Source organism: Deinococcus phoenicis (assembly GCF_000599865.1).
In the GTDB taxonomy this organism is placed as follows: Bacteria; Deinococcota; Deinococci; order Deinococcales; family Deinococcaceae; genus Deinococcus; species Deinococcus phoenicis.
This window is the reverse complement of sequence record NZ_JHAC01000017.1, coordinates 1-56,069: the sequence shown is the minus strand read 5'-3', so window position 1 is coordinate 56,069 and position 56,069 is coordinate 1. Positions and strand designations below refer to the sequence as shown.

Sequence of the window (56,069 nt, the reverse complement as noted above, 5' to 3'; positions counted from 1 at the left end):
AGTGATCGCCGTCCAGCCGGACACGGCGCAGAATCTGCTCGTCGCCCTGCTCGCGGGTGGTGGCGCGCAGTTCCACATAGGGCCGCATGGGCGACCGGATCACCTTGGGGGCCAGCACCTCCTCCACCTGGAAGATGCCGCCGGAGTTGTTCATGGTCACGCTGATCAGCACCGGCTTGTCCCGCCCGCGCTCGATCACGACCTGATCGACGGCCAGCGCGCTGATGGAGTGGATGTCCACGCTGCCCAGCGCAAAGGCCTTGCGCCCCCGGCCCTTGGTGATGTCGGTGCCGTCCGCGACGGCCGTGATGCCGCCCTCCAGCGTGAGGGGCGGCGGATTGAGGTCGTGGCAGTCGATCTGGCCCAGAATAAAGGACCGGACCTTGGTGCGCTTGAAGGGGTCCGGGTACAGCGGCCCCATGATCCGGTCGAGAATCGGCAGGGCCAGCATGACGCCGTGCTGCTCGTGCGAGGCGCGGTGAATCTGGTTGCCGATGTCGTGCAGCATGGTCCCCAGGATGATGGCCAGGAACACGTCGTCGGCGTCGCCCACCCCGCTTTCCATGATGTCGGGTTTAACCCCGGCCTCCAGCAGCAGCTCGGTGATCGCCAGGCTGGCCGCCCCGGTGATAAAGGCGTGGACGCGCCCGTGGTCGTTGTAGCCCAGTTTGCGCATGGTCACGTAGTTCGCCATGTCCCAGCAGGCCAGCGCCTCGGGGTCCGCGCGCAGGGCCTCGTAGGCCGCGAGCGCCCGGGGATAGGTGGCCAGATCCCCGTGGATCGCGGTGTGCGCCTCCTCGATCAACTTGGCGCGCGGCGTGGTGAATTCCACCGTCCGCGGGGCCTCCAGCAGGGGCGCGGGAGCCTCGGCATCCGGGCGTCGGCCCTCGACCTCCTGAACGTTGCCGTCCGAGACGCTCAGCGTGAACTTGGGTTCGTCCATGCCCTCCGGCACCTCCTCACTCCCCCTGGAACTCGGCGCGGCGCTTGGCGAGGAACGCGGCGGTGCCCTCGCGGAAATCCTTGGTGGCGACCGTCATGCCGAAGAGGTCGGCCTCGACCTCCAGCCCGGCCTCCAGCGTGGTGTCCAGGCCGCGGCGCACCGCCTCCTTGACCAGCGAGAGGGCAATCGGGGCATTTTTCAGCATCTGTTCGGCCACCTCGCGCGCCTTCATCAGCGGATCGTCCGCGACGTAGTTCACCAGGCCGAGGGCCAGGGCCTCCTCCGCGCCCACCTGCCGGGCCGTCAGCATCAGGTCGAGCGCGCGGCCCGGCCCGATCAGGCGCGCCAGCCGCTGCGTGCCGCCGAAGCCGGGAATCAGGCCCAGGGTGACTTCCGGCAACCCGAGTTTGGCCTGCGGGGACGTCACGCGCACGTCACAGGCCAGCGCCAGCTCCAGGCCGCCGCCCAGCGCGAAGCCGTTCACGGCGGCGATCACCGGGATCGGCAGGCTGCTGATCTGGTGCATCACGTCCTGCCCGGCCAGCGAGAGTTCCCGGCCCGCGTACACGTCCCCGAGCTGCGCGAGTTCGCTGATGTCCGCCCCGGCCACAAAGGCCCGGTCGCCGCCCCCGGTCAGGATCAGGGCGCCGATCTCGGGATTCTCGATCACGAGGTCCACGGCCTGCGACAGCTCGCTGAGGGTGTCGGCATTCAGGGCGTTCAGGGCCTTGGGCCGGTTGACGGTCAGGACTGCCAGCGGGCCATGCTGGTCGAGTTGCAGGTTACGGAATTCGAGTTCGTCGAGCATCGTCATGCGTCAATCCTGACATGGAGCGGGAACGGGAAGGGGAAGGCAGGGCGCAGTCACCGGGGGCACAGGCATCGGGGGCACAGTCACCGAGAGCGCAGTCACCGGACGCCGCTCCCTCCCGCTGCCCCTCACTTCCCGTCGAGGGTGACGATGGCGTCGAGGGCGGCCCGGACCATGCGGTCCACACCGGCGGCCAGAACGTCGTCCGGCACGAGTTGCGGGTCCCCGATGTCGTTGCTGCACGCGGTCAGGCAACCGGCGCGCGCCCCATGCAGCGCGGCGACGAGAAAGATCGCGCTCGCCTCCATCTCGAAGCCCAGCACACCGCGCGAGGCCCACAGGCGGGCGTGTTCGGGCGTGCTGGCATAGAAGGCGTCCTCGGTCATGACCAGGCCGACGTGGTGCGGGATTTCCTGGGCGCGCGCCGCCTGGACCGCCGCCTCGACCACCTCGAAGCTGGCGGCGGGGGCATAGGGCGCCCCACCGAGCAGTTGCCGGGTGGTGCCGTCGTTCGGCACGGCGGCGGTGGCGATCACGAGATCGGCGGGCCTCACCTGCGGCGTCGCCCCGCCCAGCGTACCGACACGCAGCAGCGTCCGCGCACCCAGCCGGATCAGCTCCTCGGCCACGATGGCCGCACTCGGGCACCCCATCCCGGTCGTCTGCACGCTGACGCGCACCCCCCGGTAGGTGCCCGTGAAGCCCAGCAGTTGCCGGTGGTCGGTATACAGCGTCGCCCCTTCCAGATAGGTCTGGGCGATATGACGGGCACGGTTGGGATCGCCGGGCAGCAGCACATGCTCGGCCACGTCACCGGGCTGGGCGCGAACGTGAATCTGACTCATGCGGGCGAGTATACGGGGCTGGTCACGTCAGCGGCGCGGTCAGGAAAAGGGGATCAGACACGTCCCCACGCGGCACCGGCTCCCACAGTCCAGCCAGGGAAACCCGTGCGAGGCCCGCTGCCAGAAGACCCGTTTTCTGAAAGCCTTACGGTAAACTGACGCTTGCACCCCCGCACCCGCAGCACTCAGATGACCGCCGCGTTCTGAGGAGGCATGAGCGTTTTCTCATGAACCCGAAGAATGAAGGAATGGGCATCTTTCTCACGAGGAACTGCGATTCGGCGACCCAAACGAACAACGGTCACCACATCAAGTGACAACCGGTTCTCATCTCATTCTTATTTCCAGGGGAGTGTCGTCAGCTTGAGAAAAAACCCACTGTCCCGGATAACGTTCTCTCGTCACGATTCACAGCGCACTCACGTCGGCTGCCTACGGTGTGACCATGCACCAGGGCGGCGAGCCGTGCCTGTGCGAAAAAGGAGAACCTCATGCACAAGTCCCTGATTATCGCGTCTACCCTGGCCCTCAGCCTCGGCGCTGCCAGCGCGCAGACCGCAGCACCCGCCACGCCCATGACCCCCGCCACCACGACGGCCACCCCGGCTGTGACCAGCCAGGTCACGACCTTCAGTGACGTGCCCGCCGGCCACTGGGCCAAGGACGCCGTGGACGTCATCACGCAGCGTGGCCTGATCCAGGGCTTCCCCGACGGCACCTTCCGCGGCAACGAGAACCTGACCCGCTACCAGGCCGCCCTGATCTTCTACCGCCTGCTCCAGACCGGCGCGCTGAGCAACGGCAGCCTGTCCCAGACGGACCTGGCGACCATCACGCGCGGCATGCAGGAAGTCAGCACCGAGCTGGCCGCCATCAGCACCCGCGTCACCGACCTGGAGCGCCTGAGCGCCGAGCAGCAGGCCCGCATCACCGCCCTGGAAGAGCGCATCACCGCCCTGGGCACCGGGAGCGCCAACACCGACGTGACCGCCCTGACGGCCCGTGTCGACGCGCTGGAAGCCGCCGTGCAGAACATCCCGGCTGGCCCCCAGGGTCCTGCCGGCCCCGCCGGCCCCCAGGGTCCTGCCGGCCCCGCGGGTGCTGCCGCTGTCACCCCCGCCCCCGTGGACACCACCACGACCGGCACCGTCACCACCGAGACGCCCTCCACCACCGTGGTGATCGGTGACACCACCCCCGCCCCCGTGGCCACGCGCGGCAACCTGTACGCCGGCGTGAGCGCCAGCGCCAGCAGCGGTGCCTGCTACCTGCCCAACGCCTCCAGCGGCCGCGCCGTGAACTTCTGCACCAGCTTCGGCGGCATGATCGGCAGCACGCAGATCGTCGGCCCCATCGGTGCGCGCGTCGCCGCCGAGTACAAGCCCGGCCGCAACGCCATCTCGGCGGACGTGAACGCCATGTACCACCTGAACACCGGCACCAACATCCAGCCCTACGCCGGCGTGGGCCTGGGCCTGACCAGCAGCACCAGCCGCACCGCCACCAGCAACACGACCGACACCTACGTCAACGCGCTCGTCGGCGTGGACTTCCAGATCACCAACAGCATCTCCGCGTTCGTGGAAGGCAACGGCCGCTACTACCTGAGCAACAAGGGCACCGGCGCGCTGAACACCACGGGCACGGCCGACAAGGGCTTCGCGCCCTCCGTCAAGGCCGGTCTGAAGTTCTTCTTCTAACCCCAAGTCCCTCTTCCGGAAGGCCCCGTCACGGGGTCTTCTTTTTTTGTCGCCGGTTTTCCGCGTTCCTGCCGCAAGGTGGGCGCTAGACTGTGCCCATGCGACTCGTGCAGTTCATTCAGGTGCTTCTCCTGCTGACGCTGGGGGCCTACCTGCTGCTGGTCGCGCTGGAAAATCCCACACTGGTCCGGCTGCCGCTGCCCCTCGGCCGGGGGGAACTGAGCCTGCCGATGGGCTGGGCGGTCGCGCTGTTCATGGGGCTGGGGGCCGCGTATGCTGGCCTGCTGCTGCTGCCCCCGCTGTGGCGGGCCGGCCAGCGCCGCCGCCGGGCCGTGCGCGAACGGGCCGCCCTCGAAGGCCGCCTGACTGCGGCCCTCCAGGCCCGGCTGGGCACGCTGCCCGCGCCGCTCCCCGAGGCAGACGCGCTGGCCCCCACCCCTCTGGAGAAGGCATGAACAAGTCCAGCTTCACCCTCCCGGACGCGCGCTGGTTGCTCGCGCCGCCGGCCAGCCGCGAGGCGCTGCTGGAGAGTATGCGGGCCTGGCGGGTGTCGCCGCCGCTGGCGCAGGTGCTGTATGGGCGCGGGTTGACTCCGGCGCACCTCGATCCTCCCCTGACCCTCACGCCCAATCCGGCGCTACGGGAGGCGGCGCGGCGCCTCGTGCGGGCGGTGCGGGCGGGCAAGCGCATCCGTATCCACGGCGATTACGACGCGGACGGCGTGAGCGCCACCGCCACCCTGGTCCTGGGGCTGCGGGAGGCGGGGGCGGAGGTCCACGGCTTCATCCCCCACCGGCTGAACGAGGGGTACGGCCTGCACCCCGACCGGCTGGAGGAACATGCCGCCGCCTGCGACCTGCTGGTGACGGTGGACTGTGGCGTGACCAATCTGGAGGAGGTGGGGGCGCTGATGGCGCGCGGCGTGGAGGTCATCGTGACCGATCACCACGCGCCCGGCCCCGACTACCCAGGCACCCTGGTCGTCCACCCGCACCTGACCACCGGTTACGACCCGGAGTTGCACAACCTCACCGGGGCGGGGGTCGCGTATCACCTGCTGTGGGCCGTGCGGGAGGAACTGGGCCTGCCCGCCCCCCGTGAACTGGCGGCCCTGGCGACGCTGGGCACGATTGCCGACGTGGCCCCGCTGATCGGGGAGAACCGGGCGCTGGTGCGGGCGGGGCTGGACGCCCTGCCCGACTCGCCGCTGCCCGGCGTGCGTGCCCTGCTGGGCGCGAAGAAGGTGGCGCGGCCCTCGGCCCGCGACGTGGCCTTTTTGCTCGCGCCGCTGATCAACGCCGCCGGACGACTGGGCGAGGCTGATCTGGCGCTGACGCTGCTGACCACCTCCAGCGACCACGAGGCCCGCACCCTCGCCACCTACCTCGAATCGCGCAACCAGGAACGGCGCGTGCTGCAAGACCGGATGTACGAGGAGGCGCTGGCCCTGGCCGACCCCGGGGACCCGGCCATCGTGGTGACGAAGGCGGACTGGCACGCGGGCGTGATGGGCATCGTGGCGAGCAAGCTGGTCGAGGCCTACCACCGGCCCGTGTATATCGTCGCGCAGGGCAAGGGGTCGGTGCGGAGTACGCCCGGCATCAGCGCGGTGGAGGGCCTGCGCTACAGCCACGACCTGCTGAAACGCTACGGCGGGCACCCCGGCGCGGCGGGCTTCGCCGTCGAGGAAGGGAACGTGCCCGCGCTGCGCGAGCGGCTGCACGCCTACGCGCGGCAGTTTCCGCGTCCGGTCCCGACGCACCGCCTCGACGCGCCGCTGCCCATCCTCGGCGCGACGCTCGATCTGGTGACGGAAGCGGCCGCCTTCGAGCCGTACGGAACCGGGCACACGCCCCCTCTCTGGCATGTGCGTGAGGCCCTGACCGGCACCCGGCTGGTCGGCAAACGCGGCGACAGCCTGCAATTCCAGATCGGGGCACTGCGCGGCATCAAACACGGCGAACGGGACGCCACGCCCGGCGAGCGCGACCTCGCCACCCAGCTCGTCAGCAGCGAGTGGCGCGGCCAGACGCGGCTGGAACTGCATGGCCAGGCCCTGCGTGCCCCCACCCGGCTGGGGCTGGACTCGCCCTGGACCGACGCCCCACCCCTGCCCCGCCTGGACCCCAGGGAGGCGATGAGCCACCTGCGCGCCGGGGCGAGCGCCTACGCCGACGGGCCGGTCGCCGCCTATCTCCGCGATCAGGTCCCGGGCCTGACCCTGACCACCTCCGGCGCGCCCCACCCCGGCGGGGAACTGATCCTGTACACCCTGCCCGCCGAGGCCGATCTGGCCCGCTGGCTCGCGGAGGGCCGGGTGGCCTTCGCTTTCGGTCCCAAGACCCTGGCGGAACTGGAAGGCACCCTCTCGCGCCACCACCTCAGCCCCCCGCCCAGCAATCCCCTCACCGACGCGGGCGGGGCGGGGCTGGAAGCGGCCGCCGACGCCTACCGCCGCTGGCAGTGGGCACACCTGTACCGCGTGCTGGACGACGCCGGATGGAACGCCGCCGTGCGGCATCTGCTCGGCCTGGAAGAGGGGCAGACACAGACGCGGGACCTGACGGCCGCAGACGACTGAGGAGAGCCGGCTGGGGAGAGCAAAGGCGGCCCGGCAGGCCAGCTGCTTTCATCAGTGGCCCATCTGACCGTTCAACCTTCACCTTGTTTTGGGCTTCGGCGTGCTGTCAGGCGCTCGTCAGGTCGTCCGGCCCATCATGCCGGCATGTCGACCTCCGCCGAGCACACGCTCCTCGACCTCTTCGATCTGCGCTGTCAGGCCCGGCGGGAAGTGGCCGAGGCGCTGAGCCGGATTCCAGAAGGGTCCCGGTACGCGCAGGCGGGGGCGCGCCTGAGCCGGCAATATCTGGACTCGGTGCATTCCGAGGCTGCCCTGACGGCCATTATCCGGGAGGCCCACGACCTTGAGGCGCTGGTGCGGGGTGCAGCCTGGACAGACCGGGAAGGGCCGCCCTTCCGGGAGGCGGGAGCCGGCCAGGGCTGAGCGAGGAGGTCTCCCCCGCCCCGCTGCCTGCCCCAATCTCAGCGGTCCCCGGGGTCGTCCTCGTCCAGATCCTCGTCGTAGTCCGGCCCGTCCACCTCGTCTGAGGCGTCGTCGGCCCAGTCGCGGACGAGGTCGGTGCGGCGCACGTCCTCGTCACCTTCGGGAGCCGTGAGGGCTTCGGGGTCGGCGTCGCCCGCCAGGACCGCCTGGGCACGGGCCAGCATGGGCGGGTCGCCCACTTCCAGGCCGTAGCGTTCGGCGAGGTAGGCGGCCACCCAGGCCCCGAAGTACCACAGAGAGAGCTGGGCGGCGTATCCGCCGGGCTGTTCGGGATTGACGCCCTCCGGGTAGGGCACGTGCAGCACCTCGTCGATCCGCGATTCGAGCACCTCGCGCACGACCCCCAGCACCGGGTCGGTGTCGCCCAGCAGCAAGGCCACCTTGGCGTCGCCCTTCTCGTGCTGCGCCTCGAAGGCCCCGGTCACGATCACCAGGGGATCACCCAGCAGCGGCACCGCGAGCGTCTTGCCGATGCGCGCCAGCAGCGCCTGCCAGGCATGCGGCAGGGCCTCGGCCCCCTCGGCGGCCAGCAGCAGGGGCGTGCGGCCCCACAGCGTCCAGGCGAGGTCGCGGGCGGGATTGCCTTCCCCGATCTGCGGCGCGCAGCGGTCCCGCAGGTCGGCCAGCAGGCGTTCGGCGTCCTGGGCCTGGTCAGCGTGGCCGCTCGCGTAGGCGAGGTACTGCGCGGCGTGATAGGTGGTGGTTACGCCGCCGGGCACCAGCACGTCCACGTCGGCCACGCTGCCGCCGGTGCTGACGCGCCGCACCGCCGCGCCCGCCACCTCCGCCAGATCGGCATAGTCGCGGGCGGCCTGGGCCGCGTCGGCGCTCGACACCACGAACTGTGTGCCGCTGCGAACCAGCGTGCCGGGCAGCACCGTGGCGGCGAGGTGGGCGGCCAGGGTGCCCTCGCCCACGCCGATCAGGCCGTGGGGACCGGGTTCGGGCTGGGTCGGCCCCGCGTAACTGCCGGGCAGGCGCTCCAGGAGGGAAAGCAGGTTCATGTCCATCAGGGTACAGGGCCGGGGCCACTTCGGCTGGGGGCCGCAGGCCGGGCCATGAGAAGGCCGCAAAAAATGCCGCCCTGGCCGACGTTTCGGGCTTCATGCGCCCTTCAGGGAGCGTGCTAGAATCGCCCGCGTGCGTCTCCAGAGCCGGCCCCCCACGCCCACTTCCGACAGGAAGGGACAGACAGAAAAAACACCACCCGGCTGGGTGGCGTCTTGACTGCCTGTCCTACTGGTGTGTGTGGCGCGCTCGACAGGACTCGAACCTGTGGCCTTTGGCTCCGGAGGCCAACGCTCTATCCACCTGAGCTACGAGCGCAAAGCTCAGGTAACGTAGCACGCACCCGGGAGGAGATCAAGTGAAGAACAAGAAAGTCGTGAACGTCCTGCTGGGCGTTCTCGCACTGCTGCTGGTGGTCGGCATGGCCTACCAGTTCACGCCCAATGTCGGCTCGCTGTTTCGCGGCCAGCAAAAAGGCACGCCCGCCCTCAAGGTCAACGGCCAGACCGTGACCGCCGAGGAACTCGAAGCGCTGCGCCGCAGTGTCCCGGTCCTGAGCAGCGTCGAGTCGGGCGTCCTGGCGGACGATTTCAAGACGCTGGTGGTCGCGCAGAAGGCCCGGCAGGTCCTGCTGACGCAGGCGGCCAAGGACATCGACGTGAGCCGCGCGGACGTGAACGCCGAGGTGAAAAAGGTCCGCGAGGCGAACAACCTCACCGACAACAAGGCCTGGACGGACGCGCTGCAAGGTGCGGGCCTGACCGACGCGTCCTTCCGCCAGCAGACGCGCGACCAGCTCGCCGTGAACCGCAAGGTCGAGGAACTCCAGAAAGCCGTCCAACCCGCCACCGACGCCGAGGCGCGGCTGTACTACGACCTGAACCCGCAACTGTTCCAGTCGGACGCGCGCATCGTGGGCCGCGAGATCGTGGTCGCGGACGAGGCCAAGGCCAGGAGCCTGCTTGCCCAGGTGAAGGGCGGCGCGGACTTCGCGCAGCTCGCCAGCCAGAACAGCACCGAGTTCAAGGACCGGGGCGGTGCGCTCGGCCCCGTCGAGAACGGCAGCCCGCGCGCGGTCGCTCAGGTGGCCCTGCCCAGCGAGGTCGGCGCGGCCGCCTTCGCCCTGACGCAGGGTGGCGTGACGGACGTGATCTCTAGCGGCGGCAAGTTCTACATCGTGAAGGTCGAGAAGTACCTGCCCGCCGCCACGAAGCCCTTCGCGGAAGCCCGCGCGGACGCCGTGACGGCCGTCGACAAGCAGAAGAAGGACGCCGCCCTCGAACAGTGGGTGACGGACCTGGAGCGCACCGCCAAGATCGAACCCATCGACCCCAACTGGAAGACCGAGAACCCGGTGGTCGCCAGCGTCGGCGGGCAGAACATCCCCTACTCGGACGTGATCGGCCAGATCGCGCCCAACCAGCAGTTCACCAGTCTGCTGGGGCAAGTGCCCGCCGAGCAGGTGGCGCAGCTCGTGAACAGCATCCTCAAGCCGCAGGTGGTCGAGGGCCTGATCCAGAGCTACGCCGCACCCAAGATCGTGCAGGCGAAGAAGCTGGCCCTGACCGGCACCCGCCAGGAACTCGCCTCGGCCCTGGCCGCCTACGGCTCCCGGGACGTGCAGGTGACCGACGCCGATATCCAGAAGTTCTACCTCCAGAATCCCAAGGCGTTCGAGACGCCTGCCAGCGCCACGGTCAGCGAGGCCAGCTTCGCGGACAAGAACAAGGCCCTGGCTTTCCGCCAGAGCTGGAACGGACAGGGCGACTTCGCGGCGGCGGCAGGCAAGGCGGGCGGCACCGTCAGCGAGCGCGGCGAGGTCAAGCCGGGCACCCCCGAGGCTCCCGGCACGCTCAGCCCCGAGCTGGACGCCGCCGTCTTCACCGCCAAGGACCTGCGCCCCGCCGGGGAAGGCAGCCTCAGCGACGTGGTGCAGGTCGGCAAGCGGTACTCGGTCGCCTACGTGACGGACCTGAAGCGCGCCTCCGTGCAGCCCCTCGCCGAGGTCCGCGACCAGATCCGCGAGCAGGTGCTGGCCCAGAAGCGCGGGCAGGCCGGGCAGGCTTACCTGGCGAAGGAAGTGGCCGCCCTGAAGCCGGTCAACAACCTCCAGAAGGTGCTGACGGCGCAGGAAAAGCGCGTGGCCGCCCAGGCCCCCAAGACGCCGGCAACCGGGGCAGCGGCCACACCGGGCAGCAGTGAACCGGGCAGCACCGATAAGGCGGCGAGCGGTGCCGCAGGTGGGGCGAACGACAGCAGCGCCCCCGCCGACGCGGCCCCCGGGGGCACCACCGACCGCTGATCTCCTCCTCCTCTGTTCGGGGCGGCCTTCCTACTACGGAGGGCCGCCTCTCCCGTTGGGCCTGAGCCGCTGGCCCGGCCCTCCCCGCGTATACTGCCCCCTCGTGACGCCGGATTCTGCCAACGCGATTTCTCCCCTGGGCGTGCTGCCCCCGCCGGGGCCGGCGTGCGTGCATCTGCCGCTGGACGTGACGCCGCAGGAACTGGCGCGGTATGCGGTGGGCCTGGCCAACGCGCGCGGGGGCACGGTGCTGGTGGGCGCGGACGCCCCCAGAGCTTTGGGCACCGGCGAGCGCGACGCGGGCGAACTGCATCCCCTGATGGTCACGCACGCGATTTTCGAGCTGTCGGGCGGACGGCTGACCGTGAACGTGCAGCACCATCGCCAGCCGGGCGGGGCCAAGGTGCTGGCCGTCTTCGTGCCGCAGGCCCCCTACGTGCTGGCCGCACCCGACGGGGCGGTGCTGGCCTGGGACGGCGCGCACCTCGTCCCCGTCGCCCCCGCCGAGAGTGACCCGGTCCCGCAGCAGGACTACACGGCCGTCGTGCCGCCCGACGCCTCGCTGGCCGACCTTGACCCCCACGAGGTGGCGCGGCTGCGCGGGCTGGGACACCGGGGCGGCATGAGCCACCTGCCGGACCTGGATTTTCTGCGTGAACTGGGCCTGCTGCTGCCTGCGAATGGCGCGCTGCGGCCCACGCTGGCGGGCATCCTGCTGGCCGGGACCCCGGCGGCGCTACGGGCACACGTGCCCCAGGCGGAAGTCTGCTTCTACCACCACGCCACACCCGACGTGGAATTCCAGTTCCGGGAGGACCTGCTGCGGCCCATCCCCGCGCTGCTGACCCGGCTGGCCGAGCTGATTCAGGCGCGCAACCGCTTCACGCCCGTGCAGGTGGGCCTCTTTCGCATCGAGGTCTGGGACCAGGACGAGGTGGTATACCGCGAGGCGCTGCTCAATGCCCTGACGCACCGCGACTACACCTTGCGTGACGCCGTGCATGTCCACCACTACCCCGACCGGCTGGAGATCATGAATCCGGGCGGGCTGCCGGGCGGCATCACGCCGGGGAACATCCTGCGGCATCAGCCCAAGCGCCGCAATCCGCTGCTGGCGGAGGTGCTGGCGCGGCTGGGTCTGGTGGAGCGCGCGGGCGTGGGCGTGGACAAGATGTACGGCCTGATGCTGCGCCACGGCAAGGAACCGCCCGAATACACCACCTACCCGGACGCCGTGACCCTCGCGCTGCACTCGCCGGGCTTCGATGCCGACTTCGTGCGCTTCGTGGCCCGCAAGCAAGAAGAGATGCAGACCCTCTCGCTGGACATGCTGATCGTCCTCTCGCTGCTGGCCCGCGAGGGGGAAGCCACCCGCGCACACCTCGCCCGCGCCCTGCAACTCCCCGAGGACCGCACGCCCCGGCTGCTGCGCGGCATGGAGGACCACGGCTTGATCGCCCGCTCGGGCGTGGGCCGCGGCATCGCCTACACGCTCGCGCAGGAGGTGCGGCGGGCGCTGGGACAGGACACCGGGGTGCTCCCCGGCCCCGGCCCGGCCGCGTTTCCCCCGCCGGTCGCCAGCCTGCCGGTCCCGGACCCGCCCGCGCGCCTTCCCCGCGCCCCCCGGGCCAGCCCCGACCCCAGTGGCCCGACCCCGGCCGAGGTGCGGGCGGTGGCGCTGGCCCTCGCCCGCGAGCGGGGCCGGGTGCGCAACCGCGAATTGCGGGAAGCCTGCGGCCTGAACACCCAGCAGGCGTGGCGGGTCCTGCGCCGCCTGGTGCTGGAAGGACATCTGGTGAAGCGGGGGACGGGGACGCGGGATGCCGCGTATGAACTGCGCTAAATCATCCGGCCGGATCACGCCGTTCCGGGGCAGGCAAGTCCGGCACCGGTCATGCTCCCGGATTCCCGCCTGAGTTCCCCCACCCTGCCCGGCGGCGCACCAGAAAAGGCCGTGCAGGTCGCTGGCCGCTCCCAGCCCCATCTGTGAACAGATTGACAGCCTCCGGGGCGGGGTGTAGCCTGCACTTACCATTTTTAGCTTGTGGTGGAACCGCTTCCGCGAGTCGGCCGGGCCGGACCGCTGCGGACCACCTAGGGGGATGCATGAAGAAAGCCATCGCCATTGTCAGCCTGACCGCCGCCTTTGCCGCCGCCAGCCACAGCGGGGCCGTGACCCTCACCTTCGCCTGTGACAGTGTGGGTTCGGGCTACGACGAGTGCCAGAAGGGGGCCAACGCCTGGGCCAAGCAGACCGGCAACACGGTCAAGCTGCTTCAGGTGCCCAAGGAAACCGACCAGCGCCTCGCGCTGTACCAGCAGCAGCTCGGCGCGAAGTCGGGCGACGTGGACGTGTACATGATCGACGTGGTGTGGCCGGGCCTGATCGGCCAGCACCTCCTCGACCTCAAGAAGTACATTCCGCAGGCCGACGTGAGCCGCCACTTCCCCGCCATCGTGCAGAACAACACCATTGGCGGCAAGCTGGTCGGGATGCCCTTCTTCACCGACGCGGGCGTGCTGTACTACCGCACCGACCTGCTGAAGAAGTACGGCTACACGGCCGCGCCCAAGACCTGGAACGAGCTGGCCACCATGGCCCAGAAGATCCAGGCGGGCGAGCGCAAGACCAATCCCAAGTTCGTGGGCTACGTGTTCCAGGGCAAGAACTACGAGGGCCTGACCTGCGACGCGCTGGAGTGGATCAGCTCCTTCGGCGGCGGCTCCATCGTGGACCCCAGCGGCAAGATCACCGTGAACAACGACAAGGCCGTGGCGGCGCTGCGCACCATCCAGGGTCTGGTGGGCACCATTTCCCCCAGCGCCGTGACCACCTACGGCGAGGAAGAAGCGCGCAACGTGTGGCAGGCCGGGAACTCGGCCTTCATGCGCAACTGGCCCTATGCCTATGCGGCGGGTCAGGAGGAAGGCAGCGCCGTCAAGGGCAAGATCGGCGTGGCCGCGCTGCCCGCCGGCCCCGGCGGCAAGCCCGCCGCGACGCTGGGCGGCTGGCAACTCGCCGTGAACGCCTACAGCAAGAACCCCAAGGAGGCCGCCTCGCTGGTGCAGTACATGACCAGCCTGCAGGAGCAGAAGCGCCGCGCGATCGAGGCCAGCTACAACCCCACCATCGCCACGCTCTACAAGGACCCGGCAGTGCTGAAGGCGGTCCCCTTCTTCGGCAGCCTGTACGACGTGTTCACCAACGCGGTCGCGCGCCCGGCCACGGTCACGGGCAGCAAGTACAACCAGGTCAGTGACGCCTTCAGTACCGCCGTGTACAACGTGCTGACCAAGAAGACGGCCCCTGGCCCGGCCCTCAAGACGCTCGAAGGCCAGCTCTCGCGTATCAAGGGACGCGGCTGGTAAACGCGGGGCTTGCTGCGCCCGCTTCCCCGGAGTGCCCCCAGTCGTGGGGCACTTCTTTTAGCTCTCCCCCTTCCCGGAGGCCCCCGCATGACCACCACTCCCACCTCGACCCGGCCTGCCGCCCGGCGCACGCGCGGCCTCCAGGCCAGCCGCACCCGCATCGCGCTGCTGCTGCTGGTGCCCATGCTGCTGGTGCTGGCCGCCGTCGCCGGGTATCCGCTCCTGCGGACCATCTATCTCTCCTTTACCGAGTACAACATCTTGCAGGACGCCGCGCCAAAGTGGATCGGCCTGGGCAACTACTGGTTCACCACCCCCGAGGGCGTGGGGCTGGGCGTCCTCCAGATTCCCGAGTGGTGGCAGTCGGTGTGGAACACGGTCAAGTTCACCCTGGGCAGCGTGGTCCTGGAAACCGTGCTGGGCCTGGCCTTCGCGCTGATCATCAATTCCAAGATCAGGGGTAAGGGCCTCCTCCGCACCGCGATTCTGGTGCCCTGGGCGATCCCCACGGTGGTCAGCGCGCAGATGTGGAACTGGATGTACAACGATTCCTTCGGGATCATCTCGCAGTGGGGGCAGAAACTGGGCCTGCTTCAGACCGGCGAGTCGTTCCTGAGTAACCCCGACACGGCGCTGGCCGCCCTGATCGCGGTGGACGTGTGGAAGACGACGCCCTTCATGGCGCTGCTGCTGCTGGCGGGCCTCCAGACCATTCCCAGCGACATGTACGAGGCCGCCGACGTGGACGGCGCGGCCCCCTGGACGCAGTTCTGGCGGCTCACGCTGCCGCTGCTGACGCCCGCGCTGCTGGTCGCGCTGATCTTCCGCACGCTGGACGCGCTGCGGGTCTTCGATATGCCGTTCATCGTGAAGGGGAACGCGCCCGAGACCATCACCATGAGCATCTATGCCCGGCAGGAGATGATCCTGAACTCGCAGTTCGGGTTCGGCAGCGCCATCAGCGTGCTGATCTTTTTGATCATCATGGTGTTCACCGCCATCTACGTGACCAGCCTGCGCGTGAAGTTCGACTAGCAAGGGGCGTACCGATGAACTCCAAGAATCCCACCGTTCGCGCCGTCACGCTGATCCTGTTCTGGGTGGTCGTCGCCATCGTCCTTTTCTACGTGCTGTTTCCCTTCTACTGGGCACTGAAAACCAGCTTCACCGGCCCGTCACGCATGTCGAGCGAAGCGCTGCAATGGTTCCCCACCCACGCCACCTGGCAGAACTTCCGCGACGTGTTCGCCGGGCAGCCGTTCGGGCGCAACCTCTTCAACAGCGTGGCCGTGGCCACCGGCACGGTGCTGCTCAGCCTGCTGCTGTCGCTGCTGGCCGCCTACGCGCTGGGCAAGTTCCGCTTCCAGGGCAAGAGCATCCTGATGTACGTCATCCTGGCGGTCAGCGTCTTCCCGCAGATCGCGGTGCTGTCGGGGCTGTACACCATGATTCAGTCCTTCAACCTCTACAACACCTGGGGCGGCCTGATCCTCTCGTACATGATCTTCACGCTGCCTTTCACGGTCTGGACACTGACGGCCTTTGTGCGCGAGATTCCCACCGAGCTGGAGGAAGCGGCCTACGTGGACGGGGCCTCGCCCCTCCAGACGCTCTTTCAGGTGCTGCTGCCGGTGATGACGCCCGCGCTGGTCACGACCGGGCTGCTGGCCTTTATCAACGCCTGGAACGAGTACCTCTTCGCGCTGACCTTTACCTCGGACAACACCGCCAAGACGGTGCCGGTCGCCATCGCTAACTTCACCGGGGCCTCGCAGTACGAGAACCCCTTCGGGCAGATCATGGCCGCCAGCGTGATCGTGACCATTCCGCTGATCATCCTGGTGCTGGTGTTCCAGCGCAACATCGTTTCCGGCCTGACGGCGGGGGCGGTCAAGGGCTGAGGGAGGACGCTGTAAACAAGACTGCTCCTGTAAAAGCGAACGCCCCGTGGTGCTGATTCACAGCCCATGACTCGTTGCCCCCAGCACCAGCCAGGACCGCCCACCCGGAGCGGTCCTTTTTCCTATCGCCCCGCCCTGCGCTGGGCCTCGTCCAGGGCGGCCTTCGCGCTCAGCTTTCCGGTGGTCGCCTGGGTGATGGCGTCTTCCAGATACGCCGTCCACTCGCCGTAGTCGGGGGCGGTGGGGCGGGGCACGGCGCGGTCGAGCTGGGCGTGGGCGGCCCTCAGCTGCGGATTTTTGGCGTACCAGTCCTCCAGCAGGGGCGTCACGCTGCGGCGGGGCGGGGCGTAGGCGGTGGTCTTCACCCAGTCGGCCAGCCGGGCCGGCTCCATCAGGAACTGCCAGAAGGCGACTGCCCCGGCCTGCTGGGCGGGACCCGCGCCGCGCGGCACGGCGAGGGTGGCGCCGCCGAGGGGCACGGTGCAGGCCCCGGCCTTTTCGCACGGGAAAGGCGCGATGCCGAGCTGGAAGAACGGCAGCTTGCGCGCGTCGGTCCAGTTGGCGACACTGGCGGGCACGAACACGTTCTGCCCGCGCGCGAAGTCGAAGGCGCCCCGGACCGCTTCCGACAGACGGCGCGGCTGCGCCAGGCCCGAGGCGCTCATGCGGGCGAGCTGGGTGAGGGCCTCGACCGCTTCCGGGCCGTTGAGGTTGGGCCTGCCGTTCACGACCAGACTGCCCCCACGCGAGGTCACGTTCGCCTCGAAGGTCCAGGCGTCGGCGGCGGCCACCAGGGGACGCCGCCCGTTCACGGCGAGCTTGCGGCTCACGCTTTCCAGGTCCGCCCAGGTCTGCGGCGCGCCCACCCCGGCCTTTCGCAGCACGCCCGCGTTGTACATCAGGACCGGCACGCTGACGTTCCAGGGCAGGCCGTAGCGTTTGCCGCCGACCTCGCCCGCCCGCCAGATCGGGGCGTACAGGTCGCGGGTCAGAGGGTCGGGCAGCGCCTCCGCGAGGCGGGACAGGTCCGTGAGCTGCCCGTCCGCGACCAGCCGGGGAAACTGCGTGAACTCCACCTGGACGAGGGCGGGGGCCGTCCCGGCCTTCAGCGCCGTCTGGAGTTGCGGCAGCAGGTCGCGGTAATTGCCCAGCGAGCGGGGAACCACTTCATACTGCGTCTGCGAACGGTTGAAGTCGCGCACGTACCCGGCGACGGTGTTCTGGACGCCCTCCATCGCGTGCCAGAACTCGATCTTCACGGGCGCGGCCTGGGCCGTGACCAGCAGCAGGGAGAGGGGCAGGAGCAGGCGGCGCATACGCTGAGGATACGGGGCCAGGGGAACCGGAATCTGACGGACGCGCCCGCGCGGCGCTCAGGGCAGCACCGGGTAGAGGTCCACCCGGCCCCCCGGACGCACGTCGTCGCGGGCCGCGATGGTCACGGTGGTGCTGGGGCCGCTGCGGTTACTCAGCTGGGTCAGCAGGTCCACGAACTCGTTCACGTCGAGGCCCTGGTTGGTGATGTATTCGCCCGGCACCCCGCGCGTGGTGAGGTCCACCACCGCGTCCTGCACCAGATTCTGAATCTGGGCCTGGACGGCGCGCGTGTCGGCCCCGAGCGTGATGGTGGCGCGGCGGATCGGCTGGCCGCTGCGGTACAGGACGTTGTTGGGCCGGGCGTCGCAGCTCAGATCGACCGGGAAGCCGACGGCGGTGTTGTTCACGGCGCGGCACTGCACGAAGGTGCTGGCGTTCAGCCCCCGCAGTTTGGTTTCCAGGGCGGCGCGGGCGGCCACACTCAACCGGGCGGCGGGATTGCCCTTGGCGCCCCGGCTGCCCGCCGCCGCCGCCGCACTTTGCAGGAAACTGTCGAGGTTGCGGACACTGGGCACCACGCCCGCGTACACCAGATCGTTCTTGGGAAAGGCGAGGTCGGCGCTGCGGCTGGCACTGAGTTCGGTGCGGGCGCTGGAGTATTCGTCCTGCAACTTGCCCAGGCTGGCGCGGGTCGTGGCGAGGTCGCGGGCCAGCGTCTCGTTGGCCGCGCGCAGGTCCGCCTGCTGGGCACGCAGCGCCGCGAGGTCGGCCCGGACACGGTCGCGCTCGCCCAGGGCCGCGTCACGGTCACGGGCGGCGGCGGCGCGGGCCTGGGCCGCCGCATCCCGTTCGCGCCTCAGGCGGTCCCGGTCAGCCAGCAACCCCTGGCGTTCGGCAGCGAGGCGGTCGCGGTCCTGCTGGGCGGCGAGGCGCTGGGCCTGGGCCTGGGTGCTGGCGGCCACCGCCGCGTCACGTGCGCGGCGGGCCGCGTCACGCTCCTGGGCCAGCCCGTTGCGCTGGGCTTCCACCTGCTGGCGCGAGGCTTCCAGCGTGCGGACCTGCGCGTCGAGCTGCGCCGCGCGGGCCTGGGCCTGTTCGGCGCGCGTCTGGGCCGCCCCCGCCTGCGCCTCGGCCTGGGCGGCGCGGGCATCGAGGGCCGCGACCTGGGTGCCCAGCGCCTGCACGCGGGTATCCAGGGCGCGCGCGCGGTCCCGGCTGGAGGCGAGGGCGGTTTCCGAGGCGCTCAGGCGAACGCGGCTCTCCTCGGCGCGGGTTTCGAGCTGGGCACGCAGGGCCGTGAGGCGCGCCACGCGCTGCTGAAGGGCCTGGGCCTGGGCCTGCGCCGCCTCACGCTGCGCCTGCGCTGTGCGCCGCCCAGTCTGCGCGGCCTCCAGGTCGGTGGTGGCCTGCTTGAGGCTGACCCGCGCCGCCGCCTGTTCCCGGCGCAGGCCCTCGGCCTCCTGGCGGGCGCTGTCACGTTCGCGCTGCACCGCCTGGAGGTCGCCCTGCACCGCCCCCACCTCCTCGCGCAGCGCATTGATCTGCGGGCGGAGCTGGTCGGCCTGCGCGATAGTGTTCACCGCACTCCGGTTGAGCAGCAAAAAGGCCGCCAGGCTCGCCGCGCTGATGCCCATGCCCGACAGCACCGCCACCAGCAGCGCCGTACTCTTGGGCCGCAACCCGAACCAGCGCAGGTGTTTGCGGCCCACCTTCTTGGCGATGGTATCCGCCGCATAGGCCACCACCCCCGACAGAATCACCACGAACGGCAAAAAGAGCCACAGCACCGGGGCCTCATTCCTCCTTACAGCTCGAAGTCGTCGCCGAGGTAGTGGCGGCGCACGTCCTCGTCCCCGGCGAACTCGGCCGGAGTGCCCTGGAACTTCACCTCGCCGTCGAACATCAGGTACACGCGGTCGGTCAGGGCGATCGTCTCGCGGACGTTGTGGTCGGTGATAAAGACCCCGATGCCCCGGCGGTCACGCAGCTCGCGGATCAGGCGCTGAATCTCGCGGATGCTCTTGGGATCTACCCCGGTAAACGGCTCGTCGAGCAGCAGGTAATCGGGGTCGGTGGTGAGCGCGCGGGCCAGTTCCAGACGGCGGCGCTCGCCCCCCGAGAGCTGATAGGCATAGCTGCTTGCCAGATGCGTCAGGCCGAACTCGGCCAGCAGCGCGTCGGCGCGGGCCTCCTGCTCGGCGCGGGGGAGCTGCTGGTATTCGAGGATGGCGAGCAGGTTGTCGCGCGCGGTCAGCTTGCGAAACGCACTCGGTTCCTGCGGCAGGTAGCCCAGCCCCAGCCTCGCCCGCTCGTGCATCGGCAGCCGGGTCACGTCGCGGTCCCCCAGCACGATGCTTCCGCCACCGGGGCGGATAAAGCCCACCAGCATGTAGAAGGTGGTGGTCTTCCCCGCCCCGTTCGGCCCGAACAGCGCCACGATCTCGCCGGGGCGCACCGTGAAGTCCACCCCGCGCACCACCTGCCGCCGCCCGTACGTCTTGCTGAGGCCCTGGGCCGAGAGTTCCGGGCGTTCAGCGACGTGTGTGACGGTGGGGATGGCGGCGGGGGCAGTCACGTCAGCGAGCGTAGCACGGAGCCTCCGGGGGCGGGGGTGAGGGAGGCGACGAAGGGGGCGGCTGGGGCAGTTACTAGCACGGACCTTTTAGGGGGCTGTGAGGAGTGGGGGAAGCCGCTAAAATAGGGTATGTCAACTTCGGCTCCTCGCCATTACACGATGTACCACAACCCGGAAACGATGGGATTTGGGTGCTTCGATATTGAGGATAAAGAAGAGGGGCGAGGTATCGTCGCGACCAACAAAGAGCACGTTGCCAACCAGATCGCTCAAGACGGCGGCGTTATCTGGTGCATCGGCCGGGCTGACGAGGAGGATGACACCTTCTACCTTTTTCAGCGTATTGACAATCCGACGGTAGAGTCGGGGGACGAAGTCTTCTCGGTGCATCTGGTCGGTACGCCAGTGTTCCCACGTAAGGGCAGCGTTGTTCTGAACGACAAACCCTATTTCGGCCGTATAGAGGATGCCCTCCACAAAGGTGTGCAATTGCTGACGGACAGCGAGATTATCGCTGATTTCGAAGGCGAGTTCCGTCGTCTCTGGAGAGAGGATCGGAAGCAGCGTTCAGGCCGCTGACCGGAGCCGCTATCTTATCCCCATGCTCTTGACCATCATCGTGCTGGATTCCGTGGGGGCGGGGGCGCTGCCCGACGCCGCCAAGTTCGGGGACGCGGGCGCGCACACCCTCAACCACACGCTGGAGGCGGCCCCGGTGCCTCTGCCCCATCTCGCCCGCCTGGGCCTCAGCCGGGTGCCGACCCTCCAGACCTCCCCCGAAACGGTTCCGGCGGGGGACGTGCAGGGCGGTTATGGCCGGATGCGCGAAGTCAGCCCCGGCAAGGACACCAGCACCGGGCACTGGGAGTTCATGGGGGTGCAGCTCGAACACGCCTTCCAGATTTTCCCGCAGGGCTTTCCGCCCGCCGTGATGGACCGCTTCGACGCGGCGACCGGGCGCGGGCACCTCTGCAACAAACCCTACAGCGGCACCGACGTGATCCGCGACTACGGTGAGGAGCATCTGCGGACCGGCTTTCCCATCGTGTACACCAGCGGCGACAGCGTGTTCCAGATTGCCGCGCACGAGGACGTGGTGCCCCTGGAAGCGCTGTACGAGTGGTGCCAGGCGGCCCGCGAGATCTTGCAGGGCGAGTACGCGGTGGCGCGGGTGATCGCCCGGCCCTTCCGCGGCGAGCCTCCCTTCGAGCGGGCCAACGAACACCGCCGGGACTTCTCGCTGGTGCCGCCGCGCACGGTGCTGGACGCCGTGAAGGAAAAGGGCCACGCGGTGGTCGGCATCGGCAAGATTCCCGACATCTACGCGCACCGGGGCTTCACCGAGGAGATTCACACCGACGACAACGCCGACGGCATCCGCAAGACCATCGCGCGGATGCGGCAGGCGGCGGCGGAAGGCACGCAGGGCCTGATCTTCACCAACCTGGTGGACTTCGACGCGAAGTTCGGGCATCGCCGCGACCCCGCCGGATACAGCGCGTGCCTCGCGCAGTTCGACGCGGCGCTGCCGGAGATTCTGGCTGCCGTACCGGAAGACGGCGCGCTGCTGGTCATCAGCGACCACGGGAACGATCCCACCTGGCCCGGCACCGACCACACCCGGGAATACGGCCTGCTGCTGGCCTCCCGCCCCGGTCTGACGGCCGCCGTGGACCTGGGCGAGCGGGCCACCTTCGCGGACGTGGGGGCGACCACCGCCGAGGCGCTGGGAGCCGACTGGAAGGGGCCGGGTGAGAGCTTCTGGCCCCGGCTGAAGTGAACGGGACAGACCTCCCCGTGCCGGTTTCCGGCGGCCTGGACTTTCGCACGCAGCCGGAAGCCTTCACCCTGACCCTCACGCTGGGCGGGCGCTACGCGGGCCAGCAGGAGTGGGCCATTCACGCCGAGCGCAGCGCGGTGGTGGCGCGGGTGCAGACCGATTTCGGCGGCGTCCTGCCCGAGCTGCGGCGAGTGCAGAGCAGCCGGATGCACCCCCGCTTTCTGACCAGCCTGCACTACGCCGAGGGCGACGGACGGGGCCGGGCCACCTTCGAGACGACCTTCGACCGCAAGGCCGGACTGGTCACGCTGCGCCAGGGCAAGGAGGAAGCCGCCGTCCCCCTGACCACCGAATACCACGATCCCGTTTCCCTGCTGCTGTGGCTGCGCGGCCTGGAGGACGTGGAGCGGACGCAGGCCCAGCTCACCGGCGGGCGCGTGCTGGTCCAGCGCCTCGCAGAGAGCGAGGTCGGCGGCGTGCCCGCCCACGCCTACTTCCTGCGGCCCGGCGGCGCTTACGTGTATGTGGAACAGGCCCCCCCGCACCGGCTCCTGCGCCTGATCCAGCCCACCGACTTCGGCCCCGTCGAGGCGACGTTGCAGCCGCCGCGCAAGCCGCAGCCCGAACGGCGACGGCGGCGGGCCTCGTAAGGGAGCCGCCTTCGGCCGCCGCCGGTCGGCCCCCCCTCCGCTCCCCCCTTCAACGGCAAGCCGACTTGCCGAAGGCCGACAGTTTCCCGGAGACTTCCATGCAAATCCTCCAAGGTGACGCCGCCCGCGCGGCCCTGACCCGCTCCTTCAGCGAGATTCCCGTGCCCGAAAGCGTCCTGACGCGCATCGAGGCGACCTTCGGTGAGAGGCTGACCCCCGATGAGGTGGTCGCGCGCATCCTCGCGGACGTTCGCGCACGCGGCGACGACGCCCTGCGCGACTGGACCGAGAGGCTGGACGGCACCCGCCCCGCAGCCCTGGAGGTCACGCGGGACGAAATGGGGGCGGCACAGATCGACCCGGCGCTGCATGACGCCATCCGCCTCGCGGTCTCGCGCGTCCGGGCCTTTTACGAGCAGCAGCCCGCGCACGGCTTTCTGGAGCATGGCCCGGACGGGGCGCTGGGACAACTGATCCGCCCACTCTCGCGGGTCGGGGTGTACGTGCCCGGTGGCCTCGCACCGCTCGTCAGCACGCTGATTCACACGGCGGTCCCGGCGCGGGTGGCGGGCGTGCCGGAAATCATCGTGACCACGCCGCCCGCCCGTGACGGCAGCGTGAACCCCGCGATTCTCGTCGCGGCGCGGGAGGTCGGGGTGGACCGGGTGTTCCGGGTGGGCGGCGCGCAGGGGATCGGCGCGCTGGCCTACGGCACCGCCAGCGTGCCCGCCGTGGACAAGATCGCCGGGCCGGGCAACCTCTTCGTGGTGATCGCCAAGCGGATGGTGTACGGGCAGACCGGGATCGAGAGCCTGCCCGGCCCCACCGAGACGCTGGTGGTGGCCGACGACAGCGCCGACCCCCGCTTCGTGGCCGCCGACCTGCTGGCCCAGGCCGAGCACCTGGGGGCCGAACCCGTGCTGGTGTCCACCAGCCGTGACCTGCTGGTAGAGGTACAGAACAAACTGAACGGGCAGCTTGAGGCCCTGCCCGAACCCAACCGCAGCTGGGCACGCGACAGCGTCGTCAGCCGCATGAAGGTGGTGCTGGCCGCCGACCTCGCAGAAGCCCTGGACCTCGCCAACCTGTATGCGCCCGAACACCTCTGCCTGCTGACCCGCGACCCCTGGAGCCTGCTGGGACAGGTGCGCCGGGCGGGCGGCGTCTTCGTGGGCGAGGCGAGCATGGAGGCCCTGGGCGACTACGTGGCCGGCCCCAGCCACGTGATGCCGACCGGCGGCACCGCCCGCTTCATGAGTCCCGTCAACGTCCGCGACTTCCAGAACATCATCAGCGTGGTCGGCGTGAACGAGGAAACCCTGCGCCGCATCGGCCCTCCCGCCGCCCTCCTCGCCCGCGCCGAGGGCCTGGAAGCCCACGCCCGCGCCATCGAGAGCCGCCTGACCCCAGAAGCGCCGGAAGCGCACCCGGAAGCGACGTTGGAGGCCCTGGAGGAGGCTGGGGGGCAAGGGTTATAGAGAGCGTTGCTTGCCACCCCCCTCCCAGCCTCCCCCGCCAGGGGGGAGGAGCAAAACGCTTTCCACACGCCCTCATGTACCGAGTCGCAGCAGCCCTCATCTTTTAAAACCGGGTCAGCCGGGAAATGATCCCCACCTTCCGGCTCCACTTTCCAGGCAACGGAGCCGTTCGGGCCGCAGGCCCGAGGCCTTCCAACGGGCGCGAAGGATGGCGTCGAGGCCAGAACCGGGGCAAGCCAGGCAACCCGGCAAACATCCGGAACGACTCTTGCCCAGCGCAGCGCCGCTCCCCCTACTCGGCGGGGTAGGGGGCTGGGGGGTGGGGAAAACCCGAGCCAAGCTGTCCTGCCCCAACCAAAACCCCGCCTCCCATCTCCGGAAAGCGGGGCCACCTGACCACCCGACCTTTACCCCTTCGCCGCCGGCGGCTGCGTCCCCCCATCCGCCAGCTGAATCAGCCACGCCATCAGCTGCACGAACGCCAGCGCCATCGCCGGCAGCCCCGCCAGCATCATGATCCAGCCGCTGATCTGCTGGTTTTGCAGCGGCGAGAGGTCCCACAGGCACAGCGCCGAGACGTAAGGCGTGTACAGCACCTGCCGGGAGTAGAGCCACACGGCGGCCACGGCCATCATCGGCAGCGCGGCCAGCAGCCCGAACCAGCCCCGCGAGCCGATGTGCGCGGGCTGCACGCTGGGCAGGGGCCGCAGCACGACGCTCCAGACCAGCAGGCTGCTCAGCAGGTACAGCGCCGGGAGCAGCGCGGCGGCGGTGTTCGTGACGACCGAGGCATTGAACCCGGCGGGCACGTTCCAGAAGATGATGACGGCGGTCCACACCGCCAGCGCCACCCAGGGGTCCAGCAGCACGCCCAGCACCCGCCCGAGGGGACAGCGCGGGTCGATCTGGATGCCGCGCGGCAGCCCCAGCACCAGCAGCGGCGGCACGACTTCCGCCAGAACCATCAGGCGGGCCATATACAGCGCCATGCTGTTCAGCGTCCAGGTGGTCGCGGCGGACTGCGTCGCCAGGATCAGAAGCACCATTCCCAGCCCGAACAGCACGAGTTTCCAGACCGGCCAGCGGGCCTGCCCACCGGGCGTGCGCCGGGCCTGGACAGACCGCCACAGGTAAAAGGCGGTGACGGCCAGGACCGGCAGCCACACCAGCGGACTAAAGTGCAGGGCCAGCAGGTCACTCAGGCCGGGATTCAGGTTGGAGGCAGGGACAGTCATGGGGCAGGATTCTCCAGAACGTACCGGATGTCACGCACGACCCGGTCCACCTGTGGAAGCTGGGTGTAGTCCCACAGCACACGCAGGTGCCCCGAAGCGTCGATCAGGTAGGTGGCGGTGGTGTGGTTGATCTGATAGCTGTCTACGCCCTTCACGTCGGCCTTCTGGTACGCGACGCCGAAGGTCCGCGCCACCTCCGTCAGGGCCGGTTCGGGGACACGCACCCCGGTCGCCTGGCCGAAGAACTCCACGTACGCCTTCAGGCGGGCGGGCGTGTCGCGGTCGGGGTCCACGCTGACGAGCACGATGTCGAAGCGGGCACGCTCCTCGGGCGTCAAGGCCTGACGCGCCTTGTCCAGATACGCGAGGCTCAGGGGACAGATGTTGGGGCAGTGGGTGAAGCCGAAAAACAGCGCGGTGGTGCGGCCCCCGATCCCGGGCCGGAAGGTCCAGGGCTGCCCCTCCTGGTCGGTGCCGCTGAAGGTGCGGGCGGCCACCGGGGGCGTATAGGCGGTGCCGTAGAAGGGAAAGGGACTCCTGGCCCGCGCGAACACCCACGCGCCGCCCAGCAGCAGCGCCACCGCCAGCGCGGCCAGCAGGGCCGACACGTACCAGGGCCGCGCGGCGGGGGCGGGAGCAGGGGCAGGCAGATCGGTCACGGGATTCCTTTCGGGCCGGTCAGGGCTTGCGGACCAGCGCGTTCACGGTCAGCGTGCGGCCGTCCCGGGTGGTCAGTGTCAGGCGGACCGTCTCCCCCACCTTCGGCGTGCGGGTCAGGTCCATCAGCATCAGGTGGTCGCCGCTCGCGCTCAGGTTCAGGATACCCCCGGCGGGCACGGTCAGGGTCGGCACCATCGCCATACCCGTGCGGCCCTGCGCGTCCCGGCGGGTGGTCATCAGCATGGCGTGACGGGCCAGGGGGGTGCGCACCCCCGTCAGGATCACCGGTGCCCGGCCCGTGTTCCGCAGGGTCAGAAAGGCGCTCGTCTCGGTCGCGCCGGGCGGCACGGCCACCACGGCCGCGTTCTGGACGCTGAGGGTCAGCGGCGCGGAAGGCGTCTGAGCCGTCGTCTGGGCCGCCATCTGAGGCACCGGCTGGGGCCGGGAGGTGGGGGCGGAGGAATGCGGCCCGGCGTGCAGGGCGGCGGCAGGAATCAGAATGGCGGCCAGCGCCAGGGCGGCAAGCAGCGGGGTGGGTCTGGACATGGGGAGAGGCCTCCTTGGGGCGTGATCTGGCAAGGGAGCTGACAAGGGGAAACTGGCCCGGTCCCCCGGAGTCTAGGCGGGCGGGCGGGGCCGGATTGTCCCCTGCGCCCGGCCCCACCCCCTCCAGTGGAACAGGTTCCACGCGGCGGGGTATGGTGGACGGCGGAAGCTATGAGGAAACCCACGATTCAGGATGTTGCCCGGCAGGCGGGGGTGGGGGTCGGCACAGTTTCGCGGGTGCTGAACAACCACGCCGCCGTGAAGGGCGCGACGCGCGACCTGGTGCTCAAGGCCATCGCGGACCTCGACTACACGCCCAACCCGCATGCCCGGCGGATCGCGGGCGGCAAGAGCTACACCATCAGCGTGCTGCTGCCGGTCGTGACCACCGAGTTCTACGTGCGCCTGCTCGACGGCCTCGAAACGGCCTTTCAGGAAGCGCGCTACGACGTGGCGATCTTTCCGCTGCTGGACCGCTCACGGCTGGAACGCTACCTGGGGTCGCATACGCTGGCTTATCAGGCCGACGGGCTGGTCATGGCGACCTACAACCTCACGCAACTGCTGAGCGAGCGCCGCCTCCGCACGCAGCAGCCGACCGTGCTGGTGGACGCCTACGCCGAGGGCGTGGACTGCGCCTTCATGGACAACCTGACCGGCGGGCGGCTGGCGGGCGAGTACGCGGCCACGCTGCCCGGCGAGCTGTACGCCATCTGGGTGGAGACGGAACTCGACCAGCTGTTCACCACCCGGGTCTTCGAGGAACGCCGGACAGGCTTTCTGGAGGCGGTGCGGGCGGCGGGGCGCGGGGTGAGGACCGAGATCACCGCGAGCTTCGATGCCCTGGCCGCCCGCAACGCCGCCGTGACCCTGCTGGACGGTGCGCAGTTTCCCTGCACCGTCTTTGCCTCCGCCGACCTGCTGGCCGGTGCCCTGCTGGACGAGGCACAGGTGCGCGGCCTGACCCCCGGCCGGGACGTGCGCGTGATCGGCTTCGACGACCAGCCCTGGGCCGCCGCCCGTGGCCTGACCACCCTGCACCAGCCCGTCGAGCAGATGGGGTACGAGGCCGCGCAGCTCCTGCTCACCCGGCTGGGCGGCCACCGGGGTCCCCCCCGCACCCGCCGCTTCGAACCCCGGCTGATCGTGCGCGACACGGCCTGAACCGGGAGAGTCCACCTGGCCCCCGATTTCGCGGTTACCTCAGGGTGCCCAGCACGGGTTCTTCCCGGGTGCGGTGGTGGGTGCGCCTCACGTCGGCGAGGAGCACATCATTGCGGCCCCGGCGCTTCACGGCGTACATGGCATCGTCGGCCCGCGCCAGGACGTCATCCGGGTGTTCGCCCGAACGGGCGGTCGCCACGCCGAAGCAGGCGGTCACCCCGGTCACGGCCCCGTGCCGCTGGCTCAGGAGGTGGGCGCGCAGCGTATCCAGCATCGCCCGCACCTGCCAGTCGGGCAGGGCCGGCAGGATCAGCAGAAACTCTTCCCCACCCCAGCGGGCCGCGGTGCCGCCGCTCGGCAGGACACTCTGGGCGGCGCCCGCGACCCCGCGCAACACCAGGTCCCCCGTGGCGTGGCCGTGCAGATCGTTCACGGCCTTGAAGTGATCGAGGTCGAACAGCACCAGCGTGAAGCGGTCTCTGGCCCGTGCCAGGGCCGCCAGCCGTTCCTCTGCGGCGCGGCGGTTGGCCAGCCCGGTCAGCGCGTCGCGGTAGGCCGCCTCCCGCGCCGCGAGCAGGTGAACACGCTGCACCGCGAAGGTGGCTTCCAGCACGATCATGACCGCACCGACGAGCAGGAACTGCATGACGGCCCCCGCCAGCTGCGGATCATTCGCGCCCAGCCCGGTGAGCAGATGATACAGACACAGCCCGAATGTCAGCAGGTAGGTGCTGCCCGCCAACCACGCTGCCCGCCGGGGCGCATACAGCAAAAACGCGGCGGCGTACAGCACCGGAAACCAGTAGCTGCTCTCGCTGAGCATATGCATCCTGGGCGCGAACACGTGAAACTGATGTTCCAGCGACAGCAGAAAGTACAGGGTGGTCACGCTGTACGCGACGCCCACCGCCGCATGGAGGGTCAGCCAGCCCCTGGAAACCGACAGTTGCAGCCCCAGCAGCAGGGCCGCCACTGCCGGCAGCGCCACCCGGTCCAGCGGATCGAACCGGGGAGCCTGCTGCCAGAGCGCCCCCAGAGCCGCGGCCGTGCCGAGGCAGACCAGCAGGAGAAACATCCGCTTCTGGGACACGACCCAGGCCGTGGGATCGGAAAGCGGGGCCGGACGATACAGGCGGGGAGTCTTCAATGGCCCTCCGGGACACAAACTATTTTCAAATTTTACCCTCTGGGACTGAGCACGGGGCAAGATTTGCGACAAAGTTCATCTCAAGGGATTCTCAGCAGGGAACCCAAATTGAATAAATGTGCTTTCATTTTGTGGCGAATCGCAGGAGCAGCCGGCACCTGACTGTCCGGACAGCCTCTACCAGCCCTCCCGCACCGGCCAGGATCAGAGATCAGCGCCGCAGTTCGTGATGGACGCGGCAGCGGGCCTCGTAGGTTTCCTGGGCACCCACCAGCACCACCGGGTCGTCGAAGCGGGCGGGCTGACCCCCGATCAGCCGTTGCGAGCGGGTGGCCGGTGCCCCGCAGACCGTGCAGATGGCCGTGAGCTTCTCCACGCTCTCCGCGCGGGCCAGCAGGTCGGGAATACACCCGAACGGCTCGGCGCGGAAATCCAGGTCCAGACCCGCCAGAATCACCCGCACGCCCGCTTCCGCGAGGTCCAGCACCAGCGGTCCCAGGTCCGGCCCGAAAAACTGCGCCTCGTCGAGGCCGACCACCTCCGGCAATTCGGTCTCGGGCGAGGAGAGCAGCGGTCCCTGGCCCGCCAGATGCGCGCGAATGGCGGAAGCGTCCCGCACCGCCACCGCCTCGATGGAGCGGCCCGCGTGGCTGGCGACCTGGGTGGCGTGGTAGCGGTCGTCGATGGCGGGCTTGAACACGGCCACCTGTTGGCGCGCGATCACGGCCCGGGTCACGCGGCGAATCAGTTCCTCACTCTTGCCGCTGAACATCGGCCCGACGATCACTTCCAGGTGGCCGCCGTGATAGGGAGACTTCAGCACGGGGGCGATTATGGCAGAGGGCAGCCGGCAGAGCGCCAGGTGGGGGCCGCCTGCCGCTTCCCACACAGGAGAAACCCCCAGGGCAGCCTGGGGGTCTTTTCGCTTTGCTTGGCCCCAGCGGGGCGGCGCTTACTTCTTCTTGGTGCGGTAGCTGTCGCCGAAGCGCTTGTTGAACTTGTCCACGCGGCCCTCGGTGTCCACGAAGCGCTCCTCGCCGGTCCAGAAGGGGTGAACGCCGCTCCACACGTCCACGTGAATCTCGGGACGGGTGCTGAGGGTTTCCATGACGACCTTGCCCTGGTAGATGATCTTGGTGGGCACGGCTTTGGGGTGGATGTCTTTTTTCATATGCTTTCGCCTCCTCCGTCACGTCGGGGTGCGTGACGGGCAACCCTGACAGCATAGCACGTGATCGGGCCAGCAGGTCACCAGACGGTGTGGTCATGCCAGGCGTCCCCGCGCCGGAGCAGCGGCGTGGGTGTTCCGGTCACGCGGTGCCCGCCCTTCACGGCGGCCCGCACCAGCACCCGGGGGTCCAGATCGGGGTAGAGGGTGCGCGCAAAGGCCACCTCCTCCCGCACGTCCAGGCTCTCGCCGCTGGCGACCGAGTCGGTCCCGAGGGCGATGTCCACGCCGGCTGCCGCGAATTGCGCCCAGGGAAAGGTGCCGCACTCCAGATGCTGGTTGGAACGCGGGCAGGTGACGACCGGGCACCCGGCGCGGGCGGTGCGGGCGATGTCATCCGCCGTGACATTGACCATGTGGACCAGCGCCGGGCGGCCCGCCAGCGCGCCCAGTTCGTCCAGATAACGCACGGGGGTCAGCTCGGGTTCGGGTGCGCGGCCAATGACCTCGGCAAAGGTCGGGGGGTAAAGCGCCGGCAGCCGGTTTGCCCACAGCGGTCCGCCGCCGCTGCGGAACAGCTCCACCTCGGCGGGATGCTCTGCGACGTGAATCTGGACCGGCAGGCCCTCCCCCGCCGCGTATTCGGTCAACAGGCGCATCAGGCGGTGGCTGACGGTGAAGGGCGTATGTGGCGAGAGGCCCACGCGGGGGCCGCCGGGCCGCTCCAGCCGCCGCGCGGCCTCCAGGGTCGCCCGCGCCGCACGGAACACGTCATCCGCCCGCTCCGGGAAGGGACTCAGGACCTCGAAATACAGCACGCCAGGGAGGTCAGTCCGCTCCAGCAGCGGCGCGAGGGCGTCCGCCTGCCACACGATGTCGCCCACGGCCCCGACGCCGAGCCGCGTGAGTTTGTCCGCACCGGCCAGCGCCCCCGCCACACCGCGTTTCTCACGTTGTGCGATCACCACTTCGGGAATCCAGCGGAAATAGGGCAACGCCTGGAAGTCGTAGGCGCTCATGTCCAGGTGCGTGTGGGCGTTGACCGGTGGCGGCGCGATCACGGCCCCGGCCCGCCGTTCCCGGGCGTGCGGATAGCTGGCGCGCAGCGTGGCCGGGTCACCCGTCGCCGCGATGACGCCATTTGCCACCACCACCCCGCCCGGCGACTGCCCGCCGCCGATCCCCGTAAACAGCACGTCGCAGGTCAGGAGTTCGGGGATGAGCGGGTCGGCCGGGGTCTGGGGCTGGACGGTCATGGCCCACATTCTGCCGTGCTCGGCCCCAGGCAGCCTGTCAGTGGTCCTGCCCCTGCGCGCGCTGCCCGGCCATCATCGCCGCACCGACGATGCCGGCCTCGTTCTGGAGAGCGGCGGGCACCAGCGGCGTGCGCTCGGGCTTCAGGTGGGGCTGCCACTTGTCGGCCTTCTTGCTCACGCCCCCGCCGATGATGAAGAGGTCGGGGGAAAACAGCAGCTCCAGATGCTGGAGGTACGTGCTGGCGCGTTTGGCCCACTGCTTCCAGTTCAGGTCGTCGCGCTCGCGGGCGCGGTCCGACGCCCACGTCTCGGCTTCCCGGTCGCCCTTCAGCCACAGGTGCCCGAGTTCGGTGTTGGGGACCAGCACCCCATCGTGAATCAGGGCGCTGCCGATGCCCGTGCCGAAGGTCAGCGTCAGCACCACGCCCGCCACCCCGGCCCCGGCGCCGAACTTCGCCTCGGCCAACCCTGCGGCGTCCGCGTCGTTGATCAGGGTCACGTCGCGCCCCGTCGCCTCAGTAAAGAGCGCGTCGGCGTCCAGGCCGATCCAGTCCTGGTCCACGTTCGCGGCGCTCAGCGTCTTGCCGTGCTGCACGATGCCGGGGAAAGTCACGCCGACCGGTCCCTGATGCCCGAAATGCCGCACCAGTTCGCCCACCACGTCCTTCACGGCGTCAGGCCGCGCACCCTCGGGCGTGGGGATGCGGTAGCGCTCGGCCACCAGCTTGCCGGTTTCCGTGTCCACGGGCGCACCCTTGATGCCGCTCCCACCGATGTCGATACCGAGGATCACGCTCATGGGGGATAGCGTAAGGCAAGAACGCCGCCAGCTGCCAGCCGCGAGCCTCTAAAGCTTTGGCAAAAGCTTATGCCAGCCCCACGCTGGCCGCCCAAAAGGAGACGCAAAAGAAAAACCGCCCCCACCTGGGAGCGGCTTTTCAAGCACTGTTCGTTTACCCGTTGCGGGCACCCTTGGCAGCGTCCACCAGCGCCTTGAAGGCTTCGGGTTCACGCGCGGCGATGTCGGCCAGCACCTTGCGGTTGAGGTCGACGCCCGCGAGCTTCAGGCCACCGATGAAGGTGGAGTAGTTCATGCCGTGCAGGCGCGCGCCCGCGTTGATGCGCTGAATCCACAGGCGGCGGAAGTCGCGCTTCTTGTTGCGGCGGTCGCGGTACTCGTAGGTCGCGGCGTTCAGCAGCGTCTGGAAGGCGTTGCGGTACTGCTTGGAGCGGCTGCCCCAGAAGCCCTTGGCGCGCTTGAGCACCTTCTTGTGACGGCGGCGGCGGACGATCCCGGTCTTGGCGCGAGGCATTATTTACCACCCTTGTACGGCAGCGCCAGCTTCATGCGCGCCCACTCGCTCTTGGCGAGAACGAAAGCCTTGCCCTTGCCGCGAATCTCGTCGCCGCTCTTGCCGGTGTTCTGGTGGCGCTTGCCACTCTTGAACGCCATGACCTTGCCGGTGCCCGTGATCTTCACGCGGCGCGTCACGCTCTTCTTGGTCTTCATCTTAGGCATGGAATGCCCTCCTTCGTAGTCCAGTCGCGCCCACGTCTGCGGGGCTTCTGTCTGGGGTGCGGGCCGTTCCCTACGCTTTTCACGGCGCTGAACCGTTGGTCGCCCTGCCCCACTTGACCAAGTGGAAACTATACGCGAGGGCGAGGGGCCAGGGCAAGGGGTCACGGCTGCTTGAAGTACATCTGCGTCACGGTGGGTCGGCTGCCGTTCTTCTCGTAGATGCGGCGCATGGGCAGGTTCTCCGTCCCGGTCGTACCGCCATGATGCGTGAACTGCCCGGCGGCCAGGGCCAGCAGATGCTCATGCAGGCGCGTTCCCAGACCTTTCCCGCGCAGTTGGGGGAGGACGCCGATCAGGTGAATGTTCGCGCAGCCTGTCCGTCCACTGGGGCTGACCGTTCCGAAGGCAGCCAGACGCCCTTCATCTTCGAGCGCGACCATCGTGGCATCTTCGGCCAGCTCGTAGTCGATGTGCCCCTCCGCGTCCAGCAAGGCCCGCACCTCTGGACGGCTCAGCCAGTCCGCGCTGCCTTCCACCGCTCCCGGGTCCAGGCGGTAGGACCGGGCGCGCAGGTCGGTCTCGTACATCACCTGCTGGTCGTCCAGCACCCACCCGGCCGCCTCCAGCGCCAGAGCATTCAGGGGCGCGAGGTCGTCTTGCAGCACCAGTAACCGTTTTGGCTCCACCTTCTCGCGGATAGCCTTAGCGAAAGCGGTCATGGCGTCGGCGGGAACGTCGGGGCGGAAACGGGGGAAGGCGGGCACCCGCACCGGGCCAGGCAGGAGAACCGTCCCCTCCACGCCTCTGGCAGACCGGAGGAACAGGATACGGTCGAGGCTGACCCTGCCCGCCGCGATGTTCTCCCGCAGTGTGGGGAGGCGCTTTGCCACGTCGGCCGGGTCGGAGTACAGGGCGTACAGGTCGGCGAGGGTTTCGGGGGTCGCGGGCTGAACGGTGTAGGGGGTCAACGTGGCCGCAGCTTACCCGCCCACCCTCCCCGCGAGAAGGCAGGCCAGACGGCCTAGACGGGGTTTTCTCCGGCCACCAGCCACAGCGCCCGGTAGCCTTTCAGTCGCACGGTGAGCCGGTCGAGGCTGAAGACACTTTCACTCAGCCGGTCCTGGGCATGGTCCCCCAGCACATCCCGCAGGACATAGGCGGGCAGCATCACCGTCTCCTCGCTGAAGTTGTAGGCCTGCACCATCACGCCGAGGGGATGGTCGCGGCACAGCAGCAGCACACGCGGGTCGGGGCTGGGCAACACCTGACTTTCGATGCTGGCGTGCAGGTGTGGGGTGCCCTTGCGCACGCGCAGGAGGTGGCGCAACCCCGCGTTCACCCGTCCGGCGGGCGAGTACGCCTCCCGCTGCACCCGCTCGGCCAGCGCCCAGTCCATTCGGGGCCGATGCACCCAGCGGTTGTCGGGCGCGTGTTCGGGCACGTCCTCGAAAGCGTAGTCGTTGAGCAGCGCGAGTTCGTCGCCCATGTAGAGCAGCGGCACACCGCCGAAGCCCAGGATGACGGCGTGGAGGAGGAGCAGGCGGCGCACCGCGTCCTCCGTCTGCCCGGCGTCCCCCGTTTCCAGCGCCGCCTCCAGGCCCGCGAGGCTGGCCGCCGAACCGCTGATGCGCCGGTCGCCCGTCGCCGGGTTGTACTGGAAGACCAGCCCGCGCGCGAAAGTGCCGGGAAACTGGCCGCTGTAGAAGTCGCTCAGGAAGTGGCGGTGGCCGGGACCGCTCAGGCCCGCGCGGGCCGCATCCTCGTCGCTGATGGCCCAGCCGATGTCGTCGTGGCAACGGACATACATGCCCCAGGTCGTGTTGGTGGGCTTGGGGGGAAAAGCCTTCAGCGCCTCCTCGAACAGGCGGGTATTCCGGCTGGCGAGGCTGCTCCAGAGCTGCACCATCAGGCTGTTGTGGTAGGCCAGGTCGCTGACCTTGCCGTGGTGGGTACGAGTGCCCAAGTAGTGAATCAGCTCGGCGGGCGCCACAATCGCCTCGGCCTTGAAGGCGACGGCGGGCGCGACGATGCGCACGGCGGCCCGCAGCGCCCGCGTCAGGTGATGCACCTCCGGCTGGTTCTGGCTGTCGGTGCCCAGCCGCTTCCAGATAAAGGCGATGGCGTCCAGCCGGAACACCTCCACCCCCCGGTTCGCCAGGTAGAGGATCAGGTCCACGAACTCCAGAAACACGTCCGGATTCGCCCAGTTCAGGTCCCACTGGTAACTGTTGAAGGTGGTCCAGACCCACCCGCCTGCTTCCTCGTCATAAGAGAAATTGCCCGGCGCGAAGTCGGGGAAGACCTCGGGGAGGGTGGCCTCGAAGACGTCCGGCCCCTGGCGGTCGGGAAAGATGTGGAAGTAGGCGCGGTACTTCGGATCGCCTGCCCGCGCCTTCTCGGCCCACTCGTGTTTGCGCGCCACGTGGTTGAGCACCAGGTCCAGTTCCAGGCTGATGCCCCGGCCCCGGAGCTGCCGGGCCAGTGTGGAGAGGTCGTCCATCGTGCCCAGGTCGGGGCGGACGGCGCGGTAGTCCTGCACGGCGTAGCCGCCGTCGTTCTCGCCCTCGCGGGGCTTCAGGAGGGGCATCAGGTGCAGATATGTCACGCCCAGACCCTCCAGGTAGTCCAGGCGCTCACCCACGCCCTTCAGCGTTCCGGCGAAGCGGTCGGTATAGGCGACGTACCCGACCATCTCCGGCGCTTGCAGCCAGTCGGGGCGCAGCAGCCGGGCCTCATCCAGCCGCTTCAGGTCGGCGGGGCGGGCGTGGTCGGCGTGGAGGAGCACCTCCAGCAGGCGCTCCAGCAGCGCCTCAGCCCGGTCGCCGTACACCGCGTGCAGACTGTCCCGGAGATCGTCCCCGTAGCGTTCCAGCCGCAGCAGAAAGGTATCGGCGTCGCGGTCGTCATCGAAGGCGCTGCGCAGCTGCGCCGCCAGTTCGGTCTTCAGCACGTCTGACAGCATACGGCCCGCACGGACATCATTGGAACCGTTTCCACTCAGAGCAGCCAAAAGGCGGTGAGGTCTTCCCCACCGCCCAGACAACGGAGGTTACTGAATCTGGTCCTGGCCGATGTTCAGGTAAACGGCCACGTCGTCCATGCTCTCGACGCTGGAGAGGGGCACGTAGTGGTGCTGGCCGTCGGCGCTGCCGCTGCGGGTGAGCTTCAGGCGGTCGCCCTCGATATGGTCCACGGTGCCCACGTAGTCGCCGTTCATGTCCTTGACTTGCATGTGGTCGCCCTGCCGCTCCAGACGTTCACGGAGATCCTGCTGGATACGGTTGTCCACCTGGGCGGCGACGTTCTGGTCGTTGTTCTGTCCGTCGTTCTGCGTCATGGGGGTAGCCTACGGGGCTTTCCCTGGGCTGCCGATGACAGGAGCGTGGAGCAAACCGTTACCCAACGTTGGGAGAACGTCCATCTCGACTCGCCACACAGCCTAGGCCGCCTTCCCCCTGGCGGCAGATTCGCTTCCCACCCGGCCCCGCTATGATGCTCCTTATGACGAAGGCGGCCAGTGGAGACAAGCAGGACAAGAAGGCGCAGCAGTACGGGGTGACGCCCCAGAGCGTGGATTTCAACGACTGGTACAACGAGGTCGTCAAGAAGGCCGACCTGGCGGACAACAGCCCCGTGGCGGGCACCATGGTCGTGCGGCCCTACGGCACCGCGCTGTGGGAGAACATCCAGCGCTGGCTGGACGACCGCTTCAAGGCCACCGGGCACGAGTCGCTGATCTTCCCCACCCTGATCCCCATGAGCTTCATCACGAAGGAAGCCGACCACGTGGAGGGCTTCGCGCCGGAACTGTTCACGGTGGATAAGATCGGCACCGAGAAGCTGGCCGAGCCGTACGTGATGCGCCCCACCTCCGAAACCATCATCGGGCACATGTGGAGCGGGTGGCTGAACAGTTACCGCGACCTCCCCTTCCTGCATTACCAGTGGGGCAGCGTGTTCCGCGCCGAGCTGCGCACCAAGGCCTTCTTGCGAACGAGCGAGTTCTACTGGCACGAGGGCCACACCGCGCACGCCAGCGAGGAGGAAGCCCGCGCCGAGGTCCGGCAGATGCTGGACATCTACCACGAGTTCTGCCGCGATGTCCTCGCGCTGCCGGTGGTGCGCGGCGAGAAGACGGCCAGCGAGCGCTTCGCCGGGGCCGTCGCCACCTACTCTATCGAGGGCATGATGCGCGACGGCAAGGCGCTGCAATCGGGGACCTCGCACTACCTGGGGCAGAACTTTTCCAGAGCCTTCGACGTGAAGTTCCAGACCCGCGAGCAGCGCGAGGAGTACGCCTACACCACCAGTTGGGCGATCTCCAGCCGTATCATCGGCGCGATCATCATGACGCACGGCGACGACTTCGGGCTGATCATGCCACCCCGCATCGCGCCCATTCAGGTCGTCGTGATTCCGGTGGGCCGCAAGGAGAACTTCGACGAGATGGTGGCGGAGGGCGAGCGGCTGGCCGCCGAACTGCGCGCGCAGGGCATTCGCGTCAAAGTGGACAAGCGCGAGGGCGTCACCAACGGCTTCAAGTACAACGACTGGGAACTCAAGGGCGTGCCCGTGCGCATCGAGCTTGGCCCCCGCGACCTCGAACAGGGCGTGGTGGTGGTGAAAAACCGCAATGCCCAGGAGAAGGAGACGCTGCCGCGCGCGGAGGCCATCGGCGGCATGGCGGCCCGCCTGGACGGCATCCACGACTGGCTGCTGAACCGCGCCACCGACTTCCTGCTGTCACACACCGTCTCGGTGGACAGCTATGAGGCCCTCAAGAACGCCATCGAACAGGGCAACTGGGTGCGCGCCTTCCACTGCGGCGACGCGGCGTGCGAGGCCAGCATCAAGGAGGACACCAAGGCCACCACGCGCAACATTCCCCTCGATGACGCCGAGTTCTTCAGCGAGCGCGAGGAGGGCGTCTGCGTGAAGTGCGGCCAGCCCAGCCCCTACGGCAAGCGGGTGATTTTCGGGCGGCAGTACTGAACTGAGAGGCGTCAGGAGCTTCCTTCGGCCCCGTTCCCATATCGGAGCGGGGCCGTCTCTATCCTGGCGCCATGCCCATCCGCCCCTACAGCCCCGCCGACCGGGCCGCCTGCCTGGCCCTTTTCGACTCGAACGTGCCGGAGTTCTTTCTGGCGGAGGAACGGGCGGAGTTCGCGGCCTTTCTGGGTCAGCCCTTCGACCCCGGCGAGTCCGGCGAATACTCCGTGCTGGAGGAGGCGGGGCGGGTCGTGGCGTGCGGAGGCGTGTGGCTCGACCCGGAAAGCCCCGAGCGTCCAGCGGGTCTGAGCTGGGGCATGGTCGCGCGGAACGCCCACCGGCGGGGCTACGGCTCGGCGCTGCTGGCCTTCCGGCTGGCGCGGCTGCGGGCGCTGGGAGCGCGGGAGGTCCACCTGGACACCAGCCAGCACAGCGCGCCCTTTTTCGCCCGCTCCGGCTTCCGCGAGGTGCGGCGCGTGCCCGGCGGCTACGGGCCGGGCCTGGACCGCGTGGATAGGGTGGCGGCGCTGGGCGGGTAGGGTCGTGGCCTGCGGGGCACGTTCTATGCTGACCCGGTGACTGTGCCGCGCCGCCTCCCGCCCCCCGCCGCCGTGAGGCTCCTGCTGGGGGCAGCACTGGGCCTGCTGGTGACTGTGCTGGTGCCGCAGACCTGGCCCCTCACCGCGCGTGTTCTGCTGGGCTGGTGTGCGCTTTGCCTCTTCGTGCTGGGCCGCATCTGGCCCACGCTGCTGCACGCCACCTCAGAACGGACGCGGGCACTCGCCACCCGCGAGGACGACACGCGGGCGCTGGCGCTGCTGCTGACGGTGACGGCGGCGCTGGTCAGCCTGCCGGGCGTGGGGTTCGCGCTGGCGCAGGCGCACCGCCACCCGGAATGGGCGGTGGGGCTGACGCTCCTCGCCGTCCTCACGACGGTGCTGTCCTGGCTGCTGCTGCACACCGAATATACGCTGCACTACGCCCGGCTCTACTACGCCGGCGGTGGCGGCGTGCTGTTTCTGGACGGCGAGGGCACCCTGAACGACCCCGATTACCGCGACTTCCTGTACCTGGGCCTGACCATTGGAATGACGTATCAGGTCAGCGACACCAACATCAACTCGCGCCCGATGCGCTGGCTGCTGCTTCAGCACGCGGTCCTCTCCTACGTGTTCGGCACGGTGGTGATCGCGCTGACGGTGGGCGGCGTGGCGAACCTGCTGGGCTGACCCGGCGGTCATGACTCCGCGCGGGAGTGCTGGCCGCGCCGCCCCCGGCGCTGCGCCTTGTCCTCGTACATCCGCGCGTCTGCCAGCCGCACGAGGGCCTCTCCCGCGCCGTCACCCGGAAAGTACGCGGCACCGAAACTGGCGCCGACCTCGGGAAAGCCCCGGGCACGCACGGCGGCGACGCTGCGCGCCACACGCTCCCGCACCGCAGGCTCACCCACCTGGGTAGACTGCGCCAGCAGCACCGCGAACTCGTCGCCGCCCAGACGGTAGGCCCGGTCCTCGGAGCGGAAGGCCGCGGCCAGGGCCTGCCCGAACGCCAGGAGCAGTTCATCTCCGTAGGCGTGGCCCCGGCGGTCGTTCACGGCCTTGAGGCCGTCGAGGTCGACCATCACGACGCCCAGGCAGAGGGCGTGGCGGTTGGCGCGCGCCAGCTCCCGCGTCAGGTCGGCCTCGAAGGCCCGGCGGTTCCCCAGCCCGGTCAGGGCGTCCTCGTTGGCGAGCTGCCGAATGCGGGCGTGTTCCCGGGCGCGGGTGGTCACGTTCCGCGCCACGACCGCCTGACCGACCCGGCCCCCCTGCGCATTGTGCACCGTGGACAGCTGCACCTCCCAGACCTCTTCCCCGGAGGGCCATTCGGCGGGCACCTGCCCGTCCAGGGGGGGCCAGGACGGGAACAGGTCGCCGGGGCGGTGGCCGCGCAGGTCCGCCGCGGGCTGCCCGGCCAGCCGCGAGGCCCGCGCGTTGGCCTCCACGATGCGGCCCCGCGCGTCCAGCACGAACACGGCGTCCGCCAGTTGCTCCACGACCTGCCGGTGTGCCAGGGGCGCGACGCGCAGCAGGCCATACCGGGCCATGCCCCAGGCGACCGGCACGAGGCTGAGCGCAAAACTGACCGGCGTGGGGTTGACGGCGGCCAGCAGCGGCACACCGAGCAGGTGGAACATGTTGGTCACGGCCGGCACGACCACCGCAAGCAGCATCACCGTGATCTGCGCCCGCTCCGTCCCCCGCGACGAGCGCCAGACGGGCAGGAGCCGCAGCGCGCCCCAGACCAGCAGCGCGTTGGGGTACAGCACCACACCCAGCCAGTACACGGCGTTGCGCCTGACCTGCCCCCACTGCGGGACGTCGGCCGTGTACGACCACACCCACTGGTGGGCGCCATTCGTCCATATCAGCAGCAGCGTCACGGCGGGCAGGGCCAGCAGCGCCAACAGCCGCCCCCGGGGCAGCGGCTCCGGATGCGGGCGCAGGTAACGCTCGACCAGCGCCACCCACGCGACCGGCATGGTCAGGATGCCGAAAAACTCTGTCAGCCCCCAGGACCACCGGAGCGTCGGGGAGACGGCCAGGTGCACGAGGATCTCGCCCAGCAGCCACACGCTGTTGCCGAGCAGCAGCGCCAGCAATGCCCGGTGAACCGGCTGCGCGGCCCGCTGCAAGACGTTCCCGATCATCAACAGGGTCACGGCCTGTGCCAGCAGCAGAGGCGTGACGACCGGAGTGAGGACGTAATCGGGCATGGCAGTGGGATCAGGGCAGCCCGCGCAGAAGCGCCGTGGACCGGAGGCAACCTAGCAGGCCCGCCCTTTCGGGAATCTGTCGGGCACGGTCGTCGGGCGCGGTCCCTCAGCGGTCGCTCGCCAGCAGGTACACGCCCGCCAGCAGCACCAGCAGCCCCGCCCAGCCGCGCCAACTGTGCGGCTCGCGCAGGGCCAGCGCACTGAACAGGAAAATGAAGGCCAGGCTGAGGCGGTCCAGCGCCGCCACCCCCGCCGTCGGCCCGACCCGCAGCGCCGCGAAGTAGGCCAGCCACGACCCCGCCCCGCTGAGGCCCGCCAGCGTGATGAAGAGCCAGGCCCGCCCGCTGAGCTGCACCTTTCCACTTGCCAGCGCCCCCAGTTGCCCGGTGCCCAGCGCGACCGCGAGCATCACCAGCGCCATGATGACGGCACGCAGGGTGGTGGCGAGCGTGGAATTCACACCCTCCAGCCCCAGCTTGCCAAAGACCGTGACACCCGCTCCCCCGAGGGCGGTCAGCAGACCGAGGGCGATCCATTGCAGGTTGTTCATGGAGGCATGATGCGCCCGGAGAGGCCCCCCGCCCCTTTCCCCCCACCTCCAACTCCTTTACACTGAGAGGCGTGATCCGCTCTGCGCTTACCACCCGGGGACGCCTCGCCTAGCTCTGAGCTTCGTGCGTGCGTCCCCGGCTGTGTGTGGCCGGGGCGTTTTCTTTGTCAAGGAGTGACGGACATGACCAGACCCGAGATTGCCGAACCGCGCGCCGAGCGCTACAACCCGCACGCCATCGAGCCGAAGTGGCAGGAGACGTGGGAGCGCGAGGGACTGTACACCTTCGTTGAAGACCCCACAAAGACCAAGCACTACGCCCTGACGATGTTCCCGTACCCCTCCGGGAATCTGCACATCGGGCACTGGTACGCCAACGTTGCGCCGGACGCCCACGCGCGCTGGATGCGGATGCGCGGCTTCAACGTCTTCTTTCCGATGGGCTTCGACGCCTTCGGCCTGCCCGCCGAGAACGCGGCGATCAAGAACAACCTGGACCCCGCCCGGTGGACCTACGCCAACATCGAACACATGCTGGGGCAGTTCCGGCGGATGGGCACCATGATCGACTGGAGCCGCCGCTTCGCCACCTGCGACCCCGAGTATTACCGCTGGAACCAGTGGTTTTTCACCGAGTTCTTCCGGCGCGGGCTGGCCTACAAGAAGGGCGGCCTGGTGAACTGGTGCCCGAAAGACCAGACCGTGCTGGCGAATGAGCAGGTGGTGGACGGGCGCTGCGAACGCTGCGGCACCCCGGTCGAGCGCCGCAACCTGAGCCAGTGGTACCTGAAGATCACCGACTACGCCGACGAGCTGCTGGACTTCAGTGACACCGACATGCCCGAGCGCGTCAAGGCGATGCAGACCAACTGGATCGGCAAGAGCGTGGGCGCCGAGATCACCTTCGATACGCCCGCCGGGCCGGAAACTGTCTTCACCACCCGGCCCGACACGCTGATGGGCGCGACCTTCCTGGTGCTGGCCCCCGAACATGCCAAAGTCGCGGAGCTGACTACTCCGGAGCAGGCCGAGGCCGTGCGCGCCTACGTCGAGGCGGCGGGCCGCAAGACCGACGTGGAGCGCCAGCAGGAGAGCGGCGAGAAGACCGGTGTCTTTACCGGGTCCTACGCCACGCACCCCGTCACCGGGCACCAGTTGCCGGTCTGGGTGGCGGATTACGTGCTGGTCACCTACGGCACCGGCTCCATCATGGCCGTGCCCGCCCACGACGAACGCGACTTCGAGTTCGCGCGCAGGTTCGGGCTGGAGATCCGGGAAGTGATTCGGCCGGGGGGCCTGGAGGGCATGGGCGAGAATCCCGAGGCGGCCTACACCGGCGAGGGCGTCATCGTCCATTCCGGCGAATTCGACGGGCTGCCGGGGGGGAAGGCCAGCATCGCGCAGATCACCGAGCGGCTGGAGGCGCTGGGCGTGGCGCAGGCCAAGACCACCTACCGCCTGCGCGACTGGCTGGTGTCGCGGCAACGCTACTGGGGCACGCCCATCCCCATCGTGTACTGCCCGGAACACGGCGCGCAGCCCGTTCCCGCTGACCAGCTGCCCGTGCGGCTGCCCGAAAACGTGGCGTTCACACCCACCGGCCAGAGTCCGCTGAAGCTGGACCGGGAATGGACGGCCACCACCTGCCCCGTCTGCGGCGGCCCCGCCGAGCGCGACACCGACACGATGGACACCTTCGTGGATTCGAGCTGGTACATGTACCGCTACCTGTCGCCGCACGACGACCAGCACCCCTTCGACCCGGCGCACGCCAACCTGCTGCCGGTGGACCTGTACACGGGCGGCATCGAACACGCCATCCTGCACCTGTTGTACAGCCGCTTCTGGACCAAGGTGATGCGCGACATGGGCCTGACCACGCAGAATGAGCCGTTCGCGCACCTGCGCAACCAGGGCATGATCCTGGGGTCGGACGGCGAGAAGATGAGCAAGTCTCGCGGCAATGTGGTGGACCCCGACGACCTGGTGCGCGAGTACGGCGCGGACACGGTGCGCGCGTACCTGATGTTCATCGCCCCCTGGGAACTGGGCGGCCCCTGGGACCCCAGCGGCATCAACGGCCCCGCCAAGTGGCTGAGCCGCGTGTGGGCGCTGTACTTCGACGAGAAGGCCGTTGGTCCCGAGGAGAAGGTCACGGAAGCCGATCTGCGCCACGCCGTCCACTCCACGCTGAAAAAGGTGGGGGGCGACTTCGAGCGCATGAGCTTCAACACCATCATCGCCGCACTGATGGAGCTGACGAACACGCTGGTCAAGGCCAAGCGTTCCCCCGTTTTCGGCACGCCCGCCTGGGAGGAGGCGCTGGACATCTTCAACCGGATGCTGGCCCCCGTCGTGCCCTACATCGCGGAGGAGCTGTATCAGCAAAGGTGGGGCATGGAGCGCGGGGGCACCCAGAGTGTCCACCTGCAACCCTGGCCGGAAGTGGACGAAGCGGCCGCCGTGCGCGATACCGTCACCATCGGCGTGCAGGTCAGCGGGAAGGTGCGTGGGCAGGTGGACATCAGCAAGACCGCGACCCAGGCAGAAGCCCTGGCCGCCGCACGCGCGAATCCCGACGTGGCCCGCTTCGTGGAGGGCAAGGAGACCGTGAAGGAAGTCTACGTGCCGGGGCGGATCATCAATATCGTGGTTCGGTAAGCCCCGGACGAGGAGCGCCCCACTCTTGCCGAACTGGCGAGTGGGGCGCTTTTGCAAAGGCAAAGGGGGAACAGGTCTGCCGGACGCCGCTCAGGTGAGCTGACCCTCACCCTGGGTCAGGGGGCCTTCTTCCCGCGCGAGTTCCCGGTCTTCGCGGGTCAGTGAGAGGAACGCGAGCACCATCATCAGCACGGTGACGGCGGCCATCACGAGAACGACTTCCATGACCCCAGTGTGCGGGGCAGCCCCCTGCGGATGGTGACCAGCCACTTTAGGGAACCCGCAACGGGACTTGAGAGAACCTAGAGACTCATCCTGGCCGCCCGTCCGCCGCAGGACTTGCGGGACCTTCTTCGGAGAAGTGTGGGTCAGCTCCTTCCCGCCCTCCTGCTGCCTCGGGCGTCCCGCCCAGGGCCTCCAGCAGCACCCGGACCTGTTCGGCGTTGGCCTGCGCGTGGGTGTCATCGGTCATGAGGGGGATGGTGACATGCCGGGCGGCCGGGCATTGCCGCATTTGCCGCCGCGCTGCCGGGCGGCTCAGCCGGACTCCGGTGGCACAGTAGGCAATCACTGTAAAACTCGATCAACACTGCGCAACCTGACCAACGGGAGAAGAAAAGCGGACGGACTCCAGAAAGGAGTCGACCTTCAGCGCTTTCCCGGAGGCCAACGGCTGGGGCCGGAATCCGTCTCAGGGGTTCCCGGCCCAAAAGGCGTCGAGAGCGGCCCGCACCTGCGGCAGCTGCTCGAACTGCGGCAGGCCGTCCGTGCCGGGGATGCGGACCGCCTGGACGCCGGGCTGCTGGACGAACAGGGGCAGCAGGTCGAAGGTCACGAAGCCGTCGCGGTCGTACAGGACGGTGGTGGGGACGCGCAGCTTGCTGTAGAGGGTGCGGTAGGCCTCCGGCGTGAAGAGCAGGCCGCTGATGAAGTACAGGGGCGCGTTTTTGGCCCCGGGCTGTCGGCTGGTGTCCAGGCAGTACCCGATCAGGCCCGCATCCACCGGACCACGGAAGGAACGGCTCAGAAAATAGTGGATGCTGGGGCGGGTCCGCAGCAGGGCATACAGCGGGGTGCCCACGCTGCTGAGCGTGCCGTAGAGGCGCTCGCCCTTCTCTGCGGCGTTCGCCTCCTGGCTGCTGCCGCGTGGCTGCCCCAGGCCACTGGGGCTGATCAGGGCCAGGGAGCGGATGCGGCCTTCCTCCAGCGCCGCCCGCGCCGCGAACTCGCTGCCGAGGCTGAGGGCCACCACGTCCACGTCGGTGCCGAGTTCGGTCACCAGGGCGCGCAGGGCCGCCGCCATCAGGTCCGGCGTGTAGCGCACGTCGGGGCGGTCACTGCTGCCGAAGCCGGGCCATTCGAGCGCGTAGAGGGGCCGCCTTCCCGCGTAAGCGTCCCACAGGGGCTTCATCTCGTAGGCGCTCGCGGCGGCATTCACCGAATGGGTCAGGATCAGGGGACGCCCGGTGCCGCCTGGGTGGGCGTAGTACGCGACGCGCCCGAAGCCGGGCAGGTTCAGGGTGCGCCGCTCGCCCTCCACGGCGGGCCGCAGGTCGGAAGACAGGGGGACAGCGGGCGAGGGCGCTGAGAGCGCGGCCCGCGCGAGCGCGGCGGCCCCGAGGGACAGAAGGGCGGTCAGCAGCAGGCGCGCGGCGGTCCGGTTGGTCCTCATAGGGGGATGGTTCCGGTTCCGTGCCCACCGGGCCGTCAGCGGCGACACGTTGTCGGGGAGGATCTCAAGGTTGCATGAACAGTCGCATCGACGCCGGTGGGTTCAGGGATTAGTTCAGGGGCAGCTCCGGGTGGGCACCCGGGTCCCGCCCCGCGTAGGTCGCCTCCAGCTCGCGCAGCAGGCGGCGGGCCAGGGCCGTCAGGTCGTCCTCGGTCACATGCGTCAGGTGGAAGGCGCCGCCCGGCCCGTATTCGCCCACGAAGGCCCCGTCCACCCGGCGCACACGCACCAGCACCTCGCACAGCCCCAGACGCAGCCACGCGGCATACCAGCCGCCCGGCGGTGGGGGGCGCAGGCGGCACAGCGGGTCGGGCGTGGGGTCCAGAATGACGTTGTTCAGCGGACGGCCCGGCCCGCTCGCGGTTCTGAGAGCGTGGTACAGCGCGTTCAGGAACGCCTCGCAGGCCCGGCCCTCGGCCTGCCGCTCGCGCGCATGGCGGCGGATCACGGCTTGCAGGGCGTCGAAGTCGCTCACAGTGTCCCATTCCTACCATGTCCCCCGGCCGGTCTGCTCCTCCCGGTCTGGCCCCCGGTGCTCCGGCCCCCGGTATCCTGCGCGGCGTGAGCGCCCCCCTGTCCCCCGCCCGTCCGGCCTTGCTTCTCTCCAACGGGACGGCGGAAGACCTGATCGGGGCGCGGCTGCTGGGGCACCTGAACGCGGCGGCGCGGGTGCTGCCCCTGGTGGGCGCGGGCCGGGTCTATGCGGGCCTGCCGGAAGTCAGGCGGGTGGGCACGGCGCTGGACCTGCCCAGCGGCGGCTTTCCTTTCGGCAGTCTGGAGAATCTGCGGGCCGATCTGCGCGCCGGGCTGGTGCCGGCCTCGCTGGGGCAGTGGCGGGACGCGGTGCGGGCGGCGCGCGGGGCCGGCGCGGTGGTCGTGGTGGGCGACGCCTACGCGCTGATGATCGGCAGCGTGGCGGCGCGGCGGGCCGGTCTTCCCCTGGTGCACGTGCAGCCGCTGCTCAGCGCGCATTACCTGGAGGGGCTGGGGGGAGCGGGCGCGCTGCGCGAACTGAACGCCCTGGGGGCCAACCTGCCCATGCCCTACGAGCTGCGGCTGGCCAGAGCCGCGCGGGCGGTCTTCGTCCGCGACGCGGCGACCGCCCGCTATTACGCGGCGCGGGGCGTCCCGGCACGCTGGGCGGGCAGCTTTGCCATGGACGTGCTGCCGCCCCCCGAGCGCGACCTGGCCGGCCTGACCGGGGGGCGGCGCGTGCTGGCCCTGCTCCCCGGCTCCCGTGAGGACCACCGCGAGAGCCTGCCCCTGATGCTGGGCGCGGCGGCCCACGTGCCGGAGGTGGCCGCCGTCGTCGCCTGGCCGCACGGGTGGGAGGCCGTGACCCTGCCGGGGGGCTGGACCCTGGAGGTTCTGGACGAGCAGGCCGCCTGGGCGCAGGGCGGGGGCGCGCGGGTCGCCCTGCTGCGGGGAGCTTTCGGGGCCGTCGCGCGGGCGGCGGACGTGGCGGTCGGCACGGCGGGCACGGCGAACGAGCAGCTGGCGGGCCTGGGCGTGCCGGTGGTGGCCTTTCCCACCGGTGGCCCGCAGTTCACCCCCGGCTTTGCCCGGCGTCAGGCCCGCCTGCTGGGGGCGGCGCTGGCCGTGGTGGCCCCCGACCCGCAGGGGATCGCGGCGGAGGTGCGGGCGCTCCTCCGCGACGGCGCTCGGCGGGCCAGGGCCGCCCAGGCGGGCCTGACACGGGTCGGACCGGCCGGGGCGCTGCCCGTGATCGCGGCGGAGGTGCGCTCACTCCTGACGGCCCCAGCCCAGCCCCCACAGACTCAGCCCCCGGAAGCTCAGCGCCCGTAGCTCGCCCGCAGCCGCCGCAGCCCCTCCCCCAGCCCGATGCGGCGCGGGGGCAGGTCACCCAGCAGGACCGGCGTCAGGTTGCGGTCGCGCAGGCCCTCCAACAGCAGGTCCAGCAGCGCCGGCGTGACGGCGGGGCCGTCGTGCAGCAGCAGGACGCTGCCGGGCCGCGTGCGGGCCAGCGCCTGTGCAGCGAGGTCGGCGGCGGGCGCGGCCGTCCAGTCCCGTCCCTCCACGTCCCAGAGGGCCACTTGACGGCGGGCGAGGCGGGCCAGCACCCGCGTCAGGGGACTGTGCCCACCGTAGGGGGGGCGGTACAGCCACGGGCCGGGTTCGGCGGCGCGGGGATGCCAACGTACCTGCGCCCCTTCGTGCCAGGGCGGCAGCAGCAGCGCGTGGGTATGCCAGCGCCCGTGCGCCTCCACCTGATGCCCGGCCGTCCGCAGCGTCCGGAGCAGCTCCGGCCAGCGCGCGGCGGCGGGCGCCGTCACGAAAAAGGTAGCGGGCGCCCCATGCCGCGCGAGGACGGCCAGCAGCGCCGGGGTCTGCCCGCTCGGGCCGTCGTCGAAGGTCAGGGCGACCCGGCGGGCGTGGCGGTCACCGGGACCGAGGGCACCCCAGCCGGCGGCGCGGCCCAGCCCGTCGGCCAGCAGCACGGCCAGCGCCGCCGTGCCCAGGACAAGCCGCCCTGCGCGCCGCACGGAGTCAGGTGGGCTGCGCGTTCCGGTGGTCCCGGAAGGCGCGGCGGAAAACGGTGTAGGCGGCCGCCGTGGTGAGGGCCAGCGCCGCACCCGCCAGGAACGGGCCGGGCACACCCAGGTGGGCATACGCGAAGGTCCCCACCAGCGGGCCGAGCGCAGTTCCGGCGTTCTCGACCGTCATCAACGCGCCCCAGGCGGCGGGGCGCTCGGCCTCGGGCAGGGTGCCGGTCACCAGGGCGGCCCAGCCCGGCATGATGAAGGCGTAGCCCACCCCCGCGAGCGCGGCCAGCGGGTACAGCGTCCACACGGGCGGCGTGGTGGCGAACAGGGCCAGCGCCACCCCCAGCAGCGCGAAGCCCAGCGTGACCGCGAGCCGGGCATGCCCACCATCGGCCACCCGGCCCGTCAGGGGCAGGCCGCCGTAGGCGACCGCGCCGCCGACGGCCAGAATCCCCACCATGCCCCAGTAGTTCACGCCCAGCGAGGGCGCGAGCGTGAACAGCAGCGGCCCCAGCAGCGTCAGCGTGAGCGTCTGCATGAAGGCGGCGGGCAGCAGCGGGGCCAGCGCACGCGCCGCCACGCGCACGCGGGCCTGCGGGGCGGGGGCAGCGGGCGGCGCGGCCTCTGCCTCCACCGGATCTGCCTCCACCGGAGCGGGGGGCCGGGGAGCGCGCAGCGGCACGGCCAGCGCCGCCAGCAGGCCCAGCGCCTGCACGCCCAGCGCCAGCAGGTAGGGCAGCCGGTCGGTGCGGCCCGCCACCGCCCCGAACAGCAGGAACCCGGCCCCCACCAGCGGCATCACCGTCAGGCTGACAAAGGTCAGGGCGCGCCCCTGGTAGCCCTCCCGCGCGGCATCGGCGGTCAGGTTCATGGTGCCGGGCCACATGGCCGAAAAGCCTGCGCCGTGCAGGGCAGCGATCAGGACCAGCAGCCAGAGGCTGTGCGCCAGGGGCAGCAGCGCCAGGGCCGCCAGGCTCAGCAGCGCGCCCCCCAGCATCACGGGCCGCAGGCCGAAGCGGGCGATCAGGGCACCGGCCGGGCCGCGCATCACGGTGTCGGCGGCAAAATGGGCAGTCCAGGCCGCCCCCACGGCGGTGAGGGGCAACCCCAGCTCCCGGGGTCCGGCCTGCGGCAGGTAAGCCGCGTACAGGCCGCTGCGGACAAACTCCGCGCAGGCCAGGGTCAGCGCGGCGGCGGCGACACTGCCGAGGGTGCCGGAACGCAGCGGCAGCGGGGGCAGGCGGCGGGTCACGCGCCCCGCCGCCCGGGGCGCTTCCCGGTGCGCGGGCGGCGGCAGCCTGCTACCCTGGCGCGGTGCCGGACTTCACGGTCGTGATTCCCGCGCGCAACGAGGCGGCCTACCTGCCGCTGACGCTGCGCGCCCTCGAACGCCAGACGCAACCTCCCGCCGCCGTCATCGTGGTGGACAACGCCAGCCACGACGGCACGGCGCAGGTGGCGCGGGCGTGGGGGGCCTGCGTCGTGGCCTGCGAGGTGCGCGGTATCGCCCGGGCGCGGCAGGCGGGGCTGGACGCCGCGCGCACGCCCTGGGTCGCCTCGACCGATGCCGACTCGCTGCCCTCGCCGGAATGGCTGGCCCGGCTGGGCCACGCGGCCACGCAGTCGCCGGGGCGGGTGGCCCTCTACGGCCCGATGCGCTTCTGCGGCGTGTCGCGGCCCGTGGTGACCCTCTCGGAACTGGGCTACGGCACCTTCCTGCGCGCCTGCGAGGTGGCGGGCCGGCCCAATCTCGCGGGCGCGAATATGGCCTTTTCCCGGCAGGCGGCGGTGCTGGCCGGCGGATACCCCGACGTGGAAGCCTACGAGGACGTGCTGCTGGGGCAGGCGCTGGGGCGGCTGGGAGAGGTGGCGTACGTCCCCGGCGCGCTGGTCGAGACGAGCGCGCGCCGGCTGGAGGGGGGCTGGCTGCCCTTCTTGTGGCGGCACGCGCTGAATCTCAGTGGTCATACGCGAGGGTATTTCGGGGACTAGCGGCCTCGGGAAAGGGAATCTCGCGCGGCACGCCCAGCACGCCCGCATACACGTCCAGCACCCGCTCGGCCACCCCGCCCGGCGTCCAGGCCGTCCCGAAGGTCCGTGCCCCCTCCGAGAGCCGCGCCCACAGCTTCCCGTCGGTCAGGATCGCCTGCGCATGTCGGGTCAGGGCCGCCACGTCGCCGGGCGGGACGAGGTAGCCGCTGCGGCCCTGCGCCACGCCGCTCAGGGTCCCCCGCGCCCCGACCGCCACGACCGGCACGCCCATCAGCTGCGCCTCCTGGAGGACCAGGCCCTGCGTCTCGGTGTCGCTGGCGAACAGGAACAGCTCGGCCAGGCGGTAATACGCGCCGATCTCGGTCCAGGGCTTCACGCCCAGGAAGGTCACGCGGTCCCCCACGCCCAGGCGCTCGGCGTGCCGGACCAGCTGCTCACGCTCCGGCCCCTCGCCCAGAATGACCAGGTGGGCGCCGGGCAGCCCCGCCAGCGCGTCCAGCACCAGATCGAAGCGTTTCTCGCGGGCCAGCCGCCCCACCGTCAGCAGGCGGCGCGTCCCGGCGGGCCAGGGACTCTGTACCGGCGGGGCCGAGTGCAGCACCTCCGGCTCGACGCTGGTGGGAATCACGACCGGGTTGCGCACGCCCATCTCGCGGGTCACGTCCAGCATCGCGGCGGTGGGGGTAATCACGGCGTCGGCGCGGCGGTAGTACAGGCCCATCAGCCGGGTGACCACCCGCGTCTGCTTTTGCAGCAGGGTCAGGCCCGGCACGTAATGCGTGTACGCCTCGATATGGGTGTGGTAGGTGGCGACGTGCGGCACGTCCCACTTGCGGGCCAGCCGCGCGCCCGCCAGCCCCAGGGTCAGCGGCGTGTGGGTGTGGATCACGTCGTACTTCTGCTCGAAATCCCTGCGGGTGGGCCAGGCCAGGCGGTAGGTCGGCAAAAACACGTAGCGCACGCTGGGCGCGCGGCGCACGTCCGGGCGGGTGTCCTGCTGCTCCGGGAAGAAGGGGGCGACCACGTCCACGTGATGCCCCCGCGCGCGCAGCTCGTCGCTGAGGAGACCCACGCTGGTCACGATGCCGTTCTGGTCCGGCAGGAACGTGTCCGTGAACAGCCCGATCCTCAGGGGCTTCATGCCGCTCGCCCGCACGGTCTGTCGCCGCACAACCCGTACCCGCACACCGCAGTGGTCAAGGAAAGCTGAAGCATCACTAGACAGGAGCATACGACGCCGGACATGAGAGACGCGCCGGGTCACGGTGGGGGCAGGGGGGGGCACCCGGGTTTGCCGCGCCGCCTTTTGTCTCCTACAGTCGGCCCATGTCCACGCTGCGCTCCCCGGCCCGCTTCCTCTGGCCCGCCCTGACCCGCGCGGGCGTCTTCGGTGCCCTGCACGGAGGGCATCCCGGCGACCCCCGTCTGGGCCTCACCGTCCCGGTCCACACGGCCAGCGACCTGCGAACCGTCCTGACGGCCCTGAGGGGGGCGGAGGTCCGGGCCACGCTGCTGCTTTCCCCCCCGCTCGCGCGGCAGGTGCCCGGGGAAGTGCGGGCGGCCACGCACGCGGGGCATGAGGTCGCCGGCTGGGGAAAACCCACGGCCCTCGCCCTGCTGGAGGTGACGGCGGGCCAGCCCGTAACGACCTGGGCGCTGGACGGCCCGGCGCTGACCCGCCCCCACCTCGCCTTGCTCGCCGCGCGGGGGGTGCGCCCGCTGCCGCTGCCCTCCCCCACCCCGGAACCGGGCCTGACGCTGCGGGTGGCTCCCGGCGACCTCGTCCGCGCCCTGCCGGAGCTGAAGGCGCTCGGTTACCGCCCGGTGCCCGTGCGCGAGCTGCCGGAACTGCGGCCCGCCGCACCCCGCGACCTGCTGATTCACGTCTACCGCCGCCTGGTGGACGACCGTTTCGCCCGCGCGCACGGCGTGACACCCCTCACCGGGCGCGCGGACGCGGTGATGCGGATCGCGGCCCGGCCCGCGCCGTCAGAGCTGCCTTTCCCGCCCGGCACGCCCACCGCCGAGCTGCACCTGCACAGCCCGCGTCTGGTGGGCCTGACCGCCAGAGGCGCGCTGACCGCCTACCGCGCCTACCAGCGTTCGCTGCGCGACGTGGCCCGCGCCCTGCGCGAACGCCCCGAGTTGCAAGGCGCGCGGGCGGTGTTCGCGGTCACGCTCTTTCACGGCCCGCTGGAGAAGAACGGCTTCACGCTGGTCCCGCTGCCGCCCCTCCAGGCACGGGTGTACGGCCTGGGCTTCCGCCTGATGCGGCTGGTGTACGGCACGACCGTTTCACCCTCCGAGACCGAACCGAAACTGGCGTGGATGGAGCGGGAGGCGTTTCTGGCGCGGCATGGGTGATACGAATTCCGGTTGAACAGTTACAAAAACTGTTCAACCCGAGCGGAGCGAGCCGGAAAGAAACGGTTGCCGGGAAAGGAGTTATCGAATCGGCGCTTTCCCGATTTGATAACGGATTGGACGGAAACCGTATGAGGGGGCCACACCGTTAGATCATTTGTCCGAATTACACCATTGGAGGGAAAGCGCCTCCAACGGTTCCATTCTCTGCTTCGCAGCTTTGCAAGTCCCAAACGCTCTCCCTCTTGCACTCGCTGTCTTGGGCAGAACGGACTGTCGGTCAGAACGGACTCGCTTGAGCAAGCCTGCCCTCCCCTTGAGGACGCCTGCCCGCCCGCTCGGTCAAAAAGAAGGTCTCTTTTTGACAAATGCTCTAAGCTGAACAGACCCGGCAAAGGAGGCTCCACCATGACTGCCCCGCCCCGCCCGGTTCCCGCAAGTCCCGTCCTGACGGCTCCCTTTCGGCTGCTGCTGCTCTTGTGGCTGGCGGCGTTGATCGGCATGTACCTCTGGCACGCCAACGACCTGCTGGCCCGTGCCCGGCACGCCGCCGAGCCGCCGCCCGCACCGGCAGCCCCCGCCGCGCCCCCCACCACGGCCAGCGAGGTGCAGGTGGCCCTGTACGCCGAGCAGGTCAAGGTCTACACGCAGCAGGTGGCGGTGTACCAGGCCCAGCTCAGCGCACGCAACACCCCGCCGCTGGTCACGGCCTACGACAAGACGCTCAATGCCTCGCTGGGCGACCAGTTCGGGGCGTTCGCGGCGGCCCTGGTGGGCGTGGTGTTCGCGGGGGCGGGCGCGCGGGCGCTGGAAGCGTTGGCCCGGCCGCAGGCGGCGGGACCATCTGGCCGGAGTTTCCCGGAGAGTCTGCCGGGGACCTCTGGCGAACAGATTCCGCCGCCCCCCGCCACGACCATTCAGAACGTGCTGTGACCCTCAGCCCGGCAACGTGAAGATGAGGGTGGTGCCCCGGCCCGGTTCGCTGTCCACGTCCAGTTCGCCCCCGGCCAGCGTGACCCGCTCGCGCAGGCCGGTCAGCCCCAGGTGCCCGGCCTGCGCGCGGGCCTGCGCCTGAGCGGGCGTGAACCCCTGGCCGTCGTCGGTGATGGCAACGCGCACGCCCGCCGGACCGAAAGCCACCCGGATGGCGGCGCTGCTGGCCCGCGCGTGCTTGTCCACGTTGGTCAGGGCCTCCTGCGCCAGCCGGAACACGGTGAGTTCCAGGGCGGGCGCGAGGCGGCGATCCAAGCCGCTGACCTCCAGCCGGGTGTCGGTCCGGGCCTGCCCCGCCAGCCATTCCAGGGCGGGCAGCAGGCCCAGGTCGTCCAGCACGCTGGGGCGCAGATTGCGGGCAAAGCGGCGCACACTCTCGATGGCCGCATTCAGATCGCCCAGGATGTCGTCGGCGCGGGCACGCTGCGGGCCGTCCAGTTCGCGGGCCAGGCGGGCCACGCGGCGCGAGGTGGCAATCAACACCTGGGCGGTGTCGTCGTGCAGCTCACGGCTGATGCGGCGGCGTTCTTCCTCCTGTGCCTGGGTAAAGAGGGTGAGGTAACTCCGCAGTTCCAGGGTGCGGCTGGTGGCGGCCTCCAGCGCCTGCCCGCGCCGCTGGATCTCGGCGGCCAGGGTCTGGAGTTCCGAGAGGTCGCGGGCCACCGTCAGGACGCTGTGGGGGGTGCCGGACTGCCGCACGGCACTCAGGCGCACCTCCAGGCGGTACGGCCCCACCTCGATCTCGGTGCGGCCCCCGGCGGGGTGGGTGTGCGCGGCGTCCCAGGCGGCGTGCAGGGCGCTGCGGGTGGCCGGGCCGGGGAGGTTCAGCAGGTTCGCGCCCACCAGCGGCCCGGTCAGGGGCGCCAGCAACCGGGTGGCGGCGGGATTGGCGTAGGTGATCTCGCCGCCGGGGTCGGCACTCAGGATCAGGTCGTGCGCGCCCTCCGCAAGCTGGCGGTAGCGGGCCTCCTCGCGGGCCAGGGCCGAGAGCAGACGCTCGCGGGTCAGGGTCAGGGCCATCTGGTCGGCCACGCTGCGCGCGAGTTGCAGCACGCGGTCACCGGGGGCCTCGGTGCCGGGGTCGTCGGCGTACAGGAAGCCGAGGAGGTGGTCCGGACCGTCCCCGCCCGGGTCGCCGCGCAGGGGCACGATCAGCGCGCTTCCGGCCACCGGCAGGGCGTGACGGCGCGCCAGGGGCCGGGGACCGCGCCCCAGTTGCGCGAGCAGCGAGGCGAGTTCGGCGGGGGCGGGCACGTGCAGGTTGAAGGTCGCGCAGCGCGTCACCTCGCCCCCCTCCCCGGTCAGGGCGATCAAACCGCGACCGGCATTCAGGGCCAGCGTGGCGAGCCGGGCCGCCTCCGCCAGCGCCCGGTCGCTCTGGTCCTCGCCCAGCAGCCGCCCGACGTTCAGCAGCACGGCGGCCTCGCGTTCGCGGCGCAGCTCTTCCTCGTACAGCCGCGCGTTCTCGATGGCGAGGCTGGCCTGGGCGGCAAACACTTCCGTCAGGGCGAGGTCGTCGGCGTCGAGGGGCAGCGGTTCCGTCCAGTACAGTGTCAGCGCCCCGAACACCCCGGCGCGGGTGCCCAATGGCAGGCCCACCACTCCCCGGTACGGATAGCGGCCCTGCGCCAGCAGTTGCCGGGTATAGCGGCTGCCCCCGCCCAGATGCTCGGTGGTCATGTCGCGCGCGGCCACGATTTCACGGCGCTCTACCGCGCGCCCGGTCACACCCGCCCCCACCTTGGCCCGCACCCGCAGCACGTACTCACTGGGCAGGCCCACCGCGTTGCGGATGGTGAGGGTGCGCCCGTCGGGTTGCAGCTCGTACACCCCCGCCGCATCTGCGCCGAACAGGGCCGTGGCCTTGTCCAGCAGCCGCGCCAGGGTATCGCGCAGGTGCAGGCTGCCGGCCAGCGCCGCGCCCGCTTCACGCAGCGCCTCGGCGGCCTCGCGTTTGCGGGTTTCGGTGGTGTAGAGCCGCGCGTTGTCGATCGCCAGGGACGCCTGCTCGGCCAGGGCCAGCACCAGCCAGGTGTCGTCCTCGCTGACGCGTGCGCCCGGCGAGCGGCTGTCCACGTACAGCACGCCCAGCGGGCGGCCCCGCGCGCTCAGCGGCGCGATCAGGGCCACCTCGGGGTCCAGCTCGGCCAGGCCCGACGCCAGCGGTGTCCCCGCATCGCGCGCCCGCTCGTAGAGAATCACCTCGCCCCGGTCCACCAGCCGCCCGAACGACACCGGCCCCACCCCGATCCCCCCCGTAAAGGCCGAGTCGAAGCCGTGCGTGAAGACCTCCCCGGTGCGCGCCCCCTGCTCCCCCACCTCGCTGAACAGGCCCACGAAGGCCCGCCCGAAGCCCAGGGCCAGCGCGGCACTCTCGGCGGTGGCGGTCAGCACCTCCGCCAGGTCCAGGCTGCCGCCCAGCCGCCGCACCAGTTGCTCGACCGTCTCGGCCACCCGGCCCCGGCCCCGCCGCACCTCGCGCGCCTGGACGCCCTCCAGCGCCAGCGTCAGCAGCGGCGTCAGGCCCGCCAGCGCCTCCACGCCCTCCGGATCGGCCCCCACGAACTCCAGCACGCCCCCACCGAAGGGCAGACAGGCCAGCATCCCCTCCCCCAGCGGCTGCCCCTGCGCCAGTGCCCGCGCCGCCAGCGTCCCGTCACTCAGGCCCAGCCCCCGCCCCTCCTCGCCCACCACCACCAGCGACCCGCCCACCACCGCCCAGACCTGCACCCCGTGCGCCCGCACGGTCTGACACGCGAACCCCGCCAGCGCCAGGCCGAACGCCCGCACGGTGGGCGCGGCGCTCAGGTCGGGGGGGAAGGGAGGCAGGGTCATGGGGAGATCGGGGAAAGGGCTGAGCAGATGCTAGAGCGTCCGGCGTGCGGGAGCCAGTCACCCGCGTAAGGGAACAGCACCGGCTCAGCCGCCGTGACGCTTGGCCAACCTGACCCCGACCAAAGCCGAGGTGCTCCCTTCTTTTCAAAACTTGATAGCGGTCAAAACCTGATAGCGGGTTGCCCATCGCCAGCTTCCAACGCCGTTTAGGGCCTGGGGCTTGCGGGGCAAAAATAGCGTGCTGAGCGCATAAAAA

52 protein-coding genes and 1 tRNA gene (1 of these 53 running past the window's edge) are annotated in these 56,069 nt (G+C 70.2%); 22 read left to right on the top strand and 31 right to left on the bottom strand.

Going from position 1 to position 56,069, the window contains the following annotated elements; translation table 11 throughout:
• From DEIPH_RS05390 to DEIPH_RS05380, 3 genes are all read right to left on the bottom strand, one after another.
• A protein-coding gene (locus DEIPH_RS05390; RefSeq protein ID WP_034355069.1) for a phosphohydrolase crosses the window boundary here: on the bottom strand, positions 1–943 show its 5' portion. It extends 113 nt beyond the left edge of the window; only the first 943 of its 1,056 coding nucleotides appear in the window; it begins with the start codon at positions 941–943; the stop codon falls past the left edge of the window.
• 16 nt (positions 944–959) lie between these two features.
• On the bottom strand, positions 960–1,757 hold the full coding sequence (locus tag DEIPH_RS05385) for an enoyl-CoA hydratase-related protein (protein ID WP_034355067.1): 798 nt from the start codon (positions 1,755–1,757) through the stop codon (positions 960–962).
• 125 nt (positions 1,758–1,882) lie between these two features.
• Positions 1,883–2,599, bottom strand: coding sequence for a phosphorylase family protein (locus DEIPH_RS05380; RefSeq protein ID WP_034355064.1), 717 nt, complete (start codon positions 2,597–2,599; stop codon positions 1,883–1,885).
• A gap of 491 nt (positions 2,600–3,090) precedes the next feature.
• Between DEIPH_RS05380 and DEIPH_RS05375 the strand changes: the two genes are divergently transcribed.
• The 4 genes from DEIPH_RS05375 (at position 3,091) to DEIPH_RS19695 (ending at position 7,303) form a co-directional block, all read left to right on the top strand.
• Positions 3,091–4,299 carry an S-layer homology domain-containing protein gene (locus tag DEIPH_RS05375; RefSeq protein WP_034355061.1) on the top strand — a complete coding sequence of 403 codons (1,209 nt, stop codon included), beginning with the start codon at positions 3,091–3,093 and terminating at the stop codon, positions 4,297–4,299.
• Between the two features lie 98 nt (positions 4,300–4,397).
• Complete coding sequence (locus DEIPH_RS05370; protein WP_034355058.1) at positions 4,398–4,754, top strand: lipopolysaccharide assembly protein LapA domain-containing protein; 357 nt, start codon at positions 4,398–4,400, stop codon at positions 4,752–4,754.
• Positions 4,751–6,880, top strand: a complete 2,130-nt coding sequence (locus DEIPH_RS05365) for a single-stranded-DNA-specific exonuclease RecJ (protein ID WP_034355055.1) — start codon at positions 4,751–4,753, stop codon at positions 6,878–6,880. The genes DEIPH_RS05370 and DEIPH_RS05365 overlap by 4 nt, the downstream gene beginning before the upstream one ends.
• A gap of 144 nt (positions 6,881–7,024) precedes the next feature.
• Positions 7,025–7,303 (top strand): hypothetical protein, encoded by a 279-nt coding sequence (locus tag DEIPH_RS19695; RefSeq protein ID WP_034355052.1) that lies wholly within the window; start codon positions 7,025–7,027, stop codon positions 7,301–7,303.
• Between the two features lie 38 nt (positions 7,304–7,341).
• Here DEIPH_RS19695 and DEIPH_RS05355 read toward each other — a convergent pair whose 3' ends face one another.
• Complete coding sequence (locus DEIPH_RS05355) at positions 7,342–8,367, bottom strand: SIS domain-containing protein (RefSeq protein WP_034355403.1); 1,026 nt, start codon at positions 8,365–8,367, stop codon at positions 7,342–7,344.
• Positions 8,368–8,612: 245 nt separating this feature from the next.
• Positions 8,613–8,689: transfer RNA gene (locus DEIPH_RS05350), tRNA-Arg, on the bottom strand.
• A 40-nt stretch (positions 8,690–8,729) separates the two neighbouring features.
• Here DEIPH_RS05350 and DEIPH_RS05345 point away from each other — a divergent pair.
• From DEIPH_RS05345 to DEIPH_RS05325, 5 genes are all read left to right on the top strand, one after another.
• Positions 8,730–10,673, top strand: a complete 1,944-nt coding sequence (locus tag DEIPH_RS05345; RefSeq protein WP_034355048.1) for a peptidylprolyl isomerase — start codon at positions 8,730–8,732, stop codon at positions 10,671–10,673.
• A 103-nt stretch (positions 10,674–10,776) separates the two neighbouring features.
• Complete coding sequence (locus tag DEIPH_RS05340; RefSeq protein WP_034355045.1) at positions 10,777–12,516, top strand: ATP-binding protein; 1,740 nt, start codon at positions 10,777–10,779, stop codon at positions 12,514–12,516.
• Between the two features lie 263 nt (positions 12,517–12,779).
• The gene (locus DEIPH_RS05335; RefSeq protein WP_034355042.1) at positions 12,780–14,042 is read left to right on the top strand and encodes an ABC transporter substrate-binding protein; all 1,263 of its coding nucleotides are present in this window, start codon (positions 12,780–12,782) and stop codon (positions 14,040–14,042) included.
• An 87-nt stretch (positions 14,043–14,129) separates the two neighbouring features.
• Positions 14,130–15,077 carry a carbohydrate ABC transporter permease gene (locus DEIPH_RS05330; RefSeq protein ID WP_034355039.1) on the top strand — a complete coding sequence of 316 codons (948 nt, stop codon included), beginning with the start codon at positions 14,130–14,132 and terminating at the stop codon, positions 15,075–15,077.
• A gap of 14 nt (positions 15,078–15,091) precedes the next feature.
• Positions 15,092–15,943, top strand: coding sequence for a carbohydrate ABC transporter permease (locus tag DEIPH_RS05325; RefSeq protein ID WP_034355037.1), 852 nt, complete (start codon positions 15,092–15,094; stop codon positions 15,941–15,943).
• 122 nt (positions 15,944–16,065) lie between these two features.
• Here DEIPH_RS05325 and DEIPH_RS05320 read toward each other — a convergent pair whose 3' ends face one another.
• The 3 genes from DEIPH_RS05320 to lptB are packed head-to-tail and all read right to left on the bottom strand — an operon-like array spanning position 16,066 to position 19,835.
• On the bottom strand, positions 16,066–17,259 hold the full coding sequence (locus tag DEIPH_RS05320; protein ID WP_034355034.1) for an ABC transporter substrate-binding protein: 1,194 nt from the start codon (positions 17,257–17,259) through the stop codon (positions 16,066–16,068).
• Between the two features lie 57 nt (positions 17,260–17,316).
• Positions 17,317–19,047, bottom strand: a complete 1,731-nt coding sequence (locus tag DEIPH_RS05315; RefSeq protein WP_034355031.1) for a DUF3084 domain-containing protein — start codon at positions 19,045–19,047, stop codon at positions 17,317–17,319.
• Positions 19,048–19,064: 17 nt separating this feature from the next.
• Entirely contained in the window at positions 19,065–19,835 is a 771-nt protein-coding gene (lptB, locus tag DEIPH_RS05310) for an LPS export ABC transporter ATP-binding protein (RefSeq protein WP_034355028.1), read from the bottom strand.
• A gap of 129 nt (positions 19,836–19,964) precedes the next feature.
• Between lptB and DEIPH_RS05305 the strand changes: the two genes are divergently transcribed.
• The 4 genes from DEIPH_RS05305 to hisD all read left to right on the top strand — a co-directional run bounded on the left by DEIPH_RS05305 (position 19,965) and on the right by hisD (position 23,743).
• Entirely contained in the window at positions 19,965–20,414 is a 450-nt protein-coding gene (locus DEIPH_RS05305) for a hypothetical protein (protein WP_152544816.1), read from the top strand.
• 22 nt (positions 20,415–20,436) lie between these two features.
• Positions 20,437–21,615, top strand: coding sequence for a phosphopentomutase (locus DEIPH_RS05300; protein WP_034355022.1), 1,179 nt, complete (start codon positions 20,437–20,439; stop codon positions 21,613–21,615).
• A 17-nt stretch (positions 21,616–21,632) separates the two neighbouring features.
• Positions 21,633–22,265 carry a hypothetical protein gene (locus DEIPH_RS05295; RefSeq protein ID WP_162833993.1) on the top strand — a complete coding sequence of 211 codons (633 nt, stop codon included), beginning with the start codon at positions 21,633–21,635 and terminating at the stop codon, positions 22,263–22,265.
• 98 nt (positions 22,266–22,363) lie between these two features.
• Positions 22,364–23,743 carry a histidinol dehydrogenase gene (gene hisD, locus DEIPH_RS05290; protein WP_034355019.1) on the top strand — a complete coding sequence of 460 codons (1,380 nt, stop codon included), beginning with the start codon at positions 22,364–22,366 and terminating at the stop codon, positions 23,741–23,743.
• 407 nt (positions 23,744–24,150) lie between these two features.
• On the opposite strand, the gene DEIPH_RS05285 is transcribed toward hisD, so the two are convergent.
• Genes DEIPH_RS05285 through DEIPH_RS05275 form a run of 3 tightly spaced genes read right to left on the bottom strand, consistent with a single transcriptional unit; the run spans position 24,151 to position 26,184 of the window.
• Complete coding sequence (locus DEIPH_RS05285; RefSeq protein ID WP_034355016.1) at positions 24,151–24,978, bottom strand: cytochrome c oxidase assembly protein; 828 nt, start codon at positions 24,976–24,978, stop codon at positions 24,151–24,153.
• Positions 24,975–25,637, bottom strand: coding sequence for an SCO family protein (locus tag DEIPH_RS05280; protein ID WP_034355014.1), 663 nt, complete (start codon positions 25,635–25,637; stop codon positions 24,975–24,977). The genes DEIPH_RS05285 and DEIPH_RS05280 overlap by 4 nt, the downstream gene beginning before the upstream one ends.
• A 19-nt stretch (positions 25,638–25,656) precedes the next feature.
• Positions 25,657–26,184 carry a copper chaperone PCu(A)C gene (locus DEIPH_RS05275; RefSeq protein WP_034355011.1) on the bottom strand — a complete coding sequence of 176 codons (528 nt, stop codon included), beginning with the start codon at positions 26,182–26,184 and terminating at the stop codon, positions 25,657–25,659.
• Positions 26,185–26,355: 171 nt separating this feature from the next.
• Between DEIPH_RS05275 and DEIPH_RS05270 the strand changes: the two genes are divergently transcribed.
• Positions 26,356–27,348 carry a substrate-binding domain-containing protein gene (locus DEIPH_RS05270; RefSeq protein WP_034355008.1) on the top strand — a complete coding sequence of 331 codons (993 nt, stop codon included), beginning with the start codon at positions 26,356–26,358 and terminating at the stop codon, positions 27,346–27,348.
• A gap of 34 nt (positions 27,349–27,382) precedes the next feature.
• On the opposite strand, the gene DEIPH_RS05265 is transcribed toward DEIPH_RS05270, so the two are convergent.
• From DEIPH_RS05265 to DEIPH_RS18660, 10 genes are all read right to left on the bottom strand, one after another.
• Positions 27,383–28,495, bottom strand: coding sequence for a GGDEF domain-containing protein (locus DEIPH_RS05265; RefSeq protein ID WP_034355004.1), 1,113 nt, complete (start codon positions 28,493–28,495; stop codon positions 27,383–27,385).
• A gap of 211 nt (positions 28,496–28,706) precedes the next feature.
• Positions 28,707–29,318: a thymidine kinase gene (locus tag DEIPH_RS05260; protein WP_034355001.1), complete on the bottom strand. Its 612-nt coding sequence runs from the start codon at positions 29,316–29,318 to the stop codon at positions 28,707–28,709.
• A 129-nt stretch (positions 29,319–29,447) separates the two neighbouring features.
• Positions 29,448–29,666: a 50S ribosomal protein L31 gene (gene rpmE / locus DEIPH_RS05255; RefSeq protein ID WP_034354998.1), complete on the bottom strand. Its 219-nt coding sequence runs from the start codon at positions 29,664–29,666 to the stop codon at positions 29,448–29,450.
• 77 nt (positions 29,667–29,743) lie between these two features.
• Entirely contained in the window at positions 29,744–30,919 is a 1,176-nt protein-coding gene (locus DEIPH_RS05250; protein WP_034354995.1) for an amidohydrolase family protein, read from the bottom strand.
• A 37-nt stretch (positions 30,920–30,956) separates the two neighbouring features.
• Complete coding sequence (gene ppgK, locus DEIPH_RS05245) at positions 30,957–31,718, bottom strand: polyphosphate--glucose phosphotransferase (protein ID WP_034354993.1); 762 nt, start codon at positions 31,716–31,718, stop codon at positions 30,957–30,959.
• A 154-nt stretch (positions 31,719–31,872) separates the two neighbouring features.
• Positions 31,873–32,232, bottom strand: coding sequence for a 50S ribosomal protein L20 (rplT, locus tag DEIPH_RS05240; RefSeq protein ID WP_034354991.1), 360 nt, complete (start codon positions 32,230–32,232; stop codon positions 31,873–31,875).
• A complete protein-coding gene (rpmI, locus tag DEIPH_RS05235; RefSeq protein ID WP_034354988.1) occupies positions 32,232–32,438 on the bottom strand; it encodes a 50S ribosomal protein L35 in 207 nt (68 codons plus the stop codon). The genes rplT and rpmI overlap by 1 nt, the downstream gene beginning before the upstream one ends.
• A 161-nt stretch (positions 32,439–32,599) precedes the next feature.
• Positions 32,600–33,406, bottom strand: coding sequence for a GNAT family N-acetyltransferase (locus DEIPH_RS05230; protein WP_034354985.1), 807 nt, complete (start codon positions 33,404–33,406; stop codon positions 32,600–32,602).
• Between the two features lie 53 nt (positions 33,407–33,459).
• Positions 33,460–35,400, bottom strand: coding sequence for an alpha-amylase family protein (locus tag DEIPH_RS05225; RefSeq protein WP_081790793.1), 1,941 nt, complete (start codon positions 35,398–35,400; stop codon positions 33,460–33,462).
• Positions 35,401–35,487: 87 nt separating this feature from the next.
• Positions 35,488–35,775: a DUF2171 domain-containing protein gene (locus DEIPH_RS18660; protein WP_051517173.1), complete on the bottom strand. Its 288-nt coding sequence runs from the start codon at positions 35,773–35,775 to the stop codon at positions 35,488–35,490.
• A 164-nt stretch (positions 35,776–35,939) separates the two neighbouring features.
• On the opposite strand from DEIPH_RS18660, the gene proS reads away from it, so the two are divergent.
• The 3 genes from proS (at position 35,940) to DEIPH_RS05205 (ending at position 38,656) form a co-directional block, all read left to right on the top strand.
• Positions 35,940–37,430 (top strand): proline--tRNA ligase, encoded by a 1,491-nt coding sequence (gene proS / locus DEIPH_RS05215; protein ID WP_034354982.1) that lies wholly within the window; start codon positions 35,940–35,942, stop codon positions 37,428–37,430.
• Between the two features lie 71 nt (positions 37,431–37,501).
• On the top strand, positions 37,502–37,966 hold the full coding sequence (locus DEIPH_RS05210) for a GNAT family N-acetyltransferase (RefSeq protein WP_034354979.1): 465 nt from the start codon (positions 37,502–37,504) through the stop codon (positions 37,964–37,966).
• 36 nt (positions 37,967–38,002) lie between these two features.
• Positions 38,003–38,656, top strand: coding sequence for a DUF1345 domain-containing protein (locus DEIPH_RS05205; protein ID WP_034354977.1), 654 nt, complete (start codon positions 38,003–38,005; stop codon positions 38,654–38,656).
• Between the two features lie 8 nt (positions 38,657–38,664).
• On the opposite strand, the gene DEIPH_RS05200 is transcribed toward DEIPH_RS05205, so the two are convergent.
• Together DEIPH_RS05200 and DEIPH_RS05195 are read right to left on the bottom strand one after the other, a co-directional pair.
• Positions 38,665–40,182, bottom strand: a complete 1,518-nt coding sequence (locus tag DEIPH_RS05200) for a histidine kinase N-terminal 7TM domain-containing diguanylate cyclase (protein WP_034354974.1) — start codon at positions 40,180–40,182, stop codon at positions 38,665–38,667.
• Between the two features lie 106 nt (positions 40,183–40,288).
• Positions 40,289–40,732 carry an EamA family transporter gene (locus DEIPH_RS05195; protein ID WP_034354971.1) on the bottom strand — a complete coding sequence of 148 codons (444 nt, stop codon included), beginning with the start codon at positions 40,730–40,732 and terminating at the stop codon, positions 40,289–40,291.
• 183 nt (positions 40,733–40,915) lie between these two features.
• Between DEIPH_RS05195 and leuS the strand changes: the two genes are divergently transcribed.
• Positions 40,916–43,393, top strand: coding sequence for a leucine--tRNA ligase (gene leuS, locus DEIPH_RS05190; protein ID WP_034354969.1), 2,478 nt, complete (start codon positions 40,916–40,918; stop codon positions 43,391–43,393).
• 90 nt (positions 43,394–43,483) lie between these two features.
• Here the strand turns inward: leuS and DEIPH_RS20770 are convergent, their stop codons facing one another.
• The 4 genes from DEIPH_RS20770 to DEIPH_RS05180 all read right to left on the bottom strand — a co-directional run bounded on the left by DEIPH_RS20770 (position 43,484) and on the right by DEIPH_RS05180 (position 45,600).
• Entirely contained in the window at positions 43,484–43,618 is a 135-nt protein-coding gene (locus DEIPH_RS20770; protein ID WP_267134644.1) for a hypothetical protein, read from the bottom strand.
• Positions 43,619–43,703: 85 nt separating this feature from the next.
• Positions 43,704–43,865 carry a hypothetical protein gene (locus DEIPH_RS20130; protein ID WP_161636036.1) on the bottom strand — a complete coding sequence of 54 codons (162 nt, stop codon included), beginning with the start codon at positions 43,863–43,865 and terminating at the stop codon, positions 43,704–43,706.
• 219 nt (positions 43,866–44,084) lie between these two features.
• Complete coding sequence (locus DEIPH_RS05185; protein WP_034354967.1) at positions 44,085–45,065, bottom strand: alpha/beta fold hydrolase; 981 nt, start codon at positions 45,063–45,065, stop codon at positions 44,085–44,087.
• A gap of 109 nt (positions 45,066–45,174) precedes the next feature.
• Entirely contained in the window at positions 45,175–45,600 is a 426-nt protein-coding gene (locus tag DEIPH_RS05180; protein WP_034354965.1) for a hypothetical protein, read from the bottom strand.
• An 86-nt stretch (positions 45,601–45,686) separates the two neighbouring features.
• Here DEIPH_RS05180 and DEIPH_RS05175 point away from each other — a divergent pair, with 86 nt between their 5' ends.
• Complete coding sequence (locus DEIPH_RS05175) at positions 45,687–46,931, top strand: lipid-A-disaccharide synthase-related protein (RefSeq protein WP_051517172.1); 1,245 nt, start codon at positions 45,687–45,689, stop codon at positions 46,929–46,931.
• Here the strand turns inward: DEIPH_RS05175 and DEIPH_RS05170 are convergent.
• Positions 46,919–47,629 (bottom strand): polysaccharide deacetylase family protein, encoded by a 711-nt coding sequence (locus tag DEIPH_RS05170; RefSeq protein WP_034354961.1) that lies wholly within the window; start codon positions 47,627–47,629, stop codon positions 46,919–46,921. The genes DEIPH_RS05175 and DEIPH_RS05170 overlap by 13 nt on opposite strands.
• A 4-nt stretch (positions 47,630–47,633) precedes the next feature.
• The gene (locus tag DEIPH_RS05165) at positions 47,634–48,881 is read right to left on the bottom strand and encodes an MFS transporter (protein WP_034354958.1); all 1,248 of its coding nucleotides are present in this window, start codon (positions 48,879–48,881) and stop codon (positions 47,634–47,636) included.
• A 62-nt stretch (positions 48,882–48,943) separates the two neighbouring features.
• On the opposite strand from DEIPH_RS05165, the gene DEIPH_RS05160 reads away from it, so the two are divergent.
• On the top strand, positions 48,944–49,621 hold the full coding sequence (locus tag DEIPH_RS05160) for a glycosyltransferase (RefSeq protein WP_034354955.1): 678 nt from the start codon (positions 48,944–48,946) through the stop codon (positions 49,619–49,621).
• Here the strand turns inward: DEIPH_RS05160 and DEIPH_RS05155 are convergent.
• Positions 49,587–50,762 carry a glycosyltransferase family 4 protein gene (locus DEIPH_RS05155; RefSeq protein WP_034354952.1) on the bottom strand — a complete coding sequence of 392 codons (1,176 nt, stop codon included), beginning with the start codon at positions 50,760–50,762 and terminating at the stop codon, positions 49,587–49,589. The two genes, DEIPH_RS05160 and DEIPH_RS05155, sit on opposite strands and share 35 nt — an antisense overlap.
• 185 nt (positions 50,763–50,947) lie before the next feature.
• Between DEIPH_RS05155 and DEIPH_RS05150 the strand changes: the two genes are divergently transcribed.
• Together DEIPH_RS05150 and DEIPH_RS05145 are read left to right on the top strand one after the other, a co-directional pair.
• Positions 50,948–51,985, top strand: coding sequence for a YkoP family protein (locus tag DEIPH_RS05150; protein WP_034354949.1), 1,038 nt, complete (start codon positions 50,948–50,950; stop codon positions 51,983–51,985).
• Between the two features lie 408 nt (positions 51,986–52,393).
• The gene (locus tag DEIPH_RS05145; RefSeq protein WP_034354946.1) at positions 52,394–52,918 is read left to right on the top strand and encodes a hypothetical protein; all 525 of its coding nucleotides are present in this window, start codon (positions 52,394–52,396) and stop codon (positions 52,916–52,918) included.
• A gap of 3 nt (positions 52,919–52,921) precedes the next feature.
• Here the strand turns inward: DEIPH_RS05145 and DEIPH_RS05140 are convergent, their stop codons facing one another.
• Positions 52,922–55,813, bottom strand: a complete 2,892-nt coding sequence (locus DEIPH_RS05140; RefSeq protein ID WP_034354943.1) for a GAF domain-containing sensor histidine kinase — start codon at positions 55,811–55,813, stop codon at positions 52,922–52,924.
• Positions 55,814–56,069 lie beyond the last annotated feature (256 nt).

Bases quoted from the DNA above. Each gene is read 5' to 3' on its own strand.
- DEIPH_RS05210 (WP_034354979.1), top strand. From the start codon at position 37,502: ATGCCCATCCGCCCCTACAGCCCCGCCGACCGGGCCGCCTGCCTGGCC.
- DEIPH_RS20770 (WP_267134644.1), bottom strand. From the start codon at position 43,618: ATGGAAGTCGTTCTCGTGATGGCCGCCGTCACCGTGCTGATGATGGTG.
- leuS (WP_034354969.1), top strand. From the start codon at position 40,916: ATGACCAGACCCGAGATTGCCGAACCGCGCGCCGAGCGCTACAACCCG.
- hisD (WP_034355019.1), top strand. From the start codon at position 22,364: ATGCAAATCCTCCAAGGTGACGCCGCCCGCGCGGCCCTGACCCGCTCC.
- DEIPH_RS05285 (WP_034355016.1), bottom strand. From the start codon at position 24,978: ATGACTGTCCCTGCCTCCAACCTGAATCCCGGCCTGAGTGACCTGCTG.
- DEIPH_RS05330 (WP_034355039.1), top strand. From the start codon at position 14,130: ATGACCACCACTCCCACCTCGACCCGGCCTGCCGCCCGGCGCACGCGC.
- DEIPH_RS05150 (WP_034354949.1), top strand. From the start codon at position 50,948: ATGTCCACGCTGCGCTCCCCGGCCCGCTTCCTCTGGCCCGCCCTGACC.
- DEIPH_RS05325 (WP_034355037.1), top strand. From the start codon at position 15,092: ATGAACTCCAAGAATCCCACCGTTCGCGCCGTCACGCTGATCCTGTTC.
- rplT (WP_034354991.1), bottom strand. From the start codon at position 32,232: ATGCCTCGCGCCAAGACCGGGATCGTCCGCCGCCGCCGTCACAAGAAG.
- DEIPH_RS05335 (WP_034355042.1), top strand. From the start codon at position 12,780: ATGAAGAAAGCCATCGCCATTGTCAGCCTGACCGCCGCCTTTGCCGCC.
- DEIPH_RS05370 (WP_034355058.1), top strand. From the start codon at position 4,398: ATGCGACTCGTGCAGTTCATTCAGGTGCTTCTCCTGCTGACGCTGGGG.
- DEIPH_RS05225 (WP_081790793.1), bottom strand. From the start codon at position 35,400: ATGCTGTCAGACGTGCTGAAGACCGAACTGGCGGCGCAGCTGCGCAGC.
- DEIPH_RS05380 (WP_034355064.1), bottom strand. From the start codon at position 2,599: ATGAGTCAGATTCACGTTCGCGCCCAGCCCGGTGACGTGGCCGAGCAT.
- DEIPH_RS05300 (WP_034355022.1), top strand. From the start codon at position 20,437: ATGCTCTTGACCATCATCGTGCTGGATTCCGTGGGGGCGGGGGCGCTG.
- DEIPH_RS05270 (WP_034355008.1), top strand. From the start codon at position 26,356: ATGAGGAAACCCACGATTCAGGATGTTGCCCGGCAGGCGGGGGTGGGG.
- DEIPH_RS05275 (WP_034355011.1), bottom strand. From the start codon at position 26,184: ATGTCCAGACCCACCCCGCTGCTTGCCGCCCTGGCGCTGGCCGCCATT.
- DEIPH_RS05200 (WP_034354974.1), bottom strand. From the start codon at position 40,182: ATGCCCGATTACGTCCTCACTCCGGTCGTCACGCCTCTGCTGCTGGCA.
- DEIPH_RS05155 (WP_034354952.1), bottom strand. From the start codon at position 50,762: ATGAAGCCCCTGAGGATCGGGCTGTTCACGGACACGTTCCTGCCGGAC.
- DEIPH_RS05140 (WP_034354943.1), bottom strand. From the start codon at position 55,813: ATGACCCTGCCTCCCTTCCCCCCCGACCTGAGCGCCGCGCCCACCGTG.
- DEIPH_RS05305 (WP_152544816.1), top strand. From the start codon at position 19,965: ATGTCAACTTCGGCTCCTCGCCATTACACGATGTACCACAACCCGGAA.
- DEIPH_RS05195 (WP_034354971.1), bottom strand. From the start codon at position 40,732: ATGAACAACCTGCAATGGATCGCCCTCGGTCTGCTGACCGCCCTCGGG.
- rpmI (WP_034354988.1), bottom strand. From the start codon at position 32,438: ATGCCTAAGATGAAGACCAAGAAGAGCGTGACGCGCCGCGTGAAGATC.
- DEIPH_RS05145 (WP_034354946.1), top strand. From the start codon at position 52,394: ATGACTGCCCCGCCCCGCCCGGTTCCCGCAAGTCCCGTCCTGACGGCT.
- DEIPH_RS05365 (WP_034355055.1), top strand. From the start codon at position 4,751: ATGAACAAGTCCAGCTTCACCCTCCCGGACGCGCGCTGGTTGCTCGCG.
- proS (WP_034354982.1), top strand. From the start codon at position 35,940: ATGACGAAGGCGGCCAGTGGAGACAAGCAGGACAAGAAGGCGCAGCAG.
- DEIPH_RS19695 (WP_034355052.1), top strand. From the start codon at position 7,025: ATGTCGACCTCCGCCGAGCACACGCTCCTCGACCTCTTCGATCTGCGC.
- DEIPH_RS05375 (WP_034355061.1), top strand. From the start codon at position 3,091: ATGCACAAGTCCCTGATTATCGCGTCTACCCTGGCCCTCAGCCTCGGC.
- DEIPH_RS05385 (WP_034355067.1), bottom strand. From the start codon at position 1,757: ATGACGATGCTCGACGAACTCGAATTCCGTAACCTGCAACTCGACCAG.
- DEIPH_RS05185 (WP_034354967.1), bottom strand. From the start codon at position 45,065: ATGAGGACCAACCGGACCGCCGCGCGCCTGCTGCTGACCGCCCTTCTG.
- DEIPH_RS05250 (WP_034354995.1), bottom strand. From the start codon at position 30,919: ATGACCGTCCAGCCCCAGACCCCGGCCGACCCGCTCATCCCCGAACTC.
- rpmE (WP_034354998.1), bottom strand. From the start codon at position 29,666: ATGAAAAAAGACATCCACCCCAAAGCCGTGCCCACCAAGATCATCTAC.
- ppgK (WP_034354993.1), bottom strand. From the start codon at position 31,718: ATGAGCGTGATCCTCGGTATCGACATCGGTGGGAGCGGCATCAAGGGT.
- DEIPH_RS05355 (WP_034355403.1), bottom strand. From the start codon at position 8,367: ATGAACCTGCTTTCCCTCCTGGAGCGCCTGCCCGGCAGTTACGCGGGG.
- DEIPH_RS20130 (WP_161636036.1), bottom strand. From the start codon at position 43,865: ATGACCGATGACACCCACGCGCAGGCCAACGCCGAACAGGTCCGGGTG.
- DEIPH_RS18660 (WP_051517173.1), bottom strand. From the start codon at position 35,775: ATGACGCAGAACGACGGACAGAACAACGACCAGAACGTCGCCGCCCAG.
- DEIPH_RS05320 (WP_034355034.1), bottom strand. From the start codon at position 17,259: ATGCGCCGCCTGCTCCTGCCCCTCTCCCTGCTGCTGGTCACGGCCCAG.